This is a genomic window from Dolichospermum sp. FACHB-1091 (assembly GCF_014697585.1).
Lineage (GTDB): Bacteria > Cyanobacteriota > Cyanobacteriia > Cyanobacteriales > Nostocaceae > Dolichospermum.
Genome location: NZ_JACJSB010000023.1, coordinates 1 through 57,671, shown reverse-complemented (window position 1 = coordinate 57,671; position 57,671 = coordinate 1). Strand labels below are relative to the sequence as shown.

General features: G+C 37.6%; 52 protein-coding genes and 5 pseudogenes (1 of these 57 running past the window's edge). 31 read left to right on the top strand and 26 right to left on the bottom strand.

The window, feature by feature from the left end; translation table 11 throughout:
* The 4 genes and pseudogenes from H6G25_RS15060 to H6G25_RS21285 form a co-directional block, all read left to right on the top strand.
* Window positions 1-263, top strand: the final stretch of a protein-coding gene (locus H6G25_RS15060) for a DUF262 domain-containing protein (RefSeq protein WP_168697117.1). 919 nt of this gene lie to the left of the window's left edge; 263 of the gene's 1,182 nt are visible here — the last part of the coding sequence; its start codon lies off the left edge, out of view; it ends in the stop codon at window positions 261-263.
* Window positions 264-269: 6 nt separating this feature from the next.
* A complete protein-coding gene (locus H6G25_RS15055) occupies window positions 270-1,349 on the top strand; it encodes an MAE_28990/MAE_18760 family HEPN-like nuclease (RefSeq protein ID WP_190393188.1) in 1,080 nt (359 codons plus the stop codon).
* A gap of 591 nt (window positions 1,350-1,940) precedes the next feature.
* Window positions 1,941-2,204 (top strand): annotated as a pseudogene (locus tag H6G25_RS15050) (RNA-guided endonuclease TnpB family protein); the annotation flags it as partial.
* A gap of 288 nt (window positions 2,205-2,492) precedes the next feature.
* Window positions 2,493-2,822 (top strand): annotated as a pseudogene (locus H6G25_RS21285) (transposase); the annotation flags it as partial.
* 39 nt (window positions 2,823-2,861) lie between these two features.
* Here the strand turns inward: H6G25_RS21285 and H6G25_RS15040 are convergent.
* Window positions 2,862-4,205 carry a histidine phosphatase family protein gene (locus H6G25_RS15040; protein ID WP_190393186.1) on the bottom strand — a complete coding sequence of 448 codons (1,344 nt, stop codon included), beginning with the start codon at window positions 4,203-4,205 and terminating at the stop codon, window positions 2,862-2,864.
* Between the two features lie 392 nt (window positions 4,206-4,597).
* Between H6G25_RS15040 and nrdJ (H6G25_RS15035) the strand changes: the two are divergent.
* The 5 genes and pseudogenes from nrdJ (H6G25_RS15035) to H6G25_RS15015 form a co-directional block, all read left to right on the top strand.
* Window positions 4,598-5,824, top strand: a pseudogene (gene nrdJ / locus H6G25_RS15035) (ribonucleoside-triphosphate reductase, adenosylcobalamin-dependent); the annotation flags it as partial.
* Window positions 5,825-6,330: 506 nt separating this feature from the next.
* Window positions 6,331-7,404: pseudogene (nrdJ, locus tag H6G25_RS15030) on the top strand (ribonucleoside-triphosphate reductase, adenosylcobalamin-dependent); the annotation flags it as partial.
* 169 nt (window positions 7,405-7,573) lie between these two features.
* Window positions 7,574-7,792 (top strand): hypothetical protein, encoded by a 219-nt coding sequence (locus H6G25_RS15025; RefSeq protein ID WP_190393185.1) that lies wholly within the window; start codon window positions 7,574-7,576, stop codon window positions 7,790-7,792.
* Between the two features lie 1,863 nt (window positions 7,793-9,655).
* Window positions 9,656-12,193 carry a cell division protein HetF gene (gene hetF, locus H6G25_RS15020; RefSeq protein ID WP_190393184.1) on the top strand — a complete coding sequence of 846 codons (2,538 nt, stop codon included), beginning with the start codon at window positions 9,656-9,658 and terminating at the stop codon, window positions 12,191-12,193.
* Between the two features lie 124 nt (window positions 12,194-12,317).
* The gene (locus H6G25_RS15015) at window positions 12,318-12,656 is read left to right on the top strand and encodes a P-II family nitrogen regulator (protein WP_190393183.1); all 339 of its coding nucleotides are present in this window, start codon (window positions 12,318-12,320) and stop codon (window positions 12,654-12,656) included.
* A gap of 245 nt (window positions 12,657-12,901) precedes the next feature.
* Here the strand turns inward: H6G25_RS15015 and H6G25_RS15010 are convergent, their stop codons facing one another.
* On the bottom strand, window positions 12,902-13,807 hold the full coding sequence (locus tag H6G25_RS15010) for an alpha/beta hydrolase (RefSeq protein WP_190393182.1): 906 nt from the start codon (window positions 13,805-13,807) through the stop codon (window positions 12,902-12,904).
* Window positions 13,808-13,818: 11 nt separating this feature from the next.
* Window positions 13,819-14,307 carry a pyridoxamine 5'-phosphate oxidase family protein gene (locus H6G25_RS15005; protein ID WP_190393198.1) on the bottom strand — a complete coding sequence of 163 codons (489 nt, stop codon included), beginning with the start codon at window positions 14,305-14,307 and terminating at the stop codon, window positions 13,819-13,821.
* A 320-nt stretch (window positions 14,308-14,627) separates the two neighbouring features.
* Here H6G25_RS15005 and H6G25_RS15000 point away from each other — a divergent pair, with 320 nt between their 5' ends.
* The 3 genes from H6G25_RS15000 (at window position 14,628) to H6G25_RS14990 (ending at window position 17,238) form a co-directional block, all read left to right on the top strand.
* Window positions 14,628-16,112: a CIA30 family protein gene (locus H6G25_RS15000; protein ID WP_190393181.1), complete on the top strand. Its 1,485-nt coding sequence runs from the start codon at window positions 14,628-14,630 to the stop codon at window positions 16,110-16,112.
* 77 nt (window positions 16,113-16,189) lie between these two features.
* The gene (locus H6G25_RS14995; protein WP_190393180.1) at window positions 16,190-16,585 is read left to right on the top strand and encodes a GFA family protein; all 396 of its coding nucleotides are present in this window, start codon (window positions 16,190-16,192) and stop codon (window positions 16,583-16,585) included.
* 122 nt (window positions 16,586-16,707) lie between these two features.
* Entirely contained in the window at window positions 16,708-17,238 is a 531-nt protein-coding gene (locus H6G25_RS14990; RefSeq protein WP_190393179.1) for a hypothetical protein, read from the top strand.
* A 2-nt stretch (window positions 17,239-17,240) separates the two neighbouring features.
* On the opposite strand, the gene H6G25_RS14985 is transcribed toward H6G25_RS14990, so the two are convergent.
* From H6G25_RS14985 to H6G25_RS14965, 5 genes are all read right to left on the bottom strand, one after another.
* Window positions 17,241-18,332, bottom strand: a complete 1,092-nt coding sequence (locus H6G25_RS14985; RefSeq protein ID WP_190393178.1) for an extracellular solute-binding protein — start codon at window positions 18,330-18,332, stop codon at window positions 17,241-17,243.
* Between the two features lie 164 nt (window positions 18,333-18,496).
* Window positions 18,497-20,557: an RNB domain-containing ribonuclease gene (locus H6G25_RS14980; RefSeq protein ID WP_190393177.1), complete on the bottom strand. Its 2,061-nt coding sequence runs from the start codon at window positions 20,555-20,557 to the stop codon at window positions 18,497-18,499.
* A 196-nt stretch (window positions 20,558-20,753) separates the two neighbouring features.
* Entirely contained in the window at window positions 20,754-20,969 is a 216-nt protein-coding gene (gene rpsR, locus H6G25_RS14975) for a 30S ribosomal protein S18 (protein WP_190393176.1), read from the bottom strand.
* Between the two features lie 2 nt (window positions 20,970-20,971).
* The gene (gene rpmG, locus H6G25_RS14970; RefSeq protein WP_010998585.1) at window positions 20,972-21,166 is read right to left on the bottom strand and encodes a 50S ribosomal protein L33; all 195 of its coding nucleotides are present in this window, start codon (window positions 21,164-21,166) and stop codon (window positions 20,972-20,974) included.
* A gap of 46 nt (window positions 21,167-21,212) precedes the next feature.
* Entirely contained in the window at window positions 21,213-21,767 is a 555-nt protein-coding gene (locus H6G25_RS14965; protein WP_190393175.1) for an RDD family protein, read from the bottom strand.
* A 201-nt stretch (window positions 21,768-21,968) separates the two neighbouring features.
* Here H6G25_RS14965 and H6G25_RS14960 point away from each other — a divergent pair, with 201 nt between their 5' ends.
* Window positions 21,969-23,852 carry an RNA-binding domain-containing protein gene (locus H6G25_RS14960; protein ID WP_190393174.1) on the top strand — a complete coding sequence of 628 codons (1,884 nt, stop codon included), beginning with the start codon at window positions 21,969-21,971 and terminating at the stop codon, window positions 23,850-23,852.
* A 66-nt stretch (window positions 23,853-23,918) separates the two neighbouring features.
* Here H6G25_RS14960 and H6G25_RS14955 read toward each other — a convergent pair.
* A pseudogene (locus H6G25_RS14955) lies at window positions 23,919-24,089 on the bottom strand (transposase); the annotation flags it as partial.
* A gap of 243 nt (window positions 24,090-24,332) precedes the next feature.
* Between H6G25_RS14955 and H6G25_RS14950 the strand changes: the two are divergent.
* Window positions 24,333-25,094, top strand: coding sequence for an SDR family oxidoreductase (locus H6G25_RS14950; protein WP_190393173.1), 762 nt, complete (start codon window positions 24,333-24,335; stop codon window positions 25,092-25,094).
* Between the two features lie 214 nt (window positions 25,095-25,308).
* On the opposite strand, the gene H6G25_RS14945 is transcribed toward H6G25_RS14950, so the two are convergent.
* The 3 genes from H6G25_RS14945 to H6G25_RS21275 all read right to left on the bottom strand — a co-directional run bounded on the left by H6G25_RS14945 (window position 25,309) and on the right by H6G25_RS21275 (window position 26,985).
* On the bottom strand, window positions 25,309-26,298 hold the full coding sequence (locus H6G25_RS14945) for a formylglycine-generating enzyme family protein (protein ID WP_190393172.1): 990 nt from the start codon (window positions 26,296-26,298) through the stop codon (window positions 25,309-25,311).
* A gap of 3 nt (window positions 26,299-26,301) precedes the next feature.
* The gene (locus tag H6G25_RS21280; protein WP_242034981.1) at window positions 26,302-26,631 is read right to left on the bottom strand and encodes a hypothetical protein; all 330 of its coding nucleotides are present in this window, start codon (window positions 26,629-26,631) and stop codon (window positions 26,302-26,304) included.
* Between the two features lie 87 nt (window positions 26,632-26,718).
* The gene (locus H6G25_RS21275; protein ID WP_242034980.1) at window positions 26,719-26,985 is read right to left on the bottom strand and encodes a hypothetical protein; all 267 of its coding nucleotides are present in this window, start codon (window positions 26,983-26,985) and stop codon (window positions 26,719-26,721) included.
* Between the two features lie 334 nt (window positions 26,986-27,319).
* On the opposite strand from H6G25_RS21275, the gene H6G25_RS14935 reads away from it, so the two are divergent.
* Window positions 27,320-27,580, top strand: coding sequence for a hypothetical protein (locus H6G25_RS14935; RefSeq protein WP_190393171.1), 261 nt, complete (start codon window positions 27,320-27,322; stop codon window positions 27,578-27,580).
* The gene (locus H6G25_RS14930; RefSeq protein WP_190393170.1) at window positions 27,577-28,032 is read left to right on the top strand and encodes a PIN domain-containing protein; all 456 of its coding nucleotides are present in this window, start codon (window positions 27,577-27,579) and stop codon (window positions 28,030-28,032) included. Before H6G25_RS14935 ends, H6G25_RS14930 begins: the two co-directional genes overlap by 4 nt.
* A 61-nt stretch (window positions 28,033-28,093) precedes the next feature.
* Here H6G25_RS14930 and H6G25_RS14925 read toward each other — a convergent pair whose 3' ends face one another.
* Window positions 28,094-28,501 carry a universal stress protein gene (locus H6G25_RS14925; protein ID WP_028089946.1) on the bottom strand — a complete coding sequence of 136 codons (408 nt, stop codon included), beginning with the start codon at window positions 28,499-28,501 and terminating at the stop codon, window positions 28,094-28,096.
* An 88-nt stretch (window positions 28,502-28,589) separates the two neighbouring features.
* On the opposite strand from H6G25_RS14925, the gene H6G25_RS14920 reads away from it, so the two are divergent.
* The 3 genes from H6G25_RS14920 (at window position 28,590) to H6G25_RS14910 (ending at window position 32,273) form a co-directional block, all read left to right on the top strand.
* Window positions 28,590-29,792 carry a phosphoglycerate kinase gene (locus tag H6G25_RS14920; RefSeq protein ID WP_190393169.1) on the top strand — a complete coding sequence of 401 codons (1,203 nt, stop codon included), beginning with the start codon at window positions 28,590-28,592 and terminating at the stop codon, window positions 29,790-29,792.
* Between the two features lie 292 nt (window positions 29,793-30,084).
* Entirely contained in the window at window positions 30,085-30,858 is a 774-nt protein-coding gene (locus H6G25_RS14915) for a vWA domain-containing protein (RefSeq protein WP_096668574.1), read from the top strand.
* A 23-nt stretch (window positions 30,859-30,881) separates the two neighbouring features.
* Window positions 30,882-32,273: a pentapeptide repeat-containing protein gene (locus H6G25_RS14910; RefSeq protein ID WP_190393168.1), complete on the top strand. Its 1,392-nt coding sequence runs from the start codon at window positions 30,882-30,884 to the stop codon at window positions 32,271-32,273.
* Between the two features lie 62 nt (window positions 32,274-32,335).
* Here H6G25_RS14910 and H6G25_RS21570 read toward each other — a convergent pair whose 3' ends face one another.
* On the bottom strand, window positions 32,336-32,470 hold the full coding sequence (locus H6G25_RS21570) for a hypothetical protein (protein WP_255539978.1): 135 nt from the start codon (window positions 32,468-32,470) through the stop codon (window positions 32,336-32,338).
* A gap of 26 nt (window positions 32,471-32,496) precedes the next feature.
* Here H6G25_RS21570 and H6G25_RS14905 point away from each other — a divergent pair, with 26 nt between their 5' ends.
* The 4 genes from H6G25_RS14905 (at window position 32,497) to H6G25_RS14890 (ending at window position 34,284) form a co-directional block, all read left to right on the top strand.
* Window positions 32,497-32,916 (top strand): XisH family protein, encoded by a 420-nt coding sequence (locus H6G25_RS14905; protein ID WP_096668570.1) that lies wholly within the window; start codon window positions 32,497-32,499, stop codon window positions 32,914-32,916.
* Window positions 32,901-33,209 (top strand): element excision factor XisI family protein, encoded by a 309-nt coding sequence (locus H6G25_RS14900; protein ID WP_096668568.1) that lies wholly within the window; start codon window positions 32,901-32,903, stop codon window positions 33,207-33,209. Before H6G25_RS14905 ends, H6G25_RS14900 begins: the two co-directional genes overlap by 16 nt.
* Window positions 33,210-33,462: 253 nt before the next feature.
* Window positions 33,463-34,047, top strand: coding sequence for a Uma2 family endonuclease (locus H6G25_RS14895; protein ID WP_190393167.1), 585 nt, complete (start codon window positions 33,463-33,465; stop codon window positions 34,045-34,047).
* A gap of 42 nt (window positions 34,048-34,089) precedes the next feature.
* Window positions 34,090-34,284 carry a hypothetical protein gene (locus H6G25_RS14890; RefSeq protein ID WP_190393166.1) on the top strand — a complete coding sequence of 65 codons (195 nt, stop codon included), beginning with the start codon at window positions 34,090-34,092 and terminating at the stop codon, window positions 34,282-34,284.
* On the opposite strand, the gene H6G25_RS14885 is transcribed toward H6G25_RS14890, so the two are convergent.
* Complete coding sequence (locus H6G25_RS14885; protein ID WP_190393165.1) at window positions 34,257-34,559, bottom strand: hypothetical protein; 303 nt, start codon at window positions 34,557-34,559, stop codon at window positions 34,257-34,259. The two genes, H6G25_RS14890 and H6G25_RS14885, sit on opposite strands and share 28 nt — an antisense overlap.
* A gap of 197 nt (window positions 34,560-34,756) precedes the next feature.
* Between H6G25_RS14885 and H6G25_RS21270 the strand changes: the two genes are divergently transcribed.
* A complete protein-coding gene (locus H6G25_RS21270) occupies window positions 34,757-36,871 on the top strand; it encodes a serine/threonine-protein kinase (protein WP_242034979.1) in 2,115 nt (704 codons plus the stop codon).
* A 211-nt stretch (window positions 36,872-37,082) separates the two neighbouring features.
* Here H6G25_RS21270 and H6G25_RS14875 read toward each other — a convergent pair whose 3' ends face one another.
* The 4 genes from H6G25_RS14875 to H6G25_RS14860 all read right to left on the bottom strand — a co-directional run bounded on the left by H6G25_RS14875 (window position 37,083) and on the right by H6G25_RS14860 (window position 41,957).
* Window positions 37,083-37,517 (bottom strand): type II toxin-antitoxin system VapC family toxin, encoded by a 435-nt coding sequence (locus H6G25_RS14875; protein ID WP_190393164.1) that lies wholly within the window; start codon window positions 37,515-37,517, stop codon window positions 37,083-37,085.
* On the bottom strand, window positions 37,514-37,735 hold the full coding sequence (locus H6G25_RS14870) for a hypothetical protein (RefSeq protein ID WP_137908429.1): 222 nt from the start codon (window positions 37,733-37,735) through the stop codon (window positions 37,514-37,516). Before H6G25_RS14870 ends, H6G25_RS14875 begins: the two co-directional genes overlap by 4 nt.
* A gap of 273 nt (window positions 37,736-38,008) precedes the next feature.
* Window positions 38,009-40,096, bottom strand: coding sequence for a serine/threonine-protein kinase (locus H6G25_RS14865; RefSeq protein WP_190393163.1), 2,088 nt, complete (start codon window positions 40,094-40,096; stop codon window positions 38,009-38,011).
* A 145-nt stretch (window positions 40,097-40,241) separates the two neighbouring features.
* Window positions 40,242-41,957, bottom strand: a complete 1,716-nt coding sequence (locus H6G25_RS14860) for a serine/threonine-protein kinase (protein ID WP_190393162.1) — start codon at window positions 41,955-41,957, stop codon at window positions 40,242-40,244.
* A gap of 572 nt (window positions 41,958-42,529) precedes the next feature.
* Here H6G25_RS14860 and H6G25_RS14855 point away from each other — a divergent pair.
* Window positions 42,530-44,032, top strand: a complete 1,503-nt coding sequence (locus H6G25_RS14855; protein ID WP_190393161.1) for a phenylacetate--CoA ligase family protein — start codon at window positions 42,530-42,532, stop codon at window positions 44,030-44,032.
* A gap of 91 nt (window positions 44,033-44,123) precedes the next feature.
* Window positions 44,124-44,990 carry an aminotransferase class IV gene (locus tag H6G25_RS14850; protein WP_190393160.1) on the top strand — a complete coding sequence of 289 codons (867 nt, stop codon included), beginning with the start codon at window positions 44,124-44,126 and terminating at the stop codon, window positions 44,988-44,990.
* 480 nt (window positions 44,991-45,470) lie between these two features.
* Here the strand turns inward: H6G25_RS14850 and H6G25_RS14845 are convergent, their stop codons facing one another.
* Window positions 45,471-46,385: a methylenetetrahydrofolate reductase gene (locus H6G25_RS14845; RefSeq protein ID WP_190393159.1), complete on the bottom strand. Its 915-nt coding sequence runs from the start codon at window positions 46,383-46,385 to the stop codon at window positions 45,471-45,473.
* A gap of 127 nt (window positions 46,386-46,512) precedes the next feature.
* On the bottom strand, window positions 46,513-47,520 hold the full coding sequence (gene trpS, locus H6G25_RS14840) for a tryptophan--tRNA ligase (protein ID WP_190393158.1): 1,008 nt from the start codon (window positions 47,518-47,520) through the stop codon (window positions 46,513-46,515).
* A gap of 251 nt (window positions 47,521-47,771) precedes the next feature.
* Here trpS and H6G25_RS14835 point away from each other — a divergent pair, with 251 nt between their 5' ends.
* Window positions 47,772-49,349 (top strand): B12-binding domain-containing radical SAM protein, encoded by a 1,578-nt coding sequence (locus tag H6G25_RS14835; RefSeq protein WP_190393157.1) that lies wholly within the window; start codon window positions 47,772-47,774, stop codon window positions 49,347-49,349.
* Between the two features lie 226 nt (window positions 49,350-49,575).
* Here the strand turns inward: H6G25_RS14835 and H6G25_RS14830 are convergent, their stop codons facing one another.
* A complete protein-coding gene (locus H6G25_RS14830) occupies window positions 49,576-50,535 on the bottom strand; it encodes a CHAD domain-containing protein (protein ID WP_190393156.1) in 960 nt (319 codons plus the stop codon).
* A 128-nt stretch (window positions 50,536-50,663) separates the two neighbouring features.
* Window positions 50,664-51,068: an NIL domain-containing protein gene (locus H6G25_RS14825; RefSeq protein ID WP_027404943.1), complete on the bottom strand. Its 405-nt coding sequence runs from the start codon at window positions 51,066-51,068 to the stop codon at window positions 50,664-50,666.
* A gap of 58 nt (window positions 51,069-51,126) precedes the next feature.
* On the opposite strand from H6G25_RS14825, the gene H6G25_RS14820 reads away from it, so the two are divergent.
* The 3 genes from H6G25_RS14820 (at window position 51,127) to H6G25_RS14810 (ending at window position 54,599) form a co-directional block, all read left to right on the top strand.
* Complete coding sequence (locus H6G25_RS14820; RefSeq protein WP_190393155.1) at window positions 51,127-51,699, top strand: thioredoxin family protein; 573 nt, start codon at window positions 51,127-51,129, stop codon at window positions 51,697-51,699.
* Window positions 51,700-51,805: 106 nt separating this feature from the next.
* Complete coding sequence (locus H6G25_RS14815; protein WP_190393154.1) at window positions 51,806-53,065, top strand: dihydroorotase; 1,260 nt, start codon at window positions 51,806-51,808, stop codon at window positions 53,063-53,065.
* 97 nt (window positions 53,066-53,162) lie between these two features.
* A complete protein-coding gene (locus H6G25_RS14810; protein ID WP_190393153.1) occupies window positions 53,163-54,599 on the top strand; it encodes an FAD-binding domain-containing protein in 1,437 nt (478 codons plus the stop codon).
* Between the two features lie 178 nt (window positions 54,600-54,777).
* Here the strand turns inward: H6G25_RS14810 and H6G25_RS14805 are convergent, their stop codons facing one another.
* Entirely contained in the window at window positions 54,778-55,221 is a 444-nt protein-coding gene (locus tag H6G25_RS14805; RefSeq protein ID WP_190393152.1) for an SRPBCC family protein, read from the bottom strand.
* Between the two features lie 39 nt (window positions 55,222-55,260).
* Here H6G25_RS14805 and H6G25_RS14800 point away from each other — a divergent pair, with 39 nt between their 5' ends.
* A complete protein-coding gene (locus tag H6G25_RS14800; RefSeq protein WP_190393151.1) occupies window positions 55,261-55,443 on the top strand; it encodes a hypothetical protein in 183 nt (60 codons plus the stop codon).
* On the opposite strand, the gene zds is transcribed toward H6G25_RS14800, so the two are convergent.
* Window positions 55,412-56,863: a 9,9'-di-cis-zeta-carotene desaturase gene (gene zds / locus H6G25_RS14795; protein ID WP_190393150.1), complete on the bottom strand. Its 1,452-nt coding sequence runs from the start codon at window positions 56,861-56,863 to the stop codon at window positions 55,412-55,414. The two genes, H6G25_RS14800 and zds, sit on opposite strands and share 32 nt — an antisense overlap.
* Window positions 56,864-56,938: 75 nt before the next feature.
* Window positions 56,939-57,109 (bottom strand): CopG family transcriptional regulator, encoded by a 171-nt coding sequence (locus H6G25_RS14790; RefSeq protein WP_137907148.1) that lies wholly within the window; start codon window positions 57,107-57,109, stop codon window positions 56,939-56,941.
* Window positions 57,110-57,671: the final 562 nt, after the last annotated feature.

Below are 57,671 nucleotides of genomic sequence, written 5' to 3'. Positions count from 1 at the left end.
CTTTTGATCCTCAGTCTGACACTTGGGAAAATAAAGCATTTAAAGATTATTATGATGCTGTGATGGTTGGTTTTAGCAGACATTTAGCAGATTCAGATGCAAATATTTTACTGGAACGTAAGCCAAGAGTTATTGAGAAAACTAAAATTTTGTTTAGGGAAGATAAATCAAAGCTATTTACTGGTGGTGGAAAAACTAAGGCTGATATCCAAGAAAGAATCAGACTTTTTGATGATATGCTGTCTCAAGTCATAGCAGAGTAAAAAGCAATGTTTGATAACCTGCTCATAGCTGTAAAAGCTAATATTTCTACAATTCGTTCCATCATTAAAACTAATGAGAAAATGCGAGAGATTGATTTTGAAAACGTTTCTCTATATACAGAAGAGACAAAAACAATTCTCATGAATATATTTCAAGATATTCCTGATAAAAATAATTCGCGTGTTTATGATCAATGCGCTGTTGTCACTCGTTTATATGCTATTTATGAAAGCTTTGTAGAAGACTTAATTCGAGATTGGTTAATTCTTTTACCCAGCTTATATCCAGATTATTCGGATTTAGACAGTAAAATTCGTAATACCCATAAAAATGGAGTAGGAAGATTACTACAAGAAATACAAGACGAAGAAGAAAATGATGAGGATAAAAGCCAGGAGAATAAAAGATATTCTCACCTGTCTATTGAAAAGGTTGTGCAGGGTTTATTTGATGGAAAAACTGGTAAACATAATTATCAATTATTGCCAGATGCTTTCCTATTTCATCAACAAAATTTACGCGAGGGTACATTAGGTAAATTATTAGCTGATGCAGGTATTGATAAGACGGGGAGTTGGCTAGTCAATCATAGAGATATAAAGAATTTTTTAAAGGAGATTAGAGGAAATCAAACCACTTTAGAAAAAGAACTGAATATATTAATTAGTTATCGCAACGATGCTGCACATAGTACAAAGACAGAAGATTGGTTAGGATTTAAACCACTGTTAGAATTATGTGATTTTGTGGAAAGTTTATGTCAAGCACTAACTGAGTTAGTTACTCATCAGGTTCTTGATCATAAGAAATTAATCGGCCAAGCTCAAGAAATTGGTAGAATTACAAGATGGTATGACCAAATTCAAGTGGCAGTTTTAAAACCATCTGATAACTGTTTATTGTCAGTTGGAGGTAGCCTTTTTCTAGTAGGTGATTCATACTGTCAGTTAGCCAAAATTGAGAGTATTCGTAATCAGGATAATGAGTCAATTAATGAGATAGAAACAACCCCAGGAATGGAGGTAAAGTTAAAATTTGATATTGATGCCAGGAAAAATTTATGTTTATATCAATTAATAACTTGAATTTGTACTCTTGTACTCAAAATTAATTTTACAGCACTTCCCGATGTTATGAGGTACAAGAACCCCACCCCCAACCCCCTCCCCGCTTGCGGGGAGGGGGCTTAAGATGTACCTCATAAGAGCGGAAACCGCTGTAAAACATCCTTAAATTCTGTAAATCCTATAGCAGGGAACAGGGAACAGAGTTGAAAGTCCTTTGGTGTATGGTTTTTTAGGTAAATTCTGTATCTCATTCAAGTGCATACCGCTATAATGCTGATAATAAAAAACAGCCGGAGGTAAATATTATCACTTACCAAAAGCCACCGATAAAGCGATCGCGGCCATGACTAGAGGTGCTATAGCTGACATGAAAGCAAAGTAAATTGATGGAAATCAATGATTCATAGTTTTATTTTATCAGAAAACGCCGTAATACCCCATCCCTCTACGGGGTGGGGATGTAAGGCGGGTAAAAATTAAACACCCTCGAAGCGATATTAAGCGCAGCTTAATCCTGAGAAAGGGTAGTTTCATTTTTACCAATCTTAGAAATTGACTAATTCCCTAAAGTATTTTATACTTAAAACAGGTCGAATTAGTAATAAAAAAATGATTGTTTTTGAATTTAAAGCCAAAGGCACAAAACAGCAATATCAAAAAATTGCTCAGGCTATACGGATAACCCAATTCATCCGTAATAAGTGCTTGCGCTTTTGGATGGACAATCAAAATGTTAAATATTACGATCTGAATAAATACACTGCGGTATTAGCTAATGAATTTGATTTTGCTGATAAATTAAATTCCATGGCTAGACAGAGTGCAGCCGAGAGAACTGCTTTTGCAATTAAAAGATTTTTTGATAATTGTCAGGACTTACGCAAAATATCTCTCAAATCCTCATTTCTCCGTGACCTCTGTGCCTGGAGTGGTTCGTTATTCCATGAATCTTGCGTAAGTCCTAAATTGTAAGGCAGTGGATTTTGGATTTACGATTTTGGATTTTGGATTGACTCCACCCTCAAGTGTGGAGCTTGGGGATTTTAGATTAGCAATTTTGGATTAGTTCCGCCCTGAAATTGTAGGGGGCAACGGCCGTTGACCCCTACTTGTACCGAAAATTCCCAATCTAAAAGCTAAAATCTAAAATCTAAAATTTCTTGGTCATTGTTTACTCAATGGTTAGAATATTTTGGTAAAGTCTATGGTCGTGTAATTGTATCAGTTGCACCACAATATACTTCTCAAAATTGTTATAATTGTGGAGAAATAGTTAGAAAATCACTTTCAGTTAGAACTCATGTTTGTAAATGTGGGTGTATTCTTGACCGTGATTACAATGCTGCAATTAACATTCTAGCAAAAGCACTAAAACAAACTGGCTATGATTTAAGTACGGTGGGGCGCACCGAAACTTCTAACGCTTGTGGAGAGATGACCCTCTGCTCAGACTTAGTAACAATTGAAACAAGAATCCCCGTCCCTCTATAGGGCGGGGAGCGTCAATAATTACCCCAACAATTTACCAAATTATAATGCTCCGGCCGCAGTTTTATCAAGAACACTATTACTTAAATGTCCAGTAATATTCATTGCTTGCAGAACCGGATAACCTTGACTACCAGCAGGATAATCAATCACGCTTACAGCCCCATTACCTTGACGGAAATTCCAGAAATTTTCTCCAGATAAACCCAGAATATGGCATAATAGAGTTTTATTAGTAGCATCATGGGCGACTACTAAGCCTAATTGTAATTGCTGAGATTCGGCGTTTTTAATTATAGTATTCCAGTCATTAACACTGCGTTCTCTTACCTGTTCTAAATTTTCTCCTTCTGGCATTTGTACTTCTGCGGGTATTGTCCGCCACCTTTCTAATTCTCCGGGAAATTCCTGTTCAATTTCCGATTCAAATTTACCTTCCCAGAGTCCATGGCTAATTTCTCTTAAACCAGCAAACAGTTGCAAGTTTAAACTAGGATGATATTTTAAGATAATTTCCGCTGTTTCCTTGGGACGGGACATAGTGCTACTAACCGCAAAATCAATCTTCACATCTTTGAGAAATTCTGCGGCTTTTGCAGCTTGATTTCTGCCATTATCATTGAGGGGAATATCAATTTGTCCTTGAAACTTACCTTGACGATTCCATTCAGTTTCACCATGACGTACCAACAATAATCTTACCCCTTGATGACCAGGACGCAAAGAAGGGAAAGTTTCACCCAGATGTTGGGTTTGATTCATAGATTCTAACTGTACTGGTTCACCCAAACCACCAGCAAAATTTAAAACACTAATTCCGCAGTTAGACTGTTGTAAACAATGGTAACGACTGGGGGAAATACCCAAAGCCGTACTAATTAAGGCGCGGTTAATGCCATTATGACCAACAATGAGAATAGTTTCACCTTGGTGCTGGGGAAGAATCTCTTGCCAAAATTGTTTAGCTTGGGCATATAAAGCTAAAACTGGGAAATGTTCTCTAGTTTCGGAATCTTCATCTAAAACCATGCGAAATTCATGGGGACGTTCCTTCCAAATGCGGTAATCTTCTGTTAACTGTTCCTTGACTTCACTCGTCGTCATTCCTGTCCACAGAGGTAAATCAACCTCCATTAACTGTTCATCAATTTGAATCACAGGAGCTTGTGTAGCTAATTGACTGCGGATAATTTCGGCAGTTGATTTTGCGCGTTGCAGGGGACTACTATAAATAGCTTGAAATGAAATACTACTGAGGGCTTTACCTGCTTGACTGGCATCATCACAGCCCTTTGGGGTTAAAGATGACGCATCAGTACGCCCTTGAATACGTTTTTCTATATTGTAGGTACTTTGACCATGACGCACGATGATCACACGGGTCATTTTTTTACTTTCCTCTCAAATAGGACTAATCTTACTACAAAATGCCCCAGGAAGTCACTAATGACAGGTAGTAAATGAGGAATAGTACAGAAATTTATATTCAGACTGAAGGTGATACTATTAAATAAGTGTTCTCGAAATCACTGTTTTACAAGACTAAAATTTGTTAATTGGGGTTAAAAACCGCTGGTTTATTTATGAAAGTATTGAGTTAAGTAAATTTTGTATAGCATTTGATACAAAAAAATATGCAGAAAAAATAATGAAACTAAAATATAGTTATAATTTACACAAAACTAGGCGTATCACAAAATGGCAATTTTAGCAATCTTTGACCATATAACTAGTTGGCGTTATAGTCTTAATTTGTGAGTCAGCAACAAAACCTTATTATGGTTCGAGAACTTGAACGTCAACGTCAGGGTGTAACTTTCCCAGAAGCCGCGCCAGCAGCAAATCCCGTGTTTTTTAGGACTTACAGCCGTCGCACAGAAGCTGGTTTAAGAGAAACATGGGATCAGGTATGCGATCGCACATTACGCGGTTTAGTGGAACTAGGAAAACTCACCCGTCAAGAAGCTGCAATTTTAGATAAGATGCAGCGGAACATGAAATCTCTCCCCAGTGGGCGCTGGATGTGGGTTGGTGGCACAGCTTGGTTAACCAAGCCCAAAAACTTCTCCGGTGCTTATAACTGCACCTCCACGAACCTTGTAGACTGGAAAGCCTTCGGGTTAATGATGGACTTAGCGATGATGGGCTGTGGCACAGGCGCTATCATTGAAGCGCAGTATATTAATCAACTTCCTTTTATCCGTAATCATCTTGATGTCAGCATTTGCGGGGAAATTGGCAGTACACCCAAAGAACAGCGTCGTGAATTTACACAAACCCATATAGAAGGTAACAACGTTATTATTCACGTTGGAGACAGTCGAGAAGGTTGGGTAAAATCTTATCAAACCCTTTTAGAACTTTCCACCGATGAATGCTTTACAGGTAAGGTTCAGGTAATTGTTGATATTAGTGATGTGCGTCAATCGGGGGAAACTCTCAAAGGTTTTGGCGGTATGGCTAATCCTGTCAAATTACCAGAATTGTATCGGCGCTGCGCTTCGATTCTGAATAAGGCAATAGGGAGACAATTAAACTCAGTTGAATGTTGCTTATTAATTGATGAAGCTGCCATAACAATTGTTGCCGGTAATATCCGAAGAAGTGCGGGCATAAGACAGTTCCTTTCTGAAGACGAACAAGGCGCGACTGCTAAAGACAACTTATGGCAACAAGACGCAGAAGGCAACTGGCGTATAGATCCAGAGCGCGATTCTTTACGGATGGCCAACCATAGCCGAGTCTTTCACCATAAACCAACCTTAGAAGAATCTATTGCTGCTGTACGTAAACAATATTACAGTGGTGAAGGGGCAATTCAATGGGCTGGTGAAGCAGTCGCTAGGGCTAATGCTGATTTATTAAATACACCAGAACTTAAAAAAGACTTTTTGCAAGCTTACGAGCAAGGAAAAGCTAAAGAATGGATAAAAAAATACCATCCAGAAATTGATTCTCAAGAATTAGAGCATCGTTTGGGTAGATATGGCTTAAACCCGTGTGGTATTTTATAATACTTGCCTCACGTAAAAAACCCCGCAAATACGGGGAAAGCTGAGAAGCTAATCCCGTGGTAATCAATGGAACTAAAAAGCTATTGACACCGTACAGCGTAGAGAGTGAAACTAGATGACAATGGAAATTGTTTTCTAGAATATAAATCTCCAAGAGTGTGGGGGTACGTATGACTAGCAGCTTCTATGGCTATTTGTGGTTTTTAGAGATAAAATTAGTGCTAAGGCAAAAGCTAGATTTACAGATCCTGAATTTAAGGAAAAGTTTCTCAATAGTCCCAAGCGAAAAGCTTCTTTCAGCCTTTGTGGGATTCAATTCAAAAGGAACATAACATTTTGGACATTAGAACTATCTACCAAATTGTTGTGGGAAAACCCTGTAGTCGAAAAGAATTTCTCTATCATTTACAGTCATACGTATAAAAGGTACGCGGAGCTACAGGGAATATAGAACCTGTAGAACTAGAGGATAAAAAGCCTCTAGGGTAACAAAACTGGAGATTATTGGTGCTAACTTCCACTGTAACTTATCGGAAGTACACTTAAACCGACTTGATCCTGACAACTATAAAGAACAAGAAGAAGCGTTTACCGCTGGTGCGCTTTCCGTTGTCGCCCTGTTAAATCACCAATTCCTTGAACCCCGTTATCAATATAGCCGGGAATTAGATCCTATTGTCGGTGTGTCATTTACCGGTTTATTTGACTTTTTTGTTCATGCTTTTGGTACAGATTGGTTGCGCTGGTGGGAAGCAGGAAGACCACAAACCCCCCAAGGATTGATTTTTAAAAGTCGTGAACAAAAATATCTTAACTTCTGGAAAGATGTAGTCCATAAAGTAGTATGGGAATATTGCGATCGCCACAAGCTTAAACGACCTAACCGTTGTACTACAGTTCAACCAGCCGGCACCAAATCCCTTTTAACAGGGGCTTCACCGGGCTGGCATCCCCCTAAAGCCCAAAGATTCATTCGTCGGATTACTTTCCGTAAAAATGACCCTGTAGCCCTAGCCTGTATAGATTATGGTTACAACGTCATCCCCTCTCAATCTGACAAGGATGAAAACGGTAACTTACTTAATGATCCTTTTGATCCTCGGTGTACAGAATGGTTAGTAGAAATCCCCGTCGCTGTGTCTTGGGCTGATTTACCCGGTGCTGATGAAATAGAAGTTTCTCGGTTTTCCGTCTTAGCGCAATTAGATTTTGTTATGGAAGTTCAGAATCATTATGTCACCCATAACACCTCAGCTACCCTAGAACTCCGTTCTGAGGAAGTTGAATTACTGGGGACACGCATCTATGAAGCTATCCAAAATGATGAAGGATATATTTCTGCTGCGTTATTAGCACGGTTTGACGATTTGCAATCATTTCCCCGTTTACCCTTTGAACCCATAGACAACGCCACATACAAACGCTTATCTCAAGAAGTCAAAGCCCGACGGAAAACAGATGATTTCTGCGGAGCCTTAAGTCGTTACGATTTGGGAGAATTATCAGAAGCAGGACCTAGCGGTTGTGACTCTGACAAATGTATGTTCCCAGAACAGCCACCCACATCATAAAATCCCTGTCATAGTCAGTTTAACTCCTGTGGGGTGGGCTTCTAGCCCACCCATAGATTTTAGACCTTAGATTTCTTCAAAATTTAGATGCGTTTTCTTTGCCAAGATATATTAAGATTAATAAAGAATTAATAATTTTTTACAGCGATAGCAATACTTGGAGAGTGTTATGTTTATTAGTGAATTATCCCCCCTAGTTAAAGAATTTGCCCAAAATCCAGTTTCATTTATGGGTGGTTTCGTTTCCGGTGTCCTCCGACTCAACCTGAATGAAGAACCCGTCAAAAGTTGGCTAGATAAAAAATGTTGTGCAAAAAGTTCTAGCATCCTGAATACAGATGTCCACAACGGTAAAGCCAATACCCCTCAACAAATCACAATTGATTAAATCACTCAAGTTAGCCCGCTAAGTGCTAAATTTAGCTGGCTAATGCGTAATTAGTCAAAATTTTGCCTTTAACCTATTGATATATCAATCTAGAATATGCTATAAAAAAACGACAGGTTGCTGAATGGCTCTTTATTCAGAAAATTATAAATAAATAATTAAGAGTGCCATTAACTATCGCAGTGATCATTCTCAAGCTGGCGATAAGGATCACAATAGGATAAAAGTAATTGGAGTAATTGGAAGAAATTTTTCAGGTTGGCATATCCATGGGTTTAGTAGTATATTTCGCCACTGTGTAAATTAAAGGAAATAGTTCGTGGGTGAAAATGACCGGAAACCTGTTGAATGGGGATATTGCCAGAGAATGATTTTAATGATAGGGTAGATTGAGATTTATGTTTTTGAGAAAAAACCCCCAGTGGATGTTAGCCAGGGGAGTTTAGTTATCAGGGTGCATCTACCAATTGAATGTTCTCAGGTGTATAACTATCTTCCGGATAAATTTATTTTTAACAAGTTTGTTTTGATTTCGGGAGTCAACTGCCTAGCACTTATGAGAAAGAGCGGGAACAGAAAAAACCCCCAGTGGTGTTAGCCAGCTAGGGGAAGTTAGTTATCAGGGTGCATCTACTTGTTAAGTGTTCTAGGGTTATGTGTCATGTTCCGGAAAAAAATGAGTATATGGTAATGATTAAGTGGCGCTAACCATAAACAAGAAAAAACCCCCAGTGGTGTTAGCCAGCTAGGGGAGGTTAGTTATCAGGGTGCATCTACTTGTTAGGTGTTCTAGGGTTATGTGTCATGTTCCGGAAAAGAATGAGTATATGGTAATGATTAAGTGGCACTAACCATAAACAAGAAAAAACCCCCAGTGGTGTTAGCCAGCTAGGGGAGGTTAGTTATCAGGGTGCATCTACTTGTTAAGTGTTCTAGGGTTATGTGTCATGTTCCGGAAAAAATGAGTATATGGTAATGATTAAGTGGCGCTAACCATAAACAAGAAAAAACCCCCAGTGGTGTTAGCCAGCTAGGGGAAGTTAGTTATCAGGGTGCATCTACCAATCAACTGTTCATTGTTTTTAACTTATGCTCCGGAAAAAATTACCCAAAGATTGCTGTTTGTCACATACTGAAAAAATTCCTGTGGCTGGTAACTGGGTAGGGGAGTTGGTTATGAGAATCCCATCTACTTAAGCACTGATTTAGAAATGCTTACAAACGCTCTTGGTTAGCAAGAGCGTTTTTTATTTGCCAGGATTAGGGCTGATTAAAAAAGGTAGGAGGAATAAGACTTTACAGCGAATTTCAGGTAAATGAACCACGGTTTTTGTTTCGCGCAATCTCTCTTAGAGATCCCGAAGGGTAGGCGCAAAGTAGGGAAGGCGCAAAGGAAGAAGGTAATCAAAGTCTGGTTTAAATCGCCGAAAACTGCTGTAAGGGCGACAGCAGGATATGCAAAGATACCGCTACTCACTAAAACGGTTTAAAGCTGAACCTGGGAACGGTCAAAATCAATTTTTCCAAGCTCAAGCTAAAGTTATTCAAAATACTGTCACCTGTTAGCTGTGGGGACAGATAACTTATTCAGCTTCAGTAAACGCGAATAAAAAAAAGAAACCCCCTAGTGAGTTTTAGGCAACTAGGGGAATTAAAGATCAAGGTGCATCTACCAATAAAGAGTTCTCGATAGGGATCAACTAATCCGGATAAACTTTTAGAAGGGAAATAGGCAGAAAACCGTGTTAAAAACTAGATTAAGATCAATGGATCAGCAACGCCTATCTGAAACATGAGAATAGCAAAATACATCTACACCATCCTGTGCTATCGGGATTGTCTAAGTTTTATGGAGCAGAAGTTGTGACCCAGGAATTTCACCTTTCGGCAACGCCAGTAGGGCAAAATGACTATTTGGTGCGGACTGAACAAGTAGCATCTGGGGTACCGTTGGCAGAAGAACTGGTACATTGGCCTGTGGCTGAATGGTTAGCTGCCGCCGGACAATTGATGGATGACCCTTTGCAGTTAGTTTTGCAGGGGGAGATGATTCCCAGAAACTCTGTTAACTTGGTGGCTTTGGGTCAGGAGTTGTATAATGCACTATTTCAGGGAACTCTCAGAGATAGTTGGATTACCGCCCAAGGTATTGCCCAAAATCACCAACAAGTGCTGCGGCTAAGATTGGGACTTAAAGACCCCAGATTAGCACGGCTGCCATGGGAAATCATGCACGCAGGTGATCGCCCTTTAGCTACGGGTCCTTATATTACCTTTGCCCGTTACCAAAGTGGTATGGACCCAGTAAATGCATACTGTAGAAGATCTCCGACGCGTTTACAGACTCATAATATCCCCACGCCAGTGGAAGAAAGGGGGCTGAAAGTGTTGATGGTGATTTCTTCGCCTGCGGACTTGGTGCAGTTGGATTTACTCAAGCAAGAAGCTATCAATCTGAAAGCAGAACTGCACCGCCAAGCATTAAAATTGGCAGATGGTAATCATAATCTACCAGAAATTGAATTGACCGTTCTTGACGAACCAGGTAGGGAAGAACTGACCCAAGCTTTAGAACAGGGAAATTACCATATTCTCCATTATTCCGGTCATAGCAACTTGGGCGTGAATGGTGGGCAAATTTATCTAGTCAATAAAAAAACTGGTTTAACAGAAACTCTCAGCGGCGATGATTTAGCTGGGTTACTGATTAATAATAATATTCAAATGGTAGTGCTTAACTCCTGTTTTGGAGCATATAGAGCTAAAGCCGACGGTGGAGAACTCTCAGGAGAACGGAATTTAACAGAAAGTTTGGTCAAGTGGGGAATTAGAAGTGTACTGGCAATGTCAGAACGCATACCCGACGAGGTGGCACTGACGTTGACGCAACTATTTTACCGGAACTTAAGCCAGGGCTATCCTTTAGATCTGTGTGTGAGTCGGGTTCGTCAGGGCTTAATTTCTGCTTATGGTTCTCAACAAATGTACTGGGCTTTACCGATTTTGTACCTCCGGCGAGAATTTGATGGTTGTTTGACACCAAAAGTTAACTTATCTAGTTATATGTCTACGCCGGAGGTGCTATCGGAGTTATTAAACGAATATCAGCTACCCCTGCGGACTGATAATAATCCCTATTCTGGTGTGATAAATAATCCAGAGGGCTTGATGGCTATTGATGATCTCCTTAATACAAATTTGGAAGAGGAGACAACGGAGGTAGATTGGCTCTTGGGAGATACCTGGGGCGATCTTGTAGATGAAATTGAGTATGATTACCCCAACTATGATCAGGATTCAGCAATAGTTTCTGATTTGTTTCGTCAGCTTGGCAATGGGTTAGCTACAAGCGAGGAACAAAGTATGAAAGCGGAACTCATCCAAAAGGATCATCATTTGTCGGAAATACAGGTTTCTGAAGTCGAGGAAAATTTAGACTGGGGAAATGTAGCAAATTCGATGACACCAACTTCCTCAAATATTCAAAAGCGACGGGTAAATCACCCTTTATCACAGTCTCCTTTAGCGACCCCAGGTAATCGCTATCACAGGAGAAAATCATTATTGCTGTTGGGCATTTTCGCTGCAAGTGCGATTACCATGATCCTTGGTGTTGCTTGGTGGTGGCATCAACGACAGTCTCAGCAGCATCTTCTACCTGATATCCCGCCCATTCCCGGACAAAAGATCACTAACAATCAGTATCAAAGTATTAATTTATTTAACTCTGCTACGGAGATTGTCACTGCTACAGCCACGGCACAATTGAGTCAAGGCAATTTAAAGGATGGATTGAGCGCTATTCATGAATTATTAAATCGTGGTGCTTTCACGGCTGCGGAAACGGCTTTAAGTTTGATTCCTGTTCAGGATACCCAAAATCCATCTGTGAACTTTGTCTGGGGGCGATTAGCTTGGCAATGGGTACAAACGGGAAATAATAAGTACAGTGTTGATGATGCACGCCGTTACTGGGCTAGGGCTGTACAGAATCAGCCGGATTCTATTTTGTATAATAATGCTTTGGGATTTGCCTATTATGCGGAGAATAAGCTCAATTATGCTAATGATGCTTGGTTCAAGTCCCTGAGTTTAGCATTAAAACCCCAGGAGAATGAAGGTGCAAATTTGGGAGAAACAAAGTATCCAGAAGTAGCTGGAGAACCGGAGGCTTTGACTGCTTATGCTGGGTTAGCTTTGGGGTTATATAAAAGCGCTCAGAATCAACCCGCTGATAAACGTCAACAATATTTACGGGAAGCGATTAAACTTCGACAAATGGTGATTCAAAATGCACCCGCAGATTTTACTATGGAGAAATTATCACGAAATTGGCTGTGGACTCGACAGGCGATCGCAGATTGGCAAAGTCTGGGACAAGTTAAGCTACCGCTTTTGTAATAAAATAGTCCATAATTGGAGAGAATGACCCTGAAGTTAAATAACTAGTGCTATACTTACAGCGTGAGACAAGGGATCTGGTTAGATATATAAACGACGCTATTAGAAGTCAGGAATCAAAAAAATGAAAAAAGTAGAAGCCATTATCCGTCCATTTAAGCTTGATGAAGTGAAAATTGCTCTGGTTAATGCGGGCATTGTGGGGATGACTGTTTCTGAAGTCCGGGGTTTTGGCAGACAAAAGGGTCAAACTGAACGCTATCGCGGTTCGGAATATACTGTAGAGTTTCTGCAAAAACTGAAGGTGGAAATTGTCGTTGAGGATTCCCAAGTTGACACGGTTGTGGATAAAATTATCTCCGCAGCCCGTACTGGTGAAATTGGTGATGGTAAAATCTTTATTTCTCCTGTTGAACAAGTTGTACGAATTAGAACGGGAGAAAAAAATATAGAAGCGGTATAAATATTAGATATTGAATCCTACATATCTACAAGAGATGCGTTGCTGAGTCTGTGAAAATAAAAACAGGAAGATCAAAAACAGTCAGCAACGCGCCCTTCGGGAAGTCAAAAGTGAAAGGTCAAAAGTCAAAAAGTACAGAATTTGTATTCTATTTTTATTTTAGAGATCACCCAGGGTAGACACAAAGGAGTAAAGTGGAGATATTTAATCTTCTAATTCTCACAATGAAATCTTTGTTTTTAAATTTAGATTTTTAATTCTCCCGTTGTATTGTATTTTTGCAAAATTCCAATCACAACCGCTGGTATTTCTAAATGGGGAATAATTCCTGTATCTGGTATTTCCTCAAAACCTTGAATTACCGCAGGATTTAAACCAGCTAAACGTCGTCCTAATTCAATATTTGTAAACTGTGCTTTTTCACCCCAGAAAATGACACTGGGAACTTGAATTTGCTGAATATATAAACTCAAATCAAAGTAAAGATTCCCCTTTAAAAAAGACAAAGCCGCAAACTTAGCCTGATATTGTTGTGCAGAAGTTAAATAAGCTGCTACCATTTCCTGTGTCACCCTTTCTGGTTTAGCAAAAAGAAAACTTTGTAAAAAATTCCTAACTGCAATTTCATTTTCTGCACCCAAAGCATAAATTAAATTATCTACCAAAGGTGTATTAATCAAAGAAAGTGGTAATCTCCGTCCCGCACCTTGTCCAAAATCATTGAACCCCGAAGGACAAACTAAAAACAAAGCTTTGAATAAATGGGGATAAGTAATAGCCAGACGAATAGCAAAAGCCGCAGTTAAAGAAGATGCTATTACAGTTACACTTTGGTGACAAGTTTGATGAATAAACTCAATAATTGTGGTTAAATAATCTTCAATTTGATAATCTCGCACGGGGTGAGCAGATTTTCCCCAACCAATTAAATCTGGGGCTAAAATTCGATATTTTGCAGCATAAGCTGGATAAATTTTAGACCATTCATAAGCGGACGCACCACCACCAAAATTATGTAAAAATAACAATGGTGGTAAATCTTGATCCACTGCATTTTCCCAAGGGGCGCTAACTTGGGTATAGTAAACCATTGTCCCCAAAGATGTATGAATGAACTTACTACCAAAACCCGGAGGTTGAAACTGAATCATAACCATGAAGCTCAATCTTTACTAAGGACAAGTTGATTTATATTGTCACTACTAATATTATAAGCAGCACCAAACCCAATTACAAAACGTCCGTTTTTGGGTGTGAGTTGAAAAATCCGAAAATCTGGTAAACTGCGTAATGTGGAAATCAATTCTCCAAAACGAATCTGAAATTTATCAACAATTTGTTGCCATTTTTCACTTTCTCTCTCTAGCAAATTTGCGGTACAATTAAAATTTAAACGCCGACGAGCGAAAATTTGTTTAGTTTTAACTTCGTCCTCAATAAATAAAACACTCACAAAAGGATGATTATGAATATTTTGGGTGTGAGTAGCTAGTCCACTAACATAAATGTAGATTTTTTTATCATCGTCGCTAACAAAAGGAGCGTAACTAGCGTCAGGAATCCCCTCTTTGTTAACTGTACTCATGATAATGCTGGTAAATTCTGTGGGAAATTTCTCGTATTCGGCTTGGGCTTTTTTAAGTTGATCGATCATGATTGATAATTATTTATTTTAACGAACCACTCCAGATACAGAGGACACGGAGGAAAAAATTTATTTGGGGACTTTTATATTATATCAATAAGTTGATATTTTACAGCACTTCCCGATGTTATGAGGTACAAGAACCCCACCCCCAACCCCCTCCAATATCAAAAGTTTATCCTTTTCTTCCCCCCGCTGCGGGGGGATTGAGGGGGGTGCGAGGAGGGGGCTTAAGATGTACTTCATAAGAGCGAAAACCGCTGTATCTACTATATACACAAAAAGTTGATACAATAAGAGTAAAATATAGTGGTTACATAGTAGTTATGAATAACAACAATCGTTCACAATGGGATTTATGCAGGTTCATTAAAACTCTCACCTACTTTGAAGTATTTCCGGTTCTGAACTGGATACAAAAACTTTTTCAAGGTAGTCCTAAAGATCATCAAAATATATCAAAAGTAGGAATAAATATGGGTGTAATTCTGGTAGCTGGTGCGACTGGTGGTGTGGGTAAACGAGTTGTGAAAAAATTGGTAGCGCAGGGTTATCAGATCCGTTGTTTGGTTCGAGATATTGACAAAGCGCGGCCAATTCTCGGTGATGATATTGATTTGGTGGTTGGAGATATTACAAAGCCAGAAACTTTGACAAATTTAATTTTGGCTAATATTCAAGCTGTAATTTGTTGTACAGCAGTTCGTGTACAACCAGTGGAAGGAGATACACCAGATAGAGCAAAATATAATCAAGGTGTGAAATTTTATCTACCGGAAATTGTTGGAGATACACCAGAAAATGTTGAATATCAAGGTGTGAAGAATTTAGTTGAAGCAGCAAAAAAATATCTGGTTGCTGTTGGTGAAAAACCAATATTTGATTTTACTAAACCATCAGATCAAATCAAAAATATCTGGGGTGCTTTGGATGATGTTGTCATGGGTGGTGTCAGTTCTAGTAGTTTCCAAATTAGGGAAAATAACGCAGTATTTACAGGTAATGTTTCTACTGCTAATTCTGGCGGTTTTGCTTCGGTAAGAACTAAGAATTTTTCACCTTTATGTGATTTATCAGGTTATCAAGGTGTGAAATTGCGGGTTAAAGGTGATGGCCAACGTTATAAAATATTTTTACGCACAGAGTCAACTTGGGACGGAATTGGTTATAGCTATTCCTTTGATACTGTTGCTAATAATTGGCTAGATATTCAGATCCCTTTTACAGATTTGTTCGGTGTATTTCGTGCCAAAGTTGTTAAGGATTGTCCACCAATTGATGTTAGTAAGATTTGTTCTTTACAACTAATGTTGAGTAAGTTTGAATATGATGGTGCTTTAAATCCTAAGTTCAATCCTGGGGTTTTCTCGCTGGAAGTTTCATCAATTCAAGCCTATGGTGGGGAAACTTTACCTCAATTTATATTAATTAGTTCCGCTGGGGTGACTCGTCCCGGAAGACCAGGAATTAATTTAGATGAAGAACCACCCGCAGTCAGATTAAATGACCAATTAGGAGGTATTTTGACCTGGAAATTACGAGGTGAAGAATGTTTGAAAGCTAGTGGAATACCTTATACAATTATCAGACCTTGTGCTTTAACAGAAACAGCGGGAGGAAAGGAATTAATATTTGCACAAGGTGATAATATCAGAGGAAAAGTTAGTCGTGATGATGTGGCAGAAATTTGTGTACAAGCAATTAAAGAACCAAAAGCGAAAAATCTAACTTTTGAAGTCAAGGAAAGCGAAATGGTTGCTAATAATCCAAATTGGCAAAATCTATTTTCTTCCTTACGAGTTGATAAATAAGAATTTGAATAATTAACAAGTTTGTTGGGTTGCTTTTATCAACCCAACCTACGGTTTTCATTTAATTAGTTGATAATATGATGTTAAATAGAGATGAATTTGTTGCTTATGAAGGTGGTTGTCATTGTGGTGCTGTGCGATTTCGTGTGTTAGTTAATAATCATCAAGTTGATGATTGTAATTGTTCAATATGTTCTAAAAAAGGATTTTTACATTTAATTATCCGGCGAGAACAATTTACTTTATTACAAGGGGAAGATGTATTAAAAACTTACAAATTTAATACAGAAGTAGCACAACATAAATTTTGCGGAATTTGTGGTATTCATTCTTTTTATATTCCCCGTAGTCACCCTGATTCTATTGATGTTAATGTACGGTGTTTAGATGGCAATGTCATTGACAATTTTCAAATTGTGCCTTTTGATGGTATAAACTGGGAAGAAAATATTCATAAACTCAAGAGAGGTTAAATATCTTTAGGACTTACGTAAGTGTCACACCAAACAGTTGCGTAAGTCCTGTAGAATTTTGTGTAAAATTATGAAATTTCGTGGTTCAATCACTACCCACCCTCAACACTAACAGGAAATATATGACTAAAAATAACTTATTTACCCGCAAAAAACCCATACTATTATTACCAATTCTCACTTTTATTACTACTTCCTTTTTCCCGATTCTCCCATCAAAATCCCAAAATATCCCCCTACCTTCTCAAGCACCTTTAGAATTAGATCTACTCACCCAACCCAAAGATAATATCATCACGGCTAAAACTATTCATCCCCAAAAATTGACAGTTCCTAGTTTATGGTGGGCTAAGGAAAACTCGGAAAACAAACTTTTAGATAATTGGATAGCTTACCCAGCTTTAAAAAACGAACCCCCACGAGTAGATTTAATTGTCAATCAGCAAATGTGGACTGTATTAGATTATCTAGAAAAGTATGTTTTTGTCAATCGTTTGGGTAGTATAGCCAGTAAATCTGGTTACAATATTCGATTTTTTGATAATCAAAGAGAACCCCTAGCAACTTACACATGTAATTTTACTCAAAGTCCCGTTTCCTGTAGTATTCAGATGAATAATGAAAGCAAATTGGGGTTACGTCCCTCTTTCTAAAATTACGATTTTTTCATCTTCATAAATAAATCTTCATACTCTTTTATTACTTCCGGGGGTAGAGGACGTAAAAATTCACTTTTGGTGAAAATTTCCGAATTATTTAATAACAAGTTCTGTAGGGGCTTCTGGACATCACCCAGAGTGATATTATTGTCAATGGGAGAATTGCTTTTAGTTAGTAAAGCAATTTGCTTAGATGTATTCGGTTGTAAACAAAAATCTAGCCATTTATATGCTAGAGTATCATTACTAACTCCTGTAGGACTTACCCATAAATCTGCCCAAATTGCTGTTCCTGACTGGGGAACAATTGCGGCAAATTTTTGATAACGACTGATCATGGGGATGATATCATTTGACCATCCTACTGCTAACCAAGTATCCCCAATAATTAATGGTTCTAAATAGTTTGTAGAATCATAAAATTTAACTTGTTTATTTAATGCTTGTAATTCTGATTCTAAGGAGGAGATTTGATTAATATTTTCGGTATTATAAGATTTTCCTAATTTTTTCAACACTAAACCAATTACTTCTCGCGGATGATTAAGTAAAGATATCCGATTTTCTAATTCACTGCGCCATAAATCACTCCAATCTCTCGGTTTCCATCCTAATTTTTGAAACTTTTCTTGATTATAAACAATGACTGTATTCCCCCAGCGGTAAGGAATACCCCAAATTTTCCCTTCCTGATCATGCTTAACTAATTGTTGCCATTTTTCATCTAGTTTAGCTAAATTCTCGATCTTTCCTGTTTCCAAGGGTTGAATTAATTTCTGATTAATTGCTGCTTGTAACCAATAATCTCCCAATGTTACCAAATTGGCTGGAAATGAGCTTTGATTTTTATTACTTGGTGGTTTTTGCCAATTTTGCAATAATTTAAATAATTCCTCAATCTGATCAATTGGGGTAAATTTCAATTTACCCCCTGACTCTACACTTTTCCGAAACTGATTAACTACCTGACCGGGAATGGAATTTTTTAATAGCTGTACATTCAGAGGCGCTTGCTTTGTCTCGCACCCAATTATGATTTGAGAAAGTGCTAAAGTAGTTGTACCTAATAAAAAAGATCGTCTGTCCATGGATTTTGCATTTAAGGCAAGAGACAAGAGGCAAAAGGCAAGAGTAAAGAAGTTTTCAGCGATTTTACGTTTCTTGACACAGTTTGGTTTGATTATGTTAACCTAACTTTTGTCGCTACTACATAAACAAAGTCCACCTGCGTGGACTTTAGGTCAATCGCTAATTAATTTATAATTGATTGGGCTTCTTGATACATAATCTCCTGAAAATGAATCAAATCTTTTTGCGGGTCAGCCAAACTAACTTTTACTAATAAATTTTCTCCCAAACTAACAGAACGCCGGAAGGACATAGGCAATTGTAAACCTAGATCTTCTAATAAAATCAGTGCTAAATTACTATCTTCACGCAACCACATCAATACTGTCACCTGCCAAACTTCTTCAGGATGACGACGTAAATATTCTAAAGCATAATATCTATTAGTTTGTCGTTCTACCATCGTTGCTTCTTGGGTGGCGCTGCTGACTGTCATCATCACTTCTTTGAGTTGTTCCGCAGAGAATGGTAAACCTTCACCGCGTAAATGTGCTTTCAATTGGAAATGAGTCAGTAAGTCGCTATAACGGCGAATAGGAGAAGTAGCTTGTGTATAGGTATCTAAACCTAAGCCAGCATGACGTACAGGTGTAATACTCATTTCGCTCTTAGGCATACAGCGGCGCATAGCACAGGAACGAACAAAACCGGCTGGGAGTAGGAGCAGTTCTTCGTCTGGAGGTAATTCCGGTTGAGGTTGACCGCGAAAAGGGAGGGGGATATTATGGGTTTGTCCATAACGGGCTGCTACTTCTCCCGCCAGAATCATCATTTCTGCTACTAGTTGCCTGGACAAGGAATCATCTAATATATCAATATTTATATCATCGTCCTTGACTTTGATCATCGCTTCTGGCATATTGATACTAATAGCCCCTTGACCATAACGCCAATTTTTGCGTATTTTTGCCCAATTAGCGATCGCTTCAATTTCTGGTTCTGCTTGTACTCCCAATTCCAACATCTCATCTACATCTTCATAAGTGAGACGATAGGTAGGCTTAATTAACCCAGTATGGATAGAATAATCTTCTACAGCCCCAACTTGATCTAAAATCACCCCAAAGCTGAGGGCGCAACAGACTTTCCCCTGCACCAAACTCATGGGACCTGTAGCTAACACCTCTGGAAACATGGGAATCATCCCCGTAGGTAAATAAACCGTACTCCCCCGTTTTCTCGCTTCCAAATCTAATTCATCATCTGGCATTAATAACCTAGTAGGATCGGCTATATGTACCCATAACCGTTCTTTTCCATCTGGTAATATCTCCCAACTTAAACCATCGTCTATTTCCGTCGTGCTTTCGTCATCAATGGTGTATACCTTAAGATGTGTAAGATCGAGACGGTTTGTGTCTAAATCTGTGGGAGGGAAATCCAAACGTTCTTGCGCCACTTCTAATACCTGATGAGGAAATTGAACAGAAATTGATGAACGACGCAGAAACAGGTTTTCATGGGGACTCCACCAACCCAAATCTATCAACAGTTGAAAAGCACCCTGGGGCGTAGCAGAACGCCCCAGCATATTCATAGTTTCTAATACTGGGGCTGAAGGTGGACAAGCACGAGCTAAAGAGTCGTAATTCACCTTGAGCATGATCACATCTGCCAGCAGAGTCGCATACTTTTCTAACGCTTCTAAACGCTGGCGATCCATTCTTTGCCATTCTACCACTTCGCCCTGAAGAGCCTGTTCTACACGGGCTAAAAATTCCTGCTGTCCCTTTGCTTTTTGTGATTCTACAGCCATCTGGTGCTTGCGTTCTGCTACCTGGGCTGCGCTACGTGGTTCGTAAGCCTCCCCTTTTTGCTTAAAATAGAGTTTATCCTCTGATAGCAAACAATGGGCTGCATAACACTGGGGAGGGGCTGATTCCGAAAACAGTAGATTAGCCATTTCCTTGGGGGTGACAGTTTCCCCCTCTTCAATCAGTAGTTCCCACGCTACTTCCAAACTCGACGGATCTAAATAAGGCTGGACTTGATTTAAAAATTCAGCAATTTCGCCCGGTTTATAGATTTGTCCGTTAACTGTGTACGTAAATTGGCGCGGTGCGAGACTGTGAGATTGACCCCGTTCATCTAATACAAACCAACGAGTTTTCCCGTCTGGACGATCTACCACCCCCAGACGGCGATCGCTTTGAACCCTAAATTCAACTAACGTCCCCTTATCCACAACTGTCGCACTTTAATATTTTTAGATTTTTACACTGGAGATTCGGGATTAAATAACTGGTATCTAATCCTTTTTTTCCATTATCCCATTAATTCAATATTAAATTTTAGATTTTGGACTCAAAGTAACCGCGCAATACCTATGCAACCGCCACTTTTCTTGGATGATGTTCCAAAATCCAAAATCCAAAATCTTCTTAACCTTCGGCGTTAATGAAGGGTAACAAAGCCACGATCCGGGCCCGTTTAATAGCTAGAGTTAGCACCCGTTGTTGCTGACAAGTCAACCCAGTAATTCTCCGAGGTAGTATTTTACCACGTTCTGTGAGAAACTTCCGCAACAAATCTACATCTTTATAATCAATGGCTTCTCCGGGCTTAATGGGAGAAAGACGACGACGATAGTAACTCATTCTTACTTAATTTCCTTGTGAACTGTGTGTTTGTTACAGTGGGTACAGAACTTTTTCAGTTCTAAACGGTTGGTTGTGTTCCGACGGTTTTTAGTGCTGGTATAGCGGGATACACCAGGGGAACGTTTATCTGGATTTGTCCGACACTCGGTGCATTCTAGTGTCACTATTATTCGCGCACCTTTACTCTTAGCCATAAACTTACAAACTGTAAAGCTTGGAGACAATTAACACAAATGGCCATTATCTCACATTTCGCTGAAATTTTTCAACTAGTCTTTTAATTTTTAGATCTAAAGAATAACCACGTTGGGAGGAAATTATAATGGTCTGAAAAAAGCGGTCATGGAAAGCCTGACGCATTTGAGTATCGGATAAAGCAGCACCGCCGTCAATGATTAGGGGAAGCAATAACACGACAGCAGAGGGATTGAGGATGATATTAGTCAAGAAAATGGATAATAATAAGCTAGAAAAACAAATAATCCCTTCTCGCAGCAATAACGTCTGAAATTGGGGGATTCTATTCACTATTTCCCCATTTACGACTTCTAGCAGTTTTAAATCAAATGCCCAACGTCCTAAACTTTGTCCCTGATTATTGTAAACTATGACAACGCGGAAAATTAACCAAGCAAAAATAAAAACAAAGATTTGGGTAAATTGTACACCGATTTGATTATTTCTGACGATAGAACTGAGAAACCATACAGTCAAGAAGTCAAGAGCTAAGGCCATACCCCGACGGGTAATGTCTCCTTTCTGGTAGTGTCTTTGATTTGCTTTAACAAGAGTCATACCCTTTACCTCACAGGTGGCGCTTTTGTTATGGTATTCAATATTTCTGGTAGTTTCATTAGCCTATTAACTTTATAGTAAACAGACTTCCAGATGGAAACGGAAAAAATGCTAGTATTTTTGTAGAGTAATTATAGTTGTGGACTTCACAAAACTATACAGATAATTTTTCTAAAAGGCACTAGGACTCCATAACTAAATATGACTCCAGATGAACTCACACAACTCATAGCTAATGGTGAAACTTTGACTGTAGAGTTTAAGAGTGATTCTGCTTGGCTTAGTGATAAACATTCATTAAGTGATAAAGATTTATTAGAAGCAGTGGTTTGTCTGGCAAATACAAGTGGTGGTATATTGTTAATTGGCGTAGAAAATGATGGCAAGATTACAGGGTTACATAAAAAACACTTAAAACATTCTTCTTCTTTATCTGCAATGATAGGAAATAAAACTGTACCGCCATTAGGTGTATATACAGAAATAATTAATTTCCCAGAAATGTCTATAGCAATAATAAAAGTACCACCAGCTACACAATTAGTAGCAACCAGTGATGGAAGAACTTTAAAGCGCATTTTAAATACTAAGGGTGAACCCGAATGTAGACCATTATATCCCAGTGAAATAAATAGTTGGTTAGCAGATAGAGGTCAACGTGATGTATCAGCGAGGGTAATGACTGGTACTACTTGGAATGATTTAGACCCCTTAGAATTTGCACGGTTAAGAAGATTATTAACTGAATATCCGGGTGATACATCCCTGCAAAATTTAACTGATTTAGAATTGGCAAAAGCATTAAATTTAGTCCGTGGAGATGATGCTATTCCCACGCTTTCAGGTTTATTAATTGTTGGCAAAGAAGCGGTTATAAATGAGCAAATTCCTACCCATGAAGTAGCTTTTCAAGTTTTGCGAGGTCAAGATGTTGCTGTTAATGAATTTTACCGTTGGCCATTATTACGCATTTTTGAAAGGTTGATGGAGGCATTTAGTTTAAGAAATGAAGAACATGAATTAACTGTGGATTTATTTAGGGTTGGAGTTCCAGCTTATGACCACCGCGCATTTCGTGAAGCTGTGAATAATGCTCTTACCCATCGGGATTATAATCGCATGGGAGCAGTTCATATTCAAATTCATAATGATTGTCTAATTATTAGAAATCCAGGGGGGTTTGTCGAAGGAATTAGATTAGATTCTTTATTAATTAGTGGACCATTACCAAGAAATCCATCTCTTGCGGATATATTTAAGAGAATAGGTTTAGTAGAACGGACTGGACGAGGTATAGGACTTATTTATGCTGGTCAATTAAGAACTGGACATCAATTACCAGATTATTCAGAAACTACTAATACAAGTGTTGTTGTGCGTTTACCAGGTGGGGATGCTGATTTAGAGCTTGTAAAAATAATATTATCTGAGGAAAAACGCCAAAAACGGGTGCTGAATTTAGATGAATTAATATTACTGAATTATTTGTGGAAGGAACGAGAAATAAATCCTAATGAAGCTGGAAAGCTGATACAAAAAGGAGAAATTCAAGCTCGTCATTTACTGGAACAATTAAGTGAAAATGGTTTAGTAGAACGCATCAAAAATGCGCGACAGAGAGAGTATCATCTAAGTGCATCTGTTTATCGTCAAATGGGTCGTTCATCTGCATATATTCGTCGTCGTGGTTTTGATGAATTACAAAATCAACAAATGATTGTACAGTATATTAAGACTAATGGTAAAATCACACGAGGACAAACAGCAGAATTATGCCGTATTAATGTTGAACAAGCGAGATACTTATTACGTAAGCTTATTGGTCAAGGAATTTTAAAACAGATGGGAATAGGAGGACGTAGCGGATATTATATTTTAAATGGAGATGAAAATATACCTAATAACTTACTAGAAAATACTCCAGAAATTGAAAAAGATAATCAGAAAAATAAGAAAATTACATCTTCTAATATCCAAGATAAATCTAAACAGATAAAGGAGACAAAACCTGAACAATCAATACAGCTTGAAATTGATTTATTTAAAAATTTTGATGATCAAAATTCTAGCACAACTAATTTGTAAATATTAGCTGTTGCTCATCACTATCCATGCTAAATTTTATCCCGCGCAGGTGGCACAATACCAAACCTATTTAACCCCACGTAAATTGTCTGATGTAGCTAAAAGCTTGCGAATCCTACTTTTCAAAGTAGCCCAACACTTTTCAATCCGATTGAGATCGGGTGAATAAGGAGGTAGGTAAATTAACTGACACCCTGCCTCTTCAATTAATTGAGCAATCCGACCACCACGATGAAACTTTATATTCCGATGCAATCAGTTGAAGAGCTTGTTCAGAATTTGGATTAGTGTATAGAGCGCTTGCTCTCTTTTTTGTTATAGCTGTTGACTTGCTTCACACTTCTTGAGACCGTCTAACTCGATCCCTTGCATTACCTTTTGCCGGAAATCATCACTATAGGGTTTAGCCATTGATATGTAGATGCTATGCTATGGGAACTCTTATAGTTTATGTCCTAATCTTGATGGCTACAGCTATATATGCAAAACCAAATTGTTTTGATTACTGGTGCAAGTAGCGGTATAGGCGCTGCTTGTGCCAAAATTTTTGCTCATGCTGGTGCAAAACTGATTTTAGCGGCACGACGGTGGGAACGGTTACAACAATTAGCTGATTCCTTGGATATCCCATCTGATAAAATCCATTTATTAGCACTTGACGTGTGCGATCGCTTGGCGGTAGAATCAGCTATTAATAATTTACCCCCTTCCTGGTCAAATATTGATATTTTGATTAATAATGCCGGTTTAAGTCGCGGTTTAGACAAATTACATCAAGGTGACTTTCAAGACTGGGAAGAAATGATTGATACTAATATCAAAGGTTTACTTTACCTCACCCGCTACATAGTCCCAGGAATGGTGGAACGGAATTTTGGTCATGTTATCAATATCGGTTCTATAGCCGGACATCAAACCTATCCTGGAGGTAATGTCTATTGTGGGACAAAAGCAGCCGTTAAAGCCATTTCTGAAGGCTTAAAACAAGACCTTTTAGGAACTGCTGTGCGAGTAACTTCTGTAGACCCTGGAATGGTAGAAACAGAATTTAGTCAAGTGCGTTTTCATGGTGACACAGAACGGGCTAAAAAGGTATATCAAGGCCTTAAACCCCTAACTCCTGATGATGTGGCTGATGTGATCTTTTTCTGTGCCACTAGGCCAAGTCATGTTAATATTAGTGAGGTCTTGCTGATGCCCGTTGACCAAGCCAGCGCGACTTTAGTAAATCGTCAAGTGTAACTCTCGTTCCCAGACTCCGGCTGGGAACTAGTTGACAGCTTCAGATTTGTGTGTTATAGTGAATGAAACCAAAGACCTGAAAGTTTCTATCAAATTAAATAGCTCGAATTTCTCAAAAGTCACAAAATAAAAAAAGATCGCTCCACTCCGTTACCCTTGGCAAGGGTAAAGAAGAAAAGAGCAGAGAGCAAAAGAGCAAGAGTATAAAGGGCTACTAAGTCCTCGCCGCACCACTACATACAACCCGAAAACCAACAATGTTGAGGTCGTAGTCGAGGTTGATGTTGAAGCGATAAGCAGAACGGCAAAGCTCAGGAAAGGAGTCCCACGAACCACCGCGCAGCAGCCTAGCGTTTTGATTAGTTTCGCTTATCCATGCACTTCCATCATTAGGCGCATCATCATAGTTACCATGCCAAGTATCAGCGCACCATTCCCAGACATTGCCGTGCATATCATATAAACCAAAGGCGTTGGGCTGAAAGGTTTCTACTGGAGTTGTTCTTGCTCGATATTCTCCCTTGGAGGCATTACCATAGGTGTAGTTACCATTATAGTTTACCACATCTGTGGTGATCGTGTCACCAAAAGCAAAAGGTTTTGCAGAACCGGCACGACAGGCATATTCCCATTCAGCTTCACTGGGTAAACGGTATTTTTGTCCTGTCTTCTGAGATAGTCTAGCACAAAACTCAACCGCATCGTGCCAAGATACTCGTTCTACAGGTAGTTTATCACCTTGGAAGTAAGCAGGACGAGAATTTAATTCTCTAGCAACTGGAGGACAGGAATAAACGACTTTTTCCCATTGTTCTTGAGTAATAGTGTATTTCCCCATGTAGAAGGGCTTCACCTTTACATAGTGTTGGGGACGTTCATCATCTAAACTCTTTTCTTCTGTTTTTGGTGCGCCCATTAAAAATGTGTCACCAGGAATATAAACCATCTCTAATTTTACACCAAGACCCAAATCTTGGCTAAAAGATTGATTTGAAGATGAATTTGGAGAAGTGATAGGTAATTTATTTAATTCTTCTTGTAATTCTTCTTCAAGCTTTTTTATTTCTTGTTTGATTAACTGAATGTTAGTCTCCCACTTATTAAGAAGTCGTGGATCATTTTCATTACGTTTCTGATTTTCATAGTCTTTAAGAAGTTGAAAATCTTTTTTTAATTCTTCTTCAAGGTGCTGACGCAAATCCATAATTTACTTTCTCCCTAATTTTTTGATCACGAACTCACAAGCAGACTTGATATTAAAACCAGTTCCCAATTCTAATTCACCTTCATAATTAATTAAAAAAGGAACAATTGGTAAAGTCACTGTAATTTTATGTCTAGTATCTAATTCAGGAGATTTGATAATTTCGGCAATTTCTGCTTGCTTACTGGCAGGTAAAGAAGGTATACGTGATTCTAGAACCGCCAACATTTGCAGCATTTCTGACTCAGATACTTGATTAGCTGCTACTGCATTTAACATATTTTCTGTCAAAGCTAATTGAGTCTGATTTAGCTGTTCAATAATAACCCTCAAAATTGCTTGTTCAGAAGCTTGATAACGACTTAAAAGTGAGTCTTGCTTAATAAGAACAATATTTAATTTTGTGTCTAGTTGCTGTAATTAGTTTTCTATTATTTGCAGTTGATTTCCTACTACCTGGATTTGCGGTGTAGATATACAAGTTAACTGTTGTTTTAGTTCTGTATATTCTTGTGTATAATTCTTAATAGATTCCTTTTGTCGTTTGATTTCTTGTTGATATCTTCTCAGTGTCCGAGGGTTGTCTTCAACAGTTAAGGCTTCCTCAAATTCTTTCAGTAATTTTTGGTCTTGGGTAATATGATCTAGTAAATCTGTCAGTCTTTGTTGGAAAATCTGGCAAAGCATGAGTTAAATGCCTTAATTTAGCTATTGTTGAGGTTTTAGGGAATTATTGAGGCTAGTGTATCATAAATCCCGGCTAAATTGGTATCCCGTCATTTCAAACTTTTGCGCTATGCTAAGTAGGTTGGCGTTAAAAATTGTCGTTATGACAAGGGAACAGGGAACAGGGAACAGGGAACAGGGAACAGGTTTTGGGCAACTTTTCGTTACTTATGTTGGTTTTTTTCCGTTCACCTACTTATCAAATAGATAAATACAGATTATACTTAGCTGATGCACCCTGCCAATATGTAACTTGCGTAGATTCTACCAGAAATTGTCCAGAGGATAAAATTAAATGTCTAAACAATTGATTGAGTTAATGACACTAGCGGACGCACTTACACCAGATGAACAATTAAGTTTAATATCACACCTCGTCCAAAGACTCAGCTGTTGTGAAATATCACCTAAGCCACGTCGTAATCTCACCGAACTTGAAGGAATTGCACCGAATTTATTAGGTGGTATGGATGCTCAAGAATATGTTACACGCATGAGACGTGGTGAGTTTCCAGATTTAGAACTTGAGGAAATGAACACAAGGAAACCAGCGTGAAAATTGAAGAAAGTTTACAGGGTGTAACGCGCATATTTTTGGATACTGCACCAGTTATTTATTTTGTTGAGCGCAATCTACAATACTTAGCAATTGTCAGGGAGGTTTTTAATCAAATTCGTGACGGTTCGCTAATAGCTGTCACTTCCCCAGTGACTTTAGCAGAATGTTTAGTGTATCCCTATCGTTTAAGACAGACTCAATTAGCGCAAGAATTTATTGACACAATTGTTTATGGAAATAACACTACTCTTGTGCCAATTAATAACCCAAATATAGCTATAAATGCTGCCCAAATACGCGCTAGATATAATTTAGAACTACCTGATGCTTTGCAAATTGCTGTGGCTTTAAATGCAGAATGTGAAGCTTTTTTGACTAATGATCTCACCTTTAAACGAATTACAGAATTGCGTGTGTTGGTGCTGAATGATTTTAACAATCCTGCATAATCGAGATTTTGAGGTGGTGCGCTAAACTGTGTCAATTTACATTAACGCACCTGATAGTTAATTAAGGAACAATCAAAACAGGACAGGGAGAAAGATTGATTACTCGCGTAGTAACGCTATCAGTCGAGCCTTCTTCCGTTAAGCCTAGTCCTCGACAACCCATAATAATTAAACTGGCCTCAATTTCATCAGCAACATCACAGATAGTAAAAGCTGGTTTACCTTGTCTTTCTAGTAATTCCGCTGTAATTCCCTGTTCAGAAAATAGGTTGCGGGCATTTTCTAGAAGTTGGGCAACTATTTCTGGAGATACCATAGGACTAGTGGTAGGTGCTTCTGCGGTTGGTTCTTCAATAACAGAAAGCAGAATTAAGCGGCTATTATATTTTTGCACGATATTGGCAACTATATCAGCGGCCTCTCTGGCTTCTCGACTTTGATCAATGGGAAATAAAACTGTTTTAAACATATCTCACCTCTGCGCCCCTCACTCCGGTAAAATTTTGATGGTCATATTTTCAAGACAATAACAAAAAAGTAATCAGGAGAGTTGTACTGTGTCTAAAAAAAGTTTAGCAAGTTTATCTGCGGCTGATATATCTGGAAAACGCGCTTTAGTACGGGTTGATTTTAATGTGCCTGTGGATGATCAAGGCAACATTACTGATGATACTCGGATTCGGGCGGCGCTACCAACTATCCAAGATTTGACCCAAAAGGGCGCTAAGGTCATTTTAACAAGCCATTTCGGTCGTCCCAAGGGTGTAGATGAAAAATTGCGTTTAACTCCCGTCGCTAAACGTCTTTCTGCGTTGTTGGGACAGGAAGTTATCAAAACTGATGACTGTATTGGTGATGATGTTGCTGCTAAAGTTGCAGCTTTGGACAATGGCCAAGTGCTATTGTTAGAAAATGTCCGCTTTTACAAGGAAGAAGAAAAGAACGACCCCGAATTTGCTCAAAAATTGGCTGCAAACGCTGATTTTTATGTAAATGATGCTTTTGGAACTGCACACCGCGCCCACGCTTCTACTGAGGGTGTAACTAAGTTTTTAAGCCCTTCTGTAGCTGGTTATTTGGTTGAGAAGGAATTGCAATACTTACAAAGTGCCATTGAAGCTCCTCAACGTCCTTTAGCGGCTATTGTCGGCGGTTCTAAGGTTTCTAGCAAAATCGGTGTAATTGAAACTTTGTTAGAAAAATGCGATAAGTTGATCATTGGTGGGGGGATGATTTTCACCTTCTACAAAGCCCGTGGTTTGAGTGTTGGTAAGTCCTTGGTGGAAGAAGATAAACTGGAATTAGCGAAGTCTTTGGAAGCAAAAGCTAAAGAACGGGGTGTGGCTTTGTTGCTACCTACAGATATTGTTTCTGCTGATAAGTTTGCGCCTGATGCTAATGCTACCACTGTGAGCATTGAAAATATCCCTGCTGATGGGATGGGTTTAGATATTGGTCCTGATTCTGTAAAGGTTTTCCAAGCGGCTTTGGCTGATTGTAAGACTGTAATTTGGAATGGTCCAATGGGCGTGTTTGAGTTTGATAAATTTGCTGCGGGTACAGAAGCGATCGCTCATACTCTAGCAGATATCAGCAAAACCGGCGCAATTACTATTATCGGTGGTGGTGACTCTGTAGCCGCTGTAGAAAAAGTAGGTTTGGCTGATCAAATGAGCCATATTTCTACTGGTGGTGGTGCGAGTTTGGAGTTGTTGGAAGGTAAGATTTTACCTGGTATTGCAGCTTTAGATGAAGCATAATTAACGTCAGATTCCCGGCTTCTTAGATAAGTCGGGAATGTAGATATTTGAGTTAGATAAGTGATTATGTAATGGCAACAAATGGTTAGGAAGTGTTAGTTGAATCATGTCTGGCAGATGGTAAAACCCTTCCCGAACTGCAACTTTTAGGCAAGTTTTTGAAAGTGGCGTAAATTTTACAGTGATTAATTTTTGTTGGATTGCACTTGATTAATTCAAGTAATTTTATTGATTTTATTTTTGATATTCGGTACAATCGCTTGTATATTTTTTTATTTTAATTTTAAAAACCATGACTCAAATCGGTGGTAGCAGTAAACTAAAAACACTAAGTCAAGCTTTGGGTGGATCTGACGCGCCAAAGGCTGTAAAACCCAGTCAAAAATTAGATGTTACGCTGACTTTTGATACAACTGGGAGTATGTACGGTTATTTGGAAGATGTGCGAAATCAACTCAACCATTTGTCTCAGGAAATTCGCCAAGCCGTTCCTCAAGCAAAAATGGGAGTGGTTGCCTATGGGGATTATTGTGATGCCCAGACAACTTATGTAACCAAGGTTTTAGATTTAACTGAGAATTATCAACTGATTAGCAATTTCATCACACAGGTAGAGAAAACTGACGGCGGAGATTTTCCTGAAGCAGTTGAAGAAGCTTTATACCAAACTAATCAGTTAGCTTGGAGATTGGGAAGTCGGAGAGCGATGGTATTGGTGGGAGATGCGCCGCCGCATGGGGTAATTGATTCTTTACAAGCCTGTCAATATGGACATAATTGGCGAGATGAAACTCAATCTTTAGGCAAAAAAGGGATTAAGATTTACACGGTTCAATGCGGTTCTAATCCTGACACTAAAAGAGTGTTTCAAGAAATATCTCAGATCACTAATGGCATTTACTTGAATTTAGAAAATATGTCTGATTTGGTCGATCTATTGATTAGTATTTGTATGAAGGAAGTAGGATTGTTGGCAGAATATGAGCAAAAGCTAAAAACAAATAATTCTCTTAATCCGTCGAAGGAGAAGTTGTTGAGGCAGTTAGGCTCTGCTTCTGATAAATAGGATAAGCTTGGAGGAATTTAACAATGAATTACTATGAAGTTTTAGGCGTGGAATCGACGGCAACAGCAGAAGAGATTAAGGAAGCATATCGCAACAAAGCGAAGGAATTGCATCCTGACACTTTGCCGAGAGATGTCAATGAAACTGTGAGAAAGTTGGCAGAAGAGAAGTTTAAAGAATTAAATCACGCTTATGAAATTTTATCTGATGCTGACAAAAAGAGAGAATATGACGCGGAGTTAATTCATCTTCAAAGGACTGATTTAATCAAGAAAATCGGAGACTTTTTTGATAAAGGACAATTAAGCGAAGCGGTAGAATGTGCTAAACAACTTTATGTTTTACTTCCAGAAGATGCAGAATGTTGTGATATTTATGCGGAGGTTCTACAGGCTTTAGCGATCGCATTGGCAGAAACCAATACCGCAGAAAATTTAACACAGGCAAAAGAATATTTAACAACCGCATTAGAAGTAGTTAAATCGGCAGAGATTAAGAATCAAATTACAGCTAATTTGGAATTGTTAAAGTCTCGTACAGGTACATCAGGAGGGCGTGAAACAATGGAAGGTGAAACCCAAACAATCAAAATTACAACTGAGAGAGCTTTGCAAATGCTACGCGGTGGTGAAGCAGGAATTAAAGCTTGGAATCAGTTTAGGAAGATGGAAAGCTATATTCCTAGTCTTGAGGGAGTTGATTTGAGTGGACAAAATTTAAGAAATGCTAACTTGTCAGAAGCAAATTTAAAAAATTCTAATTTTAAACAAGCTGTGCTTGGTGTTGTTATTTTTAGTAATTCAAATCTTGTTGAATGTGATTTTACTGACGCTAAACTTTATAATACTAATTTTAATAATTCTGATTTGAAAAATTCTAAATTCATACAAGCTAGTTTTACCGAAGTTAATTTTAATAGTGCTGATCTTGAGTCAGCAGACTTAACATCAGTATTATGCTACAGTTCATCTTTCGCAAATGCAAATCTTCAAAACGCTATTTTAAACCAGAGTCGAGGTTTTATACTTACATTTTATAAACACAGATACTCTGAGGATATAAGATTTATAGCTGCTGTGGATTACGTAACGAACACAAGTGAAAATGGACGTGATTCTAGATTTATAGACAGATACCAAGAATATATAAAAACTGATTTTCAGGGAGCAAATTTATCAGGAGCATTTGTTATTGGCGCAAATTTACAGGAATGTAACCTAGAAGGGGCAAATTTAACCAACACTAACTTTAGTAATGCCAATTTGTATCGAGCAAATCTTAAAAACACAACAATTGCCAATACCGATTTTAGAGGAACTGATTTAAGAAAAGCTGATTTAACGGGAGCTAATGCCTATTACTTTGCTTATCATAATGAAAATACCAAAATAAATGAAACAAACGGAATTGATTAATGCGAAATAAACAAAATAGTGCGGTCTGTTTCGCAGTGCCTTCGGCAACGTCTTCTTATTGATTAAACTTTAAAAACGCAATGTCTTTGGGGAAGTGTTAAAATGCAAGAGAGGCGATCGCACAAAGAATCATGAACAATAATGTATAGCGATCGCAACGTTTGGTCAAATCTAATTTTGGAGCTTTTTTCTAACATTCAACACTGGTGAAAAATTATTAATCATGTCCAGACGAGACGATTTACACTTATCATTACGTCATACCCTAGAAAAGGATGGTTGGACAATTACCGATGATCCCTTAGTTTTAACACTAGAAAAAACACTACTCAAAGCTGATTTAGGAGCAGAGAAGTTTTTTAGTGCTGAAAAAGAAGATCGTAAAATTGCCGTTGAAATTAAAGACTTTGATGCACCTTCAGTCATCAGTGAATTAGAGAAAACCATAGGACAACTTCAATTATACAAATGGGCTTTAGAATTACAAGAACCTGAACGACAGCTTTTCCTCGGAATTAGTCAGGCTGTTTATTTAAAACACTTTCAAAAGCCTATTTTTCAAATGGTTATTAAACGAAACAAAATCAATTTAATTGTTTATGATCCTAAAAAAGAGGTAATTCTACAATGGATAACACACTAAGGTATGCTGATATTTTAACCCAAGTTTTAAGAAAAGAATCTAGCCTACAACCCCGATTACAAAAACTTAAAATTAGTCCAGTTTGTGACAAAGAATCAGGCCAGTTTTTGATTATTATGACAGGTTGGGAAAAGGAAAATTGGACTAATACTATTTTATTTCATGCTCGTTTATTAGATGGTAAAATTGTTATCGAAGATGATAACTTTGAGGAAGGATTAATCCCTGTTTTGATTCAAGCTGGAATCCCTCCAGAAGATATTATTAATGGACTTATTCTGGAATCTGATTGATTAAACTTTAAAAATGCGATCGCCTTTATTCTTGGCAATAGATTGCTTTAGCATTTTTCATCAACCTCCAGTGGTAATATCAATTTCTTTTAAGGTAGAATTTAACTAAACTGAGCCTTATTGTAGCATACATCCTGATTAAGAGAACTTAATAAAACGTTTGGTAGCGTATAACCACCTATTCCCACAGGATTATGGAGATGGTATTCTTGATCTGCTAATATGGGAAATTAACCAAATTAAGGAAAACAATATGCAAGTACAAACTCGCAAACATATTTACACCCCTGAAGAGTATTTAGAACTAGAAGAAAAAGCACTTTATAAAAGCGAATATCGCAATGGAGAAATTATACCTATGACTGGTGGCACGACAAATCATAATCAAATCGCGCTTAATTTTGCATCATCTTTATTATATGTTATTAGAGGAAAAAAATATCGTGTTTTTATTGGAGATGTGCGTTTATGGATTCCTGAATATAGAGAATATACTTATCCTGATGTGATTGTAACTGATGGGAAACCTATTTATGCAGGTAAAAATAATACTACTGTGACTAATCCTTTGTTAATTGTTGAGGTTTTATCTAAATCTACAAAAAATTATGACCAGGGTGAGAAATTTACTTTTTATCGTTCTATTCCCCAATTTAAAGAATATGTTTTAGTAGAACAAAATCAATATCAAGTCATGCACTATAGCAAAACTAATGAGGGTGAATGGATTTTTAGAGAATATAAATCGGAAAATGATCTTGTTAAGTTGCAATATCTTGATTTTGAAATTAGTTTAGTAGACATTTATCAAGATGTGAATTTTGAGGATAAGGAATAATATCAAGTTCGGATAATTACTGACGATATAAAAGGTCAAATCATGGAAACCCAAGAACTAAAAGCCTTGATTAAGGAGATAGTTCAAGAAGTATTGCAAGAAGAAAGACTAACACTTTATAATACCCTGTTCTCATCTAGGAATAATACAGAAAATCAAGAATGGAATCAATTTTCTCTTGAACAGGCCATGAGAGGTTTAGAAAATGATCATCTTCCCGAATACGAAGATTCATAAGCAGCTATTTCTGCATCTAATTCACGGCGATTTGCAGCCATATCTTCTACAAATTGATCAAAAAGTGGGTCATCTTTAAAAATACCATCAAATTGAACAAAGGGATTAGAATTTTCAATATCTTCTGGCAAGATATGTATGTTTTGAACAATCTCAGTTTGTTCTATTTTGTGATCTTGATCAAGATAGATTTGATTAATTTTTTCGTCAACAAGTCTATTAATTAAAGATTCTAAATCCTGTAAAGTCATGCCGGCAATAGATTGGTTTAGCATATTTGATCAACCTTGAGTGGTAATATCAGGTTTGTTTTAACTACAATTTATATAATATCAAAATTGTCTGTTAACTAAACTGGTTTAATTCTAGCATACTTACTTACTGGGGAAAAAATCAGTCAATTGTCAATTTAAGTCTATTTCGTATATATTAGTAGATATTTAATCATAAACGTATCTACCACCCCACAACCATGAATCAGATATGTTGTCTTAACCCAGGGTGTCATAACCCCTCAGTTCCCGAACACACCCAATTGTGTTCTAGCTGTGGAGTTACCCTAATTAAATTGAGAAACCGCTATCGTCCGATTAAATCATTAGGTAGTGGGGGATTTGGCAAAACCTATTTAGCGGAAGATATTGACAAACTAAATGAAAAGTGTGTTATTAAACAATTTGCACCTCAAATCCAAGGAACAGCAGGACGAAAAAAAGCCACAGAATTATTTTTACAAGAAGCGCTACAATTACAACAACTCGGTGAACATTCACAAATTCCCACTCTGTTAGCTTATTTTGAAGAAAATAGCCGTCTGTATTTAGTACAACAATTCATTGACGGTGAAAATTTATTACAAGAATTAGAAAAACAGGGAATATTCTCAGAATCAAAAATCCGCGCTTTGTTACAAGATTTATTACCCATCTTGAAAGTAGTTCACGAGTATGGTGTAATTCATCGAGATATTAAACCAGAAAATATTATGCGTCGTCGTAGTGATGGCAAATTAATATTAATTGATTTTGGGGCATCAAAACAACTCCAGGGAACAGTTACAACAGGAACATTAATTGGTACTTTTGGTTATGCACCTTTAGAACAAATGCGGGATGGGAAAGTATATCCTGCCAGTGATTTATATAGTTTGGGTGCGACTTGTTTTCATTTGCTAACAGAAGTTCATCCTTGGGATCTTTGGAAAAAATATGGATACGGTTGGGTGAAAATTTGGCGACGATATTTAAACCAACCTATTAGTAAAGAATTAGGTGAGATTTTAGATAAGTTATTAGAAGTGGAATATCAAGATCGTTATCAATCTGCTGAAGACGTTTTAAAAGATTTAAAAACTTCACAATTAACAACTAAAACAGCTTATCAGTCTTCAAGCAAATCTTCTCAGGTAACATCTCAGCAACAAAAGTCACCATCACAAACATCATCTACTCAAATTAAATCAAAGCAAAATTCAATTATTCCAAAGCGGCGTATTTCTCAGCCAAATAACTCACTTGGGATAATCACCTGGAGTTCCATAGGAATTTTCGTACTGGGAACAGTTTTTTTAGGAACTCAATCGGAGCATATTCCTATTATTTGTAAACCACTAGATAACTGTGCTATTGATGAGGAATTTAGTTCTAAATACAAACAAGCAAAAGATATAGCTGTTACTGCTCAAAAGTTGTCCGAGAGTGCCAAGAATGTGGAAGAATTACGAGCATCTCAACAACAGCTACAAGATGCGATCGCTCAAATAAAAACTATACCAACATCTGCTAAGATATACAATACTGCCCAAAAGGAACTTTCAGATTATCAAAGTCAATTAACCAAGATACAACGTCGTTTAGATAAAGAAAATCAAGCGATTGACTCCATTAACGAAGCCGGACAACAAGCTCAAGATGCAGAAGAACAGATGGGAAAGGCGCGAACGGTTAGTGAATATGAAGCGGTTAAGGAGAAATGGGATAAGGCACTGGCGATTTTAAATGATATCCCTTCTGATGTTTTTATTTCAGTTACTAATTTGAAAAACAGTTATGAGTCAAAAAAGGAAGAAGTAGTTATTATAATTGGAGATTTGAACAAGCCAACACCATCACCTGAACCAACACCTACATCAACTCCTACACCTGATCCCACTCCAACACCAACTCCTACTTCTGAACGGACTCCAAGTTTATCAGATCCAAAATGGGATTATAGTGTTTTTAATTCTAGAAAAACTTACAGCGATCGAGAAATACAATATATTTTGAAATCAGGAGCTAGATATGATGATTCTAATAAACAGGTAGAGTGGATTGTTGATGAGAAAATTAACTGTTTTGGAGGTTCTCAAATTTTTGATGGCAGCAGAGTTTGCTTCAATTTTAAACTAGGAGTAGAGTTTAGTGCTGTATTTAAGGATGTAGATGGAGTCCCTATTGGTTCTCAGGTTCTTTTTGAAGATGGAGGGAATAATCCAAAGCGAGAAGGAAATATAACTACATATCGCTATAGATATATACTAACAATTCCTGATTCAGTATGGTCAGGATGGTCAAAAGTTAGTCAAGTTATTATTGAAAAACAGTAAGTTAGTAGGGTCCGTCAGTATGAGTAATTTATCGGTGTGGTTGGGATTTATAGCGCTGACGCACTCCAAGTTGAGATAAAAGTGCTGATTTTCTCATTCAACTTTCTAATTCAAGCATAATTGTAGAATGTAAAAATAGTCTCATGTCTCTTGATACAAGTAAATATTTCCATCCTCCAGGAATTGGAGAACTTTGTGCGATCGCTCATACTTAAATCCAATCTTTTATCAGTTGAATATTTTGTATTTTTGGATAAATAGCATTGTACAATTTTGCATCAGCAGTGATAAATTTACAGTTTTCTCTGATGCTTAAAGCTAGGTAAAGGCTATCGTAGACAGTTCTTTGATAATTCACGGCAAACTGATAGGCATCTTTTAATAATTCATCGGCAGGGAATATTTTTAATTGTATTTGTTGAAATAAATCAATTATCATCTCAGCTTCGTGATTTGTTAAACCTTGAAATCGCTGTATTTTCCAAACAATATTACCAATTTCTGCATAAATTAAGTCTGGTGCAATCAAGGTAATTTGTTGTGCTTGATAAGCATCAAGAATTTTATTTGCTTCTAATGAATAATCTTGAGCAATAAACCATTTAATGGCTACACTGCTATCAATGACAATTTTATCTGTGATCATCTCTCTCTATCTTCTCGTAATAATTCTGTCAAATCAGAAAATTCTCCATATTTTTGCTTTAAGTTTTCTTGCAGGGTATGTATTTTTTGAACAATTTCAGTTTTTTCTATGTTGTTGCGTTTACCAAGATTAACCTGATTAATTCTTTCATCAACAATTCTATTAATTAAGGATTCTAAATCCTGTAAAGTCATTTTGGCAATAGATTGGTTTAGCATTTTTGGTCAATCTCCAGTGGTAACACAAGGGTTTTCTTAACTACAATTTATATACTATACCAGTAGTTTACTCAATCAACTTAGCTTTATTATAGCATACATATTTACTAAGATGATTTGATTACAAAAATGAGACAGTTTATTCTTGATATTTGAATGGGCGTTTTTCTATTTCTTCAATGGGTAATAGTAGGGTTTCTTCGATATAAGAGCGAACTTAGGTTGACTTCCTGATTTCTATACCTAACTAAGATCGGAAATGCTATAAACTTTTCAATTATTCTCAGGGTTTGGGGTTTCTGTCGGGGTTTCTATGGGTGTAGGTTCTTCTGTTGGTGTTTCTATGGGTGTTGGCTCTGGTTCTGGGGGATTTTCTGCTATGATAGTTAGTTGATAATCTACGGTTTCTGAGGCTGTGGAAACAACTACAAATTCATAAAATCCTGTTTCTGGTAATGTATTAGATATACTTCTTTCTTGAGAATCTTCTAAAAATTTGATTTTTCCAGTAGGAGAATAAATTGATATTAAAACTTTTGAATTTGCTTCTAGTTTAACTTCTAAATTTTGATTTTTGGCTAGTCCAGCAATGAAAACTTTACCTCTTCCTGGTTTGAGACTTCCACTCACTGTTTTACCGCTAGCACCTTCAGGAAAGACTAATCTTTGAAATGCGCTTCTATCAAGAATGGCGTTAAGTTGATCATTAACAAATCCATACCAAACTTGTCCGATGGGTTGTTTAATAAAATTTTTACTTCTTTGTTCAGGAAATTTACTGAAAAAAGCTACATCTGCCAAATCATACAAAGAACGACTAGCAACGTTAATTTTATTAACTTCGGCTTTCCAGTTAGTGAGGACTGATAATGTATAAGTTCCTAGTTGACTACGGGATTCAAAACTGAGTTCTGACAGCTTTTCTAGAACTTCAGCGGCGGTTTGATCCCATTTTGCGCGTAAACTTTCATCTTCTGGACTATCGCTGAGAATACGCCCTTTTAAACTGGGGTATTTTGCCCAAAATAGATCATTTGTAATTGTAACATAGAAGTTATAATTTATATCTAATTCTTCACGGCGATCGCTTAATTTTTGTTTACGTTGTTTTTCCGCTGGTGAAAAATTAACTTCTGGTTTTACTGATTCCCTAGAATTGGAGTTAGATGTAATTATTGGGTGACTTGCGTTGAAATTATAACTGCGGTTTTTGAATCCCCACGTAAGTAATCCACCGCTGATAATTACAGTAAAAGTAATTATAAAAACATTTGTTCCCGTCCAAATACTTGGTTTGGGAGCAGTGGGAGTAATTTTAGGTGGGGAAACTGGGGTTTTCGGGGGAGAAAAAGGGATAGTTGCGGCGGTGGAGGGTTGAGTTTGCGGATAGTTAACAGGTTGAGGGTTAAGGGCTTGGAGAACTTGACTGGCGGTTTGATAGCGATTACTGGCAATTGGTGATAACATTTTATCAATAATTTGCCCCAATGTAACACTTAAGCTAACTTCCCGTCGCCACTGCCAACTCAAATTATAAGTATCAATTAATTCTTGTGGTTGTTTACCTGTCAGTAAAACTAACATAGTAGCAGCTAAAGCATATAAGTCACTTTGGGCAGACACCATGCCCGTTTGCATTTGTTCTGGCGGGGCAAATCCGATTTTTCCCAACAAAGTTTCACTAGGAGAAGGTGTTTTTGCCCCTGTTTGATAATATTGAGAAGCGACATTTGCGGCTACTTGTTTCACGCCACCAAAATCAATTAAAACAGGTAATTGATCACTATTTCTCAACATTAAATTATCAGGAGAAATATCACGATGAATAACACCAAGAGAGTGAATATATTCCAGAACTGGTAAAATTTGCTGTAATAGTTGACGAATTTCTGTTTCTGTAAATTTTAAACCGCGTTGTTGACGATGTTTTAATAAAGAATTATAAGTTTCACCATCTACATAATCTTGAATTAAAAAAAGACTTTCTTTACCTGGTAAATTAATTGGTAATAATTCCCGAAATCTAGGAATTTGGGAATGTTGTAATTTATAAAGAACACTTGCTTCTCGTTGAAAAAGTTCCGCTGCTTTTTGGACAACATCAGGAGTTTGTATTTGGGGAGAAAATTCTTTTAAAACACAATTTTCTTGAAAGCGGTTAATATCTGCGGCTAAATAAGTCCGGCCAAATCCTCCTTGGCCAATTTGCCGAATTATAGCATAGCGATCGCCTAAAATTTGACCTGGTTGAATATGATGATTTACAGATGTTGGTATATTAGCAATTTTCTCTCCACATTGACGACAAAAGTTACTACCAGGGGGATTTTGATGTCCTTGAGAACAATAAAGATTAGTCATCTGTCATTAGTCATTTATCAGTTGTCAACTTAGAGACTTAGCGATTAGAAGTCGCAGCTATACAAACAAAGTCCACCGCTGCGGACTCAGGAGAAATTAGGACTTTGAAACCAATTTAGGTGATTTTTGCCTGTGTAAAGCGGTTTTAGAACCCAATTTCACTAGCAATTTTATCAGATGCGATCGCATACCAAATCTGTAAAAAAGTTTTTTGATTTAGTTGACCGCGTTTTTGACCAGGAAACAAGGGTTCAAAGGTTCGATATGTGTCCGTGCGTAAATCTGGGAAAGATTTATATTTACCCAGTTTACCAGCTTTAGCCAGTTGTTCCCACCGTTGGGAATCTTGTTGACTATAACTACCTATTTTCCGTCTAGCTGTCTGACTTAAATTTGCTTTTTCCAAGTTATTTAATAACTGATTAGCAATGTTATTCCATTGTTCCCGTAAAGCAGCATCTTCTGGTTTTTCTGTTAATTTCCGTCCCCTCAAATTCGGATTTTGCATATAGAAAATCTCATTAACTGTATGGGTGAAAAATACCCCAGAAATTTCTAATTCTTGGACACGACTCAAAACCTGTTGAATACTGCGGTTACTATTTTTTCCACCCCCAGAATTATTAATAGCAGGTATCTTAGGAACTGCAAATTCAGGAAATGCAATTGATGATATTTCCTTAACTGCAAAATTTCCCAAAGCGAACATACGCACACTCGTTAATAACACCCCCGTTGTCATCATAAAGCTAACAGTAAAAGGACGTAACCATAGGGGCATAGGTATTTTCTGTACAAATAATGTCGTCTTATTGTGGAATCTACCACCAATAGTACGAACTTTTTTTATACCTGGTGCGACCATTTGGGTTTTTAGCTTAGTCACATAAGGATTGGGATGATTGTGAGAATTTATCATAGTTTGCCCCCCAGATGCCATAGATGCCAAAGGTAGATCTTTAATAATTTGTTCAGCCTTTTGATAGCGATCGCTGTCCTTATGGGCTAACATCTTTCTTAACACAGTCTCTAACTTGGGACTCACCTTAATTTCCTTACCCCAAAGCCAAACCCCATGAAAACCATCATAAAGTAAATTTGGTTGTTTCCCCGTAATTAGCACTAAAGCTGTTACCGCCAAAGAGTAAAAATCACTACTTTTATATACCTTTCCTTGAAGTAACTGTTCCTCTGGTGCGTAGCCTTTTTTACCTAACAATGTTCTATTTGCCGCCAAGTTTGTCCGCAAAAACCCTTGATAAGCTGGTAATTGTTTCACGCCACCGAAATCAATCAACACGGGTAAATTATCACTTTGGCGTAAAATCAAATTATCCGGGGAAATATCGCGGTGAACAATATCTAAACTATGAATATAAGCCAGCACAGGGAGAATATTGTGCAGTAAATTAATAACTTCTTCCTCACTAAAAGATTTTCCCTGATTTTGACGCTGTGCCAATAATTGGTCATAATTATCACCCTCAATATAATCTTGTACCAAAAAGAAAAAATCCTTAGTACCAATTTTAGCTTGAAAGGAAGAGTGAAAATGAGGAATTTGGGGATGTTGAATTTTTTCCAGGACACTGGCTTCCCGTACAAACAACTCCTTGGCCTTTTGTAAATCCTGGGGTTTGAGAACTTGAGGCGCAAATTCCTTTAAAACGCAGATTTTCCGAGATTTTTGCCTATCAACCGCCAGATAACTGCGTCCAAAGCCACCTTGTCCCAATATACGCCCAATTTCATAACGATTATCAATAACTTGCCCCACAGTCAAGGGTAGTGATTCACCGCAGACAGTACAAAAATGGTGATTAGCATTATTTGCGTGTTTTTGACTGCAATATACTTGCATAATACTACGAGATAAATTAAGTCTAATCAAGTTATACAACATCACCAGAAGCATTTACGCAATATTGGCTCACGGAGTATGAAAATAAAAAATCCATTATAAATATTAACAATTAGCAATATTCCGTAATTTTGAGTAAATATCTATTTTCAGGGTTGACATTTCAAGATTTTTGTTCTATTTTAATTATAATCATTGGGTCTAGCTGTCTAAATCAGGACTTACGCAAAATATCTCTCAAATCCTCATTTCTCCGTGACCTCTGTGCCTCTGTGGTTCGTTATTCCATGAATCTTGCGTAAGTCCTATAAATATCAAAAACTTAATACTAATTAAAATTACCCGAAAATTACCCGCGTTCTTTGGTCTTTATTTAAAGATATAAAATATATTGGAAATTTAAGATCAACGAACCACAGAGGACACAGAGGACACAAAGACAGAAAAGAAAATTTCCAAAAAATTTGACGCAGTTTTACGGGAAGATGGTATGATTACCAGTCTATTTTCGAGATAATAAAGATAAATTAAATAAATCTAGTCAACAGCATAGTTTTTACCTGAGATAAATTATGAAATCCCCAACAGAAACCCAAAATATAATTCAAGAACTCACCAATTTTATATCTCTTCCTGTAGAGGAAAAACTTCAACTTTATCCCGATCATGATCTAGAAATAACTGTGATCAAATTATTTCAGAAAGTCGCAGCTAATGTACCTGCATATCAAGAATTTTTGGCAAAAGCCGGAATTAAACCAGATACTATTCAGACTTTGGCAGATTTTCAAAAAATACCGAAAATTAATAAGGAGAATTATATAGCAAAATATCCTGTATCTGAGTTGTGTTATCACGGAAAAATAGAAAACTGTGATTTTATAGCCGCTTCCTCCGGTTCTACAGGAAAATCAACATTTTGGCCGCGTTTTTTAACAGATGAATTACACATAGCAACCCGCTTTGAGCAAATTTTTCATAATAGTTTCTACGCAGATTCTCAAACTACTTTAGCCGTAATTTGTTTTTCCTTGGGAACTTGGGTAGGAGGAATGTTTACTACTAATTGTTGTCGTTATTTAGCTGCTAAAGGTTATCCCCTTACTGTCATTACTCCAGGTAATAATAAACCGGAAATTTTACGAATTGTCCAGGAATTAGGAACTAACTTTCAGCAAGTTGTATTATTAGGATATCCACCATTTTTAAAAGATGTCATTGATACGGGTCTTGCTCAAGGAATGCAATGGAAACAATATAATATTAAATTGGTAATGGCCGGAGAAGTATTTAGTGAAGAATGGCGAAATTTAGTCGCTGAAAGAATGGGTTCTGAAAATCCCTGTGATGATTTTGCTTCTTTGTATGGAACAGCAGACGCGGGAGTTTTAGGAAATGAAACCCCTTTAAGTATATGTATTCGACGGTTTTTAGCGCGTACTCCCGCAGCAGCCAAAGCATTATTTGGAGAGTCCCGTTTACCTACTTTAGTCCAATATGATCCTAGCAGTCGTTTTTTTGAAGTTGAAGAGGGAAATCTCCTATTTTCTGGGGATAATGGAGTTCCTTTAATTAGATATAGTATTCTTGATCATGGTGGTTTAATTTCCTATTCAGAAATGCTGGAATTTTTAGCAAATTGGGGTTTTAATCCTCTCACAGAATTAGAAAATCATCGCGGAATTAATCAGTTACCTTTTGTCTATGTTTTCGGACGTTCTAACTTTACAGTTTCCTATTTTGGCGCAAATATCTACCCAGAAAATATTACAGTAGGTTTAGAACAACCAATTATTAGAGAATGGGTAACGGGTAAATTTGTATTACAAATAAAAGAAGATTTGGACAAAAACCGCTTTTTATCTGTAGTCGTCGAACTAGCAGCAGGAATAGAAGATCAAGAACAGAAAAAATCATCTATTACTAACTCTATTCTGACCCAATTATTACGTCTGAATAGTGAATTTGCTAATTATGTTCCCCCCCAATATCAAACCCCCTTGGTAGAATTAAAACCCATTGGTGATCTTGAATATTTTCCCATAGGAGTCAAACACAGATATACTCGTTCATGAATTGTTGAATTGTGGGGAGATATTTGTGATTTGATTATATTTGGGGTTGGAGGCAGAAACACAAAAGAACGGATTGAAGTTCCAGTGATCAATGAACGACAAGAACAAACTTATTTCGGCATACAAAGGAACACTAGTTCCATTCGATCTTCGAGATCGGGGACTTCTACTAGGTGATGGGTTATTTGAGACAATAGCGATCTTCAATCATGTTCCATTTCAGCTAGAAGCGCATCTTGTCCGACTAGAACAAGGTGGTCATAAGCTAAAATTGCCAATTGACCGCGATCGCATTAATGAAGCCATTGCTACAGTTATTGCGGAGTCTCCCATATCTCATGCTATTCTCAGGATTACCGTAACACGAGGATCAGGAGATCGGGGGCTGCTACTACCTGCTGTACCCACACCAACCATCATTGCCAGTATTACTCCTTGGACTCCCCTGAATAATAAACCTATAACTCTTGTACGTTCTTCAATCAAGCGTAATGAAAGCTCCCCCATCTCGCAAATCAAGAGTCTATGTTATCTGGATCAAATTATGGCATTGCAAGAAGCGGTGGAGGCAGGTTACGATGATGCAGTCATGCTTAACACAAATAATAAGGTAGCTTGTGCTAGTTCTGCCAATATTATCTGCCTCTATGGGAACAGGCTTGTCACACCCCCAGTCTCCGATGGCGTATTACCAGGTATAATGCGTGACTTAGTTTTGCAGGATGCCGGATCACTTGGCTTTGAGGCTTGTGAAGCATCACTGACTTGGGGTGAGCTATTGGCTGCCGATACGGTTTTTCTTACCAACAGCGTGAAGCTAGTTCGCCATGTAACATCTATCAACCTTCACCAATGGACTAGGGAAGCAGATTATGTAGCAATAAGTATACGCAGTAAGCTGATCGAAAGGATTGTGGCAGAATGCGGCGCTGATCCAGTAAATTTCTTATGTTTCTAAAATTCGGCTCATGCAACATCCCCAGATTGACTAGGAAGGCAAGAGGATTCGAGAATATAAATAGGTGAACGGAAAAAACCGACATAAGTAACGAAAAGTAAAGTTGCCCAAAACCTCTTCCCAGTTAAGAGTTAAGAGTTCCCTTGTCATAACGACAATTTTTAACGCCAATCTACTTACTAAATACAGCACTTCCCGATGTTATGAGGTACAAGAACCCCACCCCCAACCCCCTCCAATATCAAAAGTTTATCCTTTTCTTCCCCCCGCTGCGGGGATTGAGGGGGGTGCGAGGATGGGACAAATGAAGTACCTCATAAGAGCGGAAACCCCTGTATGATTACTTTTTCGGTATTTCTGAATTGAGGTATGAAAATCAAAAATTCCCTTTCTGAAACTCTTAATCTTTGCGTCTTTGCGCCAAGGCGCCTTGGCGCAAAGACTAATTTAACTTTCATTCACCAAGGCCGCTTTTTCCTTCTAACTAACTTTCTCCACTCCCGCTAAATCCAAAATCGGCGCAATCAAATCTTCCCGCTTTACCGCCATAATATGCACACCCTGACACAATTCTCTAGCAATTTGTACTTGTTCAGATGCAATTTTTATTCCTTCTTCCAGGGGATATTTTGCTGTTGCTAACCTCTCAATAATGTGTTCAGGAATATTCACACCGGGAACGGCCTTATTAATAAATTGGGCATTTTTTGCTGATTTCAACAGAAAAATTCCTGCTAAAATTGGTTTATTGTAACCAGAGGCAATTTTATCCATGAACTTTTTTAATATTTCAAAATCAGTAATTAATTGACTTTGAAAAAATTGCGCTCCGGCTGCTATTTTCTTTTCAAACCGACTTTGTAAACCAGACCAACTGGGAGATTGAGGATCTACCGCCGCCCCTGCAAATAAATCTAATTTACCATCAGTTAAAGGTTTTTCATTAAAATCAACTCCCAGATTCATGTTTCTAATTAACTGCAATAATCGCACAGCTTCTAAATCAAAAACAGCTTTGGCTTGAGGATGATCACCTGCTTTTACCGGGTCGCCAGTTAAAGCTAAAATGTTGTGGATACCCAAAGCATGAGCGCCCATTAAATCAGCTTGTAATCCTATTCTATTGCGATCGCGGCAAGCAAGTTGACAAATCGGCTCAATCCCATTTTGCAGTAAAATTGCTGAAGCTACCAAGGAAGACATCCGCATCACAGCGCGGCTACCGTCAGTAATATTGACAGCATGAACTCTCCCCTTAAGAGTCGCCGCCATTTCTATGGTATGGGTAATATCTCCCCCTTTCGGAGGTGCAACTTCAGCGGTAATGAGAAAATCTCCTGCTGCTACGGCGGTGCGGAAGTTGTTTAATGTACTGGTGCTATAGCTATTCTGCATGATGCAAATTTAATTTTGAGGTTTTCTTAAAGGTAAACTGAATTACACTTTCTAGTTTAAACCTTAGTATGAGTCAGATCCCTGACTGGTCAAAGAGGTAGGGAATCTAACATCTATACAACTCTAATTATAATGGCACTGTATAACCTAGTGCTGCTTTTACATCTGCTAAGGTTTGATTAGCTATAGCCTCGGCTTTTTCTTTACCATCTTTTAAAACTGACTCTAAATAGCCTTTATCTGCCATTACCTCCTTATATTTATCCTGAATTGGTTTTAAAGCATTAATCGCTGTTTCTGTTAACAAAGGTTTGAATTGTCCCCAACCCATATCTGCACATTCGACCGCTACGGCTTCCTTCGTTTTTCCCGCTAATAGGGTATACAGGGTTAATAAATTATGACATTCGGGACGTTCTACATCATCAAAGGTTAAACCGCGAACTGGATCAGTTTTACAGCGTTTAATTTTATTGAAAATTTGCTCAGGTGAATCTAAAACATTAATCCTGCTTAATTCCGAAGGATCTGATTTTGACATTTTCCGTGTTCCATCTGTCAAACTCATTACCCTTGCCCCTTCCTTTCTAATCAAAGGATCTGGCAACTTTAATACAGGTTTATTTTTAGCAAATTGATGGTTAAACCTGTTAACAATATCCCGCGCTAGTTCTAAATGTTGCTTTTGATCTTCACCGACAGGAACTTTATCCGCTTGATAAAGCAAAATATCCGCAGCCATTAATACTGGATATGTCAATAAACCAGCGCTGACATTTTCACCTTGTTTAAGTGCCTTTTCCTTAAATTGAATCATGTCCTGTAGCCAATTTAAGGGAGTAATGCAGTTGAGTAACCAACAAAGTTCACTGTGGGCAGAAACATGAGATTGTACAAAAATGTGAGAATATTGTAAATCAATACCACAGGCTAGATATAAAGCCGCAATGGTGTAGGTATCAGCCGCTAAAGTGGCGGGATTATGTGGTACAGTGATGGCGTGTAAATCTACCACACAAAAGAAATTTTCATACTGATCTTGAATTTCTACCCAGTTACGAATTGCACCTAAATAGTTACCTAAGTGTAAATTACCAGTTGGTTGAACGCCCGACAGAACGCGCTGCTTACCCATAATTATCCGTTATTTATCTCCTCTTCCCCGCTTTGTCAATGGGGCGGTTACAAGACTCATTTTAGCCGTCATTGGGGATTAGTTATTGGTGTTTGCAAAAATTTTTTTAACATGATTATCTTATGGAATTATTTTCTAGATATAAAACTAAAAAATCTGTACCTCCAGAGAGATAAAAAGTAACGAACCCAGCTTTTATAGTTCAGACTAAATGGGCTTGAATAGGAAAATAAATCAGGGGGATATGCTTGATGAAAGCTTTATTAATCTGGCCGATAATGCCTAATTCTTTTTGGTCTTATCAGGAAACTCTTGATTTAGCAAATCTGCGGGCTACTAATCCCCCATTGGGTTTAATTACGGTAGCAGCAATGTTACCAAGTGATTGGGAATTGCGATTGAGCGATCGCAATGTTCGTCTAGAAAATGATGTAGATTGGGAATGGTGTGATCTTGTCATTATCTCGGCCATGATAATTCAAAAACAGGATTTTAGTGAATTAATTAAAAAAGGTAAAAGATTAGGTAAAAAAGTGGCAGTTGGCGGACCATTTGCCACATCTGTTCCAGAATTTGCTTTAGAAGCGGGGGCAGATTATTTAATCTTAGATGAAGGAGAAATCACTATTCCCATGTTTTTAGAAGCTTTAGAAAAGGGAGAAGAAAAAGGAATTTTCCGGGCTACAGAAAAACCAGATGTCACCACAACTCCTTTACCCAGATTTGATTTATTAGATTTGAATGCTTATATAGCAATGACTGTGCAATTTTCCCGTGGTTGTCCATTCCAATGTGAATTTTGCGATATTATTACTCTTTTTGGTCGTAAACCCCGCACGAAAACACCTGAACAAATTCTAGCAGAATTGGATGTTTTATATAATATGGGTTGGTGGCGTTATGTGTTTATAGTTGATGATAATTTTATTGGCAATAAACGTAATGCTAAGGTCTTTTTAAGAGAGTTAATTCCTTGGATGGAAAAACGTAATTACCCTTTTGCTTTATTGACGGAAGCTTCTTTAAATTTAGCAGAAGATGATGAATTACTAGAATTAATGGTAAAAGCTGGTTTTGTCAAGGTATTTATGGGCATTGAAACCCCTGATGTAGATAGTCTGGTAGGAATTAATAAACCACAAAATACTCGCAGTTCTCTAGTTGAATCCTGCCATAAAATTACTAAAGCGGGATTACAAATTATGTCTGGTTTTATCTTAGGATTTGATCATGAAAAACCAGGTGCAGGTAAACGGATTCAAGAATTTGTAGAAGAAACTTGTATTCCCCAAGCGCATTTAAATTTACTGCAAGCTTTACCCAATACAGCTATGTGGACTCGCTTACAAACAGAGGGAAGATTAAGGGATGGTTTGGGTGAATTTGTTGGTTCTCAAAAAGCTTTAATGAATTTTGTTCCGACTCGGCCTATGTCGGAAATTGCTCAGGAATTTATTGATACTTTTTGGAATTTATATGAACCTATGCCATACCTGAAACGGACTTTTAAACATTTTATGATGATAGAAGGTTGGCGGGCTAAATATCAACGAATTTTAACTAAATCAGAGTTAAAATTTTTAATATCTATTTGTTGGCGACAAGGTGTATTACGTTCTACTCGTTTTGTTTTTTGGCAGCAATTAATTACAATGATACGGCGTAAACCTCATCTATTATATGATTATTTAATTGCTTTAGGTGTGGGTGAACATTTTTTTAAGTTCCGTCATGAAGTAAAGGCCGAAATAGAATCAGAATTAGCAGAATTTCAGCAGCACGAAGAGGATAAAAAAGCAATAAGTTTACAATTAGAAACTGTGAGTTAAGTTGCTCAATTTAAAATAATGAATACTCATATTACCGACTTTTTAGGGAACACCAAAAAATAAATTACCCAATTTTGTGGGATGGGCATCCTGCCCGTCCTTGATGATTAGCGGGCAATTCGTCGCGCACCACAAGAAATTTTTGGGTATTTTTTTAATTGGAAGTCCCTTAGAGAAATCGGGGATCTATTTCTATTTATCATATTAAAATATTTGCCGAAATAGGTTATAACACCACCAAATGTAAATTATATCTAGTATCTGCTTGCAAATAAAGTTGTTGTAGTGGTTGCCATTCTTGCCACAATTGATAACGATTTGCTGCTAATAGCGTCTTTAAACCCGGTAATTCCTTATCAAGTTCTGATTTGAAAATGTTCTTTAACCACTCATGTAAAACCATATTATCTTGGATCATTCCCAAGATCTCTTGGATATTTTTAACATCATGAACATGAGCAGTAAAAGACTCACCGTATAATTCGGTAAATAACTCCATTTGGTAGCGGAGACGTTTAGCTTGTTTCCGCAAACTATGGAGAGTTTCACATTCCGTTTGCATAAGTTCTTCTAATTGAATTGGTGTCCATTGTGTTTGTATTACTATTGCTGATTCAATAATTTTAGTCCCAATTAACCATCCTGGGTGTAAGCAAAATTCACTAACTTCTGGTGAGAGTAAATCTGGTAATACGTGATAAATTGGTACAGATGAAAAACTTTGATAACTGGGATTTTTTAACCAATATTCACATTCATTTTTAAAAGATTTATAATTTTTATCTTTAAATGTTTTCTGAACATGAGAAATTGCACTTTCTCGTTGTTTATCTAATTCGGTAAAAGCTGTTTTTAGAAAGTCCTGTTCTTTGACAACTAAATGGGGTTTGTAATTTTTTTCCAAAATTTCTTCCAGTACATCTAAATCCCTAAGACCACCTAAAATCCGAGCAAATTTACCAATATTTTCATCACTAACTGATTTTGGTAAAATTAAATATCTTTCAAATCTACTCACAGCAGTTCGTAACCGTCGCATTCCCACCCGCATTTGATGTACTGCTTCTGGATCTTCATCTTTTTTAACTGCTTTTTCCCATTTTATAGTTTTTTCAAAGTGCTTTTCAATGGCTTGGTGTGCAGTTTCGGCGAGAGTTTTGATTGATGTTTCTGTGCAGATTTTCATAAATAAAAACAATTAGTAATATAGCAATTTAAAATAAGAATCAGGAAGTTCACCGCAGATAAACGCAGATAAGTTTATATATCAGTAAACTAGGAAATAGTAATAGTATAGGTTTTTCCTCCTTATATTTAAAGATTAGTTGAAATAGCTTGTACAGGACAAGTAGGAATACATTGTTCACAAACAATACAACGCGATCGCACAAAAGTAAGTTTATACGTTTCTGGATTAATAGCAAGAGCTTCCGTCGGACAAACACCCGTACATAAACCACAATGAACGCATACATCCTCATCAATGACAATTTCACCTAAACCCAGGGAAACATGAATATGTTGGGATCTCATCCATTCAATTGCTGCATCTAACTGATCAATATCTCCCAGTAATTCTACCACCAGTTTACCGATTTGATTAGGCGCAACTTGGGCGCGGATAATATTCGCAGCCACATTAAAATCCTTTGCTAGTCGGTAAGTCACTGGCATTTGAATTGCTCGTTTGGGAAAAGTTAGGGTAACTCTTTTTTTCATTAGACAAAAAAAATAGTAGACTAGATGATGAACTCAATTAATAAGTCTTAATAAGATCATGAGTGCCGAAGCCCCTGTAAATTCTAGTAATCGCGTCAGAAACTTCTTAATTACCATTGTAGCTACCCTGCTGGGAATTGCGCTGTTTTTGGGACTTAAGACAGATTCTACCTCAGTTTCCCTGGCAGAATTAGACCAAACTTCTATTCCTTTAGAATTAGCCGTCAACAACGGTAAACCCTCCCTCGTCGAATTTTACGCTGATTGGTGTACAGTTTGTCAAAAAATGACACCGGACATGGCTAAACTCAGACAACAGTATGATAAAAACCTGAATTTTGTCATGTTGAATGTTGATAATACCAAATGGTTGCCAGAAATGCTTAAATATCGCGTAGATGGGATTCCTCATTTTGTATTTTTGGATAAACAAGGGGAAACCATAGCCGAAACCATTGGTGATATTCCCCGCAGCATTATGGCCAGTAATTTAGAAGCTTTAATTATCGGCACTACCCTTCCCCACGTTCAAAGTAATGGCAAAACTTCCCAATTTTCCGCCCCAGCCGCAATAGACACTAATCAAAATGATCCTCGTAGTCACGGTAGCCAAGTGATAAATAAGACTTAATCATTGACAAAGGGGTAAAATAGTGTATTGATAAAATGTCCAATTTGTATGATCAAATAGTAGAATTGACAAGGGTTAAAAGACTGATAAGTAATATTTCTCACTCATGACAAAAGAACTATTAAAACAAGTAAGAGTAATTGATCCTCTCCAAAAAACTGACAGGGTAGCAGATGTATTAATTATTGATGGTTATATTCAAGATGTCGCCTCACAAATTACAAATTTTACTACAGATACTTCTGTCCGCGATTGTCAAGGTTTGTTTATTGGTCATGGATTGGTTGATTTATATAGTCGTTCCGGTGAACCTGGTTTTGAAGAACGGGAAACTTTAATTTCTCTTTTAGAAGCTGCCACTGGTGGTGGTTTTACTAGAATATGTGTTTTACCGGATACATTACCAGTTATTGATCAACCTGCTTTGGTAACACAGTTAAAACAACACGGAAGTCGGGAAAAAGTCTCCCCCAGTCTTCACATTTGGGGAGCAATTACTTTAGATTTGGCGGGTAAACAATTAACAGAAGTAGCAGATTTAACCGCTGCGGGAGTTGTGGGTTTTACTGATGGTAAACCTTGGGAAAATTTGGGGATAGTTAGACGGGTTTTGGAGTATCTTCAACCTTTTGGTAAACCTGTAGCTTTTTGGCCGTGCGATCGCCATTTAGCAGCTAATGGTATGATACGAGAAGGTGCAGAGGCCATGCGTTTAGGTTTACCCCCGATGCCATCTAGTGCGGAAACAACGGCTATTGCAGCTTTATTAGAATTAGTCGCAGATATCGGTACACCAGTCCATATCATGCGTGTTTCTACCGCCCGTAGTGTACAATTAATTGCCGATGCTAAATCTAAAGGTGTTCCTATTACCGCTAGTACAACCTGGATGCACGTTTTACTTGATACAACATCCATGAGAAGTTACCACACTTCCTTACATTTAGATCCGCCTTTGGGAAATTACCAAGATATGCTATGCTTACGGGAAGGTTTACGAATAGGTATAATAGATGCGATCGCAATTGATCACGCACCCTATACTTACGAGGAAAAAGTTCAAGCCTTTGCGGAATCGCCACCGGGAGCAATTGGTTTAGAATTGGCATTACCCCTATTATGGCAAAATCTTGTGGCTACTGGAGAATTTACACCTTTGGAATTATGGCGGGTTTTGAGTCATCAACCAGCGACTTGTTTACAACAGGAGGTTAAAGCCATTCAACCGGGTGAAAAAGCTGAATTGACATTATTTGATCCTCAGCAAATTTGGAACGTAAATCAGGTAAATCTCCAAACGCTTTCTTGTAATACTCCTTGGTTTGGTCAAGAAATTATGGGTCGGGTTGTACAAGTTTTTTGTTAAAATCTATTTTGATTTTTGTTAAGGAATCACAGAGATCACAGAGGTAGAGGAAAAACAGATTTTATCGGGTAGTTTACAGAAACATCTTTATTATTAAATGTCTGATTTAATTTTGTTTTGGCATCGTCGAGATTTACGCATTTCTGATCATACAGGACTAGCTGCGGCCAGGAAAAAAAGTCCCAAGGTTGTGGGTGTATTTTGTCTAGATCCCCAAATTCTTGAAGGTGATGATATTGCACCTGCTAGGGTAGAATATATGATTGGTTGTTTACAATCCCTTCAAGAAAGATACCGACAAGCAGGTAGTCAATTATTAATTTTACAACATGATCCCGTTGTCGCAATTCCTCAATTAGCAGTGGCTTTAAATGCTAAAGCAGTATTTTGGAATTGGGATGTTGAACCTTATTCACAAATTCGGGATTTAGCGGTAATTGATGTTTTGAAAACCGCAGGAATTGAGTTTCTTAACCACAATTGGGATCAGTTACTTCACTCTCCAACGGAAATATTTAGTGGCGGGAAAACTCCCTATACTGTTTATACTCCTTTCTGGAAAAATTGGTATAGTAAAACAAAATCTCAACCAGTTAAAACTTTAGAAAATCTGCAAAATCTCACAGCAGAAGAACAAGAAATAGCCGAAAAATCTGGAATAATCAATTTACCTACTGCGGAAGATTTAGGTTTTATTTGGGATAGGGAATTAATCATTAATCCTGGAGAGTTAGCAGCACAAGAAAAATTAGAAAATTTTACCCAGTATCTTATTAATGAATATCAAGAACAACGCAATTTCCCGGCTATTGAGGGAACATCTCAATTAAGTGCTGCTTTGAAGTTCGGTGTGATTGGTATTAGAACTATTTGGCAAAGTACAATAGAAGCCTTAGCAAATAGTAATAGTGAGGAGGTAAATGCTAGTATCCAAACATGGCAAAAGGAACTAGCATGGAGGGAATTTTATCAACACGCTATGTACCATTTCCCCACATTAGCTAATGGTGCATATAGAGATAATTTTAAAACGTTTCCTTGGCGAAATAACGAAACTTATTTTCAAGCTTGGTGTGAGGGTAAAACGGGTTATCCTATAGTTGATGCTGCTATGCGTCAATTAAATGAAACTGGTTGGATGCACAATAGATGTAGGATGATAGTTGCCAGTTTTTTGACTAAGGATTTAATAATTAATCCTCAATGGGGAGAAAAATATTTTATGCAGAAACTCATTGATGGTGATTTATCTGCTAATAATGGAGGTTGGCAATGGAGTGCTTCTAGTGGTATGGACCCTCAACCATTACGCATTTTTAATCCAGCTAGTCAAACCCAAAAATTCGACGCAGAAGCAGCTTATGTTCGTCAATGGCTACCAGAATTGCGTTCTATAGATACAGGATATTTAGTAACTGGAAAAATTCCCCCTTTAGAATGTCATCGAGTTAATTACCCTAAACCAATTGTTGATCATCAAAAACAGCAAGCTTTATTTAAGCAGTTATATCAGCAACAAAAAGCTGTTAGTTAATTTGGTAAATAAAACCTGATCTTTTATAGCGTTTCCTACTCTCATGAGGTACAAAATCATCTGCGTTTATCTGCGTTTAATTCTGACCTCTTTTACCTCACTTGAATGGGAAATACTATATGGCCTCAAAAACTATAACTATTCTCAATTTGGAAAAAATTACCCGTCCTTGGTTACATTAATTGTCTCTCACATTCAAAGCGTATTGTTTAAACCGTTCTAAATCCGCCTGAATTGTGGACTCTACCACCTTTCCTAAAAACAAATTATCCATGAGTTTACCAATTAAGCCGGGAATTGCATAGGAAACCGTCATTTTCACGATACTATTATCATAGCGATTATAAAAGCGAATTGCTCCTTGATTTGGTAAACCGTCCACAGACTCCCATTGAATTATTTGATGAGGAATTATTTTAGTAATTCGGGATTTCCACGTAAATTCTAACCCCCCTGTATTCAGTTTCCATAGGGAAATTTCCGGGCTATCTGGGAGAATTTGCACAGAATCAATCCATTTCATCCATTTAGGCATTTGTTCTAAATCAGACCAAAGCCCCCATACTAATTCTATGGGAACTTCTACCTCTACCTGTACACTATGTTCTAGCCATTCACTCATAGGATTTTAGATTGGTCGGTGGTCACTTGTCTGTACTCTGTGGTCATTACCCATTACCCATTACCCATTACCCATTACCCATTACCCATTACCCATTACCCATTACCCATTACCCATTACCCATTACCCATTACCCATTACCCATTACCCATTACCCATTACCCATTACCCATTACCCATTACCCATTACCTACTTCTTCAAACTTTCCAGAATTGCTTTAGCTGCACGTTGTCCAGAAATTGTTGCTCCTTCCATGCTATCAATATAATCCTGTTGGGTGTAACTTCCAGCTAGGAAAAAGTTAGGTATAGGTGTTTTTTGATCTGGACGGTATTCATCCATGCCCGGTGCTTCTCTATACAAAGATTGAGCCAATTTAACCACGCTGTACCAAGTCATGTTTAAATCCTTTGAGGAAGGAAATAGCTCATGGACTTGTTTAAGCACATGGTGAGCGATCGCTTCATTGCTTTGTTTAATAAAGGGATCTCCCGGTGTTAACACCAATTGTAATAATGAACCTTCCCCAGGACGATAATAATCTGCGGGGCTAGTCAAGGCCAAATCAGCAAAACAGGAAAAATCAGCATCACCAGTGTACAATAGATTGTCTATTCCCACGGCTGCGGAAAGCTGTTTACGTTTTTCCTGATCTTCTAGTTCTGTCACCCAACCATCAAAACGTAGCTGCACTGTAGCGACGGGGACAGCATCTAACTTATAAATGTTATCAAATTCTGGCCATTTCCGCCAGGCTTGGGGTAAAACTCGTTGGATTCCGGGAACATCACAAGCGCAAAGATAAGCATCAGCGGTGATCAATTCTTCTGTATCACCTTGAGCAACTAATATACCAGTTACCTGGGTTTCTGCTTCCCCAACCACCTTAGACTCAGTAAACTGAATTTCTCGCACTTGACGACGAGTGTATATTTTTGTGCCTCTTTCTTCTAAATATTTAACAATAGGTTTATGTAAATATTCGGAGGGTGAACCTGCCAACATTCGCAAAATTGAAGCTTCGGTTCTGACAGCAAAAAACTGGAAAATTGTCAACATACACCGGGCAGAAATATTGTCACAATCTATAAATCCCAGTGCGTAAGCAATAGGATTCCATAGTCGTTTAATACTACCTTTACTTCCTCCGTGACTATAAAACCAATCGGAAAAGCTGATTTTATCTAATTTGCGGATAGTTTTCATGGCTCCGTCAAAGTCTACTAAACCCTGTACTATTGGGCTAGTGCCTAAAGCGATCGCATTTTGTAGTTTATCCTGTAAAGACAGTTGAGAAGTGGTGAAAAACGCTTTTAATCCGTTAAAAGGCGCACCTGTGAAAAAGCGAAAATCTAAAGCTCCTGTTTTTCCGCCTTTATTGATAAAAGTATGACTATGTTCTTTGATGAGTAAGTTTTCCCCAGCGCCAACCTTCTCCATTAATGCAAACAGATTGTAGTAGCAGCCGAAAAAAACGTGCAGCCCCATTTCAATATGATTACCATCATTATCTACCCAACTGCTGACTTTGCCACCCACAAAGGGACGAGACTCGAAAATTTCTACTTCACAGCCCCTATCTACTAAGTCTACCGCAGTTGATAACCCAGCAAGTCCCGCACCCACAATTGCAACGCGCATTCCCTCGTTCCTTGTTCAATTTCTTTACAAATTGTAACTGAATTAGTGTGGGAATTTGCTGGGAATTGATAATTTTTAATTGTTTGCCACCTCTTCCCCCTGGGGTAAACTTCTAATTAGTTCCCGAATTACATCTGTTGCTGGTCTCCCTGTCTGTTGACAATATTTTTCTAGTTTTTCTGCCTCTTGTGTTGCTAGATTAACTGTTATCCGTTTAACGGCCCATTTTTTATTTGTCATTATCATGCACTTAGCTGTATGTTAACTTGATTTCGAGAGTCTGGTAACTCAGAACAAAAATGATAATATGAGAGTAAGTCTTAATTAACAAAGTAACAAAAAAATTAATTTTATTAAAGATCTTCAGTTTGTCAACTAGTTACCAAAATAAACTTAGGATCACCGGGCCTGAATACCAGGGGGTTTTCATTTTCTAAATTCTAGCAGAAGAAAGAGCCAAACTTTTACTATTATTCGCTCTTTTTTCCGTTGATAATCTATTGAGCAATTATTTTATTTTATCATTAAGTGTTCCCTAGTTATTTTGACAGCAAAAAAACTCTCATTGCTTGATATACAATGAGTTCAGGTCTTTTTTATTTTTCTGTATTCGATATTTTTGGCAATAAATGTTTTCTAACTACCATCAAAACCGTCAACTAACAACATTTTTTCCCAGTTTTTTCCTAACCATGACTGTCCATCTTTTATTGATATAAAACCACAACTTCTGTAAACATTCAAAATTAGTGTTACTAATAAGGAGAACTTTCCGGCTACTTCTTTATTTTTTATCCTTGATTTATCT

What these genes read in the sequence shown, in the direction of transcription:
- H6G25_RS14950 (WP_190393173.1), top strand. Translation starts at nt 24,333, where the DNA reads ATGCAAAACCAAATTGTTTTGATTACTGGTGCAAGTAGCGGTATAGGC.
- H6G25_RS14895 (WP_190393167.1), top strand. Translation starts at nt 33,463, where the DNA reads ATGCAAGTACAAACTCGCAAACATATTTACACCCCTGAAGAGTATTTA.
- H6G25_RS14990 (WP_190393179.1), top strand. Translation starts at nt 16,708, where the DNA reads ATGACTAAAAATAACTTATTTACCCGCAAAAAACCCATACTATTATTA.
- H6G25_RS21275 (WP_242034980.1), bottom strand. Translation starts at nt 26,985, where the DNA reads ATGCTTTGCCAGATTTTCCAACAAAGACTGACAGATTTACTAGATCAT.
- H6G25_RS14885 (WP_190393165.1), bottom strand. Translation starts at nt 34,559, where the DNA reads ATGCTAAACCAATCTATTGCCGGCATGACTTTACAGGATTTAGAATCT.
- H6G25_RS14905 (WP_096668570.1), top strand. Translation starts at nt 32,497, where the DNA reads ATGTCCAGACGAGACGATTTACACTTATCATTACGTCATACCCTAGAA.
- H6G25_RS14960 (WP_190393174.1), top strand. Translation starts at nt 21,969, where the DNA reads ATGACTCCAGATGAACTCACACAACTCATAGCTAATGGTGAAACTTTG.
- H6G25_RS14845 (WP_190393159.1), bottom strand. Translation starts at nt 46,385, where the DNA reads ATGCAGAATAGCTATAGCACCAGTACATTAAACAACTTCCGCACCGCC.
- H6G25_RS15010 (WP_190393182.1), bottom strand. Translation starts at nt 13,807, where the DNA reads ATGATTCAGTTTCAACCTCCGGGTTTTGGTAGTAAGTTCATTCATACA.
- H6G25_RS21270 (WP_242034979.1), top strand. Translation starts at nt 34,757, where the DNA reads ATGAATCAGATATGTTGTCTTAACCCAGGGTGTCATAACCCCTCAGTT.
- H6G25_RS14900 (WP_096668568.1), top strand. Translation starts at nt 32,901, where the DNA reads ATGGATAACACACTAAGGTATGCTGATATTTTAACCCAAGTTTTAAGA.
- H6G25_RS14820 (WP_190393155.1), top strand. Translation starts at nt 51,127, where the DNA reads ATGAGTGCCGAAGCCCCTGTAAATTCTAGTAATCGCGTCAGAAACTTC.
- H6G25_RS14850 (WP_190393160.1), top strand. Translation starts at nt 44,124, where the DNA reads ATGAACGACAAGAACAAACTTATTTCGGCATACAAAGGAACACTAGTT.
- H6G25_RS14870 (WP_137908429.1), bottom strand. Translation starts at nt 37,735, where the DNA reads ATGCTAAACCAATCTATTGCCAAAATGACTTTACAGGATTTAGAATCC.
- H6G25_RS14835 (WP_190393157.1), top strand. Translation starts at nt 47,772, where the DNA reads ATGAAAGCTTTATTAATCTGGCCGATAATGCCTAATTCTTTTTGGTCT.
- H6G25_RS14890 (WP_190393166.1), top strand. Translation starts at nt 34,090, where the DNA reads ATGGAAACCCAAGAACTAAAAGCCTTGATTAAGGAGATAGTTCAAGAA.
- H6G25_RS14825 (WP_027404943.1), bottom strand. Translation starts at nt 51,068, where the DNA reads ATGAAAAAAAGAGTTACCCTAACTTTTCCCAAACGAGCAATTCAAATG.
- rpmG (WP_010998585.1), bottom strand. Translation starts at nt 21,166, where the DNA reads ATGGCTAAGAGTAAAGGTGCGCGAATAATAGTGACACTAGAATGCACC.
- H6G25_RS14815 (WP_190393154.1), top strand. Translation starts at nt 51,806, where the DNA reads ATGACAAAAGAACTATTAAAACAAGTAAGAGTAATTGATCCTCTCCAA.
- zds (WP_190393150.1), bottom strand. Translation starts at nt 56,863, where the DNA reads ATGCGCGTTGCAATTGTGGGTGCGGGACTTGCTGGGTTATCAACTGCG.
- H6G25_RS14810 (WP_190393153.1), top strand. Translation starts at nt 53,163, where the DNA reads ATGTCTGATTTAATTTTGTTTTGGCATCGTCGAGATTTACGCATTTCT.
- H6G25_RS14965 (WP_190393175.1), bottom strand. Translation starts at nt 21,767, where the DNA reads ATGACTCTTGTTAAAGCAAATCAAAGACACTACCAGAAAGGAGACATT.
- H6G25_RS14985 (WP_190393178.1), bottom strand. Translation starts at nt 18,332, where the DNA reads ATGGACAGACGATCTTTTTTATTAGGTACAACTACTTTAGCACTTTCT.
- H6G25_RS14855 (WP_190393161.1), top strand. Translation starts at nt 42,530, where the DNA reads ATGAAATCCCCAACAGAAACCCAAAATATAATTCAAGAACTCACCAAT.
- H6G25_RS15040 (WP_190393186.1), bottom strand. Translation starts at nt 4,205, where the DNA reads ATGACCCGTGTGATCATCGTGCGTCATGGTCAAAGTACCTACAATATA.
- H6G25_RS15025 (WP_190393185.1), top strand. Translation starts at nt 7,574, where the DNA reads ATGTTTATTAGTGAATTATCCCCCCTAGTTAAAGAATTTGCCCAAAAT.
- H6G25_RS15015 (WP_190393183.1), top strand. Translation starts at nt 12,318, where the DNA reads ATGAAAAAAGTAGAAGCCATTATCCGTCCATTTAAGCTTGATGAAGTG.
- H6G25_RS14805 (WP_190393152.1), bottom strand. Translation starts at nt 55,221, where the DNA reads ATGAGTGAATGGCTAGAACATAGTGTACAGGTAGAGGTAGAAGTTCCC.
- trpS (WP_190393158.1), bottom strand. Translation starts at nt 47,520, where the DNA reads ATGGGTAAGCAGCGCGTTCTGTCGGGCGTTCAACCAACTGGTAATTTA.
- H6G25_RS14995 (WP_190393180.1), top strand. Translation starts at nt 16,190, where the DNA reads ATGATGTTAAATAGAGATGAATTTGTTGCTTATGAAGGTGGTTGTCAT.
- H6G25_RS14910 (WP_190393168.1), top strand. Translation starts at nt 30,882, where the DNA reads ATGAATTACTATGAAGTTTTAGGCGTGGAATCGACGGCAACAGCAGAA.
- H6G25_RS14860 (WP_190393162.1), bottom strand. Translation starts at nt 41,957, where the DNA reads ATGCAAGTATATTGCAGTCAAAAACACGCAAATAATGCTAATCACCAT.
- H6G25_RS21570 (WP_255539978.1), bottom strand. Translation starts at nt 32,470, where the DNA reads ATGTTAGAAAAAAGCTCCAAAATTAGATTTGACCAAACGTTGCGATCG.
- H6G25_RS15055 (WP_190393188.1), top strand. Translation starts at nt 270, where the DNA reads ATGTTTGATAACCTGCTCATAGCTGTAAAAGCTAATATTTCTACAATT.
- H6G25_RS14830 (WP_190393156.1), bottom strand. Translation starts at nt 50,535, where the DNA reads ATGAAAATCTGCACAGAAACATCAATCAAAACTCTCGCCGAAACTGCA.
- H6G25_RS15000 (WP_190393181.1), top strand. Translation starts at nt 14,628, where the DNA reads ATGAATAACAACAATCGTTCACAATGGGATTTATGCAGGTTCATTAAA.
- H6G25_RS14915 (WP_096668574.1), top strand. Translation starts at nt 30,085, where the DNA reads ATGACTCAAATCGGTGGTAGCAGTAAACTAAAAACACTAAGTCAAGCT.
- H6G25_RS14790 (WP_137907148.1), bottom strand. Translation starts at nt 57,109, where the DNA reads ATGATAATGACAAATAAAAAATGGGCCGTTAAACGGATAACAGTTAAT.
- H6G25_RS14875 (WP_190393164.1), bottom strand. Translation starts at nt 37,517, where the DNA reads ATGATCACAGATAAAATTGTCATTGATAGCAGTGTAGCCATTAAATGG.
- H6G25_RS14935 (WP_190393171.1), top strand. Translation starts at nt 27,320, where the DNA reads ATGTCTAAACAATTGATTGAGTTAATGACACTAGCGGACGCACTTACA.
- H6G25_RS14925 (WP_028089946.1), bottom strand. Translation starts at nt 28,501, where the DNA reads ATGTTTAAAACAGTTTTATTTCCCATTGATCAAAGTCGAGAAGCCAGA.
- rpsR (WP_190393176.1), bottom strand. Translation starts at nt 20,969, where the DNA reads ATGAGTTACTATCGTCGTCGTCTTTCTCCCATTAAGCCCGGAGAAGCC.
- H6G25_RS14865 (WP_190393163.1), bottom strand. Translation starts at nt 40,096, where the DNA reads ATGACTAATCTTTATTGTTCTCAAGGACATCAAAATCCCCCTGGTAGT.
- H6G25_RS14945 (WP_190393172.1), bottom strand. Translation starts at nt 26,298, where the DNA reads ATGGATTTGCGTCAGCACCTTGAAGAAGAATTAAAAAAAGATTTTCAA.